Below are 57,671 nucleotides of genomic sequence, written 5' to 3' on the forward strand. Positions count from 1 at the left end.
GTACTGGTAATACTTTAGTTAATACCATCATCGGGAATACTGCTAATAATATTCTCAATGGCGGTACCGGAGCCGACCAACTTAAAGGTAGTACAGGAAATGATACTTACGTTGTTGATAATGCCTTAGATGTTGTTACAGAATTAGCTTCCGAAGGTACAGATTTAATCCAATCTTCTGTCACCTATACCTTACCTGTGGAAGTGGAAAACCTGACCTTAACTGGAACTACTGCTATTAATGGCACAGGTAATGCTTTAGCTAATATTATTACGGGAAATACTGTTAATAATATTCTTACTGGAGGTGCAGGAAACGATACTTACGTTGTCGCCAATGCTGGGGATACTGTTACAGAATTAGCCAGTGCTGGAACAGATTTAATCCAATCTTCTGTAACTTATACCTTGCCTGCAAATGTTGAAAACCTGACCTTAACTGGAACTACCGCTATTAATGGTACTGGTAATACTTTAGTTAATACCATCATCGGGAATACTGCTAATAATATTCTCAATGGCGGTNGTAATACTTCTAGCTGTTTCATATCAGTTTTAAATGATTACAAGCTATTTGGGATTGCTATATTGAAAAAAAATTTTGATATACCTAGTTTATTGTTATAGTTCCCCATATAAAATACCCCTTACCGATTAGGTAAGAGGTAAGAAAAAAAGATCAATTTATCGTTCTTGAGCCGTTAACAATTCAACAGGTAAACGCTTAAACGCTAATCGTTCGTTTTCAATATCAACAAAAATGGTATCTCCATTCACAAATTCACTGCGAAGAATCGCTTTAGCAATGGGGGTTTCTAATTCTCGTTGAATGGCTCGTTTTAACGGACGCGCCCCATAAACCGGATCATAACCCACTTCTGCTAAGAAATCTAAGGCAGAATCTGATAATTTTAAAGCCATTTTCCGGTCTGCTAACCGTTTTGATAAACGTTCAATTTGGAGACGAACAATTTGCCGTAATTCCTCTTTTTGTAACGCATGGAAAATGATCATTTCATCAATTCGGTTGAGGAATTCTGGTCGGAAACTTGCCCGCATTGCGTCTAATACCCGACTCCGCATTTCTTCATATTGAGACTCGGAACCTGACACATCTAAAATATACTGTGATCCCACATTACTGGTCATAATAATAATGGTATTTTTGAAATCAACAGTATGACCTTGTGCATCCGTAACCCGCCCATCATCGAGGATTTGCAACATAATATTAAACACATCGGGATGGGCTTTTTCAATTTCATCAAACAGAATCACAGCGTAGGGACGGCGACGAATGGCTTCGGTTAATTGCCCCCCTTCATCATATCCCACATACCCCGGAGGAGCACCAATTAAACGGGAAACAGCGTGTTTTTCCATGTATTCCGACATATCAATTCGCACCATCGCTTCTTCGGTATCAAATAAATAGGAAGCTAAAGCTTTTGCTAATTCCGTTTTACCGACTCCTGTGGGGCCTAAAAAGATAAAACTAGCGACGGGACGATTGGGATCAGCTAACCCGGCTCTTGAGCGTTGAATGGCATCAGCAACGGCGGTTACGGCTTCATTTTGACCAATAACTCGGTGGTGTAATTCATCTTCTAAATTCAGGAGTTTTTGCATTTCCGACTCGACTAATTTACTAATCGGAATTCCTGTCCATTTAGAGATAATTTCCGCAATATCGGCTTCAGTAACTTCTTCCCGCAATAAAGTTTTTCCACTGGTTTGAGTCGCTTCTAATTGCGCTTCTGTGGCTTTGAGTTTCTTCTTGAGTTCTTCAAGTTTACCGTATTTTAATTCCGCCGCTCGGTTTAAATCATAGTTCCGTTCGGCTTGTTGAATTTCAATATTAACCCGATCAATTTCTTCTTTGATGGATTGAATATCAGTAATTACATTCTTTTCAGATTGCCATTGAGAACTGAGGTTTCGTTGTTCTTCTTTTAAGGTTCCTAATTCGCTTTCTAACCGTTCTAACCGTTCTAAAGATGCTGGATCGCTTTCTTTTTGCAATGATAATCGTTCCATTTCTAATTGCAAAATTCGCCGATCAATTTCATCGAGTTCTTCGGGTTTAGAAGTAATTTCCATTTTTAATTTAGCCGCAGATTCATCAACTAAATCAATGGCTTTATCGGGTAAAAAGCGATCGCTAATATATCGAGTGGATAATACGGCGGCGGCGACTAACGCACTATCGGAAATTTTTACCCCATGATGAACCTCATAGCGTTCTTTTAATCCGCGTAAAATTGAGATGGTATCTTCAACGGTGGGTTGATCCACATAAACCTGTTGAAAACGTCGTTCTAAGGCGGGATCTTTTTCAATATATTTGCGATATTCATCGAGGGTTGTTGCTCCAATACAGCGCAATTCTCCCCGTGCTAACATGGGTTTTAAAAGGTTCCCCGCATCCATCGCGCCTTGGGTTGCACCTGCTCCCACAACGGTATGAATTTCATCAATAAAAAGAATAATTGCACCCTGAGAGTCAGTAACTTCTTTTAATACCGCTTTTAGGCGTTCTTCAAATTCTCCTCGGAATTTTGCTCCAGCAATTAAGGCTCCCATATCTAAGGCAATTAAGCGTCTTTCTTGGAGAGATTGCGGTACATCTCCTGCAATAATTCGTTGGGCGAGTCCTTCTGCGATCGCCGTTTTACCAACACCGGGTTCCCCAATTAATACGGGATTATTTTTCGTTCTCCGGCTTAAAATTTGTACGGTACGCCGAATTTCATCATCTCGTCCAATGACAGGATCGAGTTTCCCTTGACGGGCGGCTTCGGTTAAATCTCGACCATATTTTTCGAGGGCTTCGTATTTATTTTCAGGGGTTTGATCAGTCACTTTATTGTTTCCTCTAATTTGAGTAATAATTGATTTGAGTTTAGGTTCATCTAAGTGAAATTCTTGAAATAAAGCCTTGCCAAAACGATCATCTTTAAGATAAGCTAAAAATAGATGTTCTATCGAAATAAACTCATCTTTGTATTCTTGGCGATAAGTTTCGGCTCGATCCAACAGCGTATCTAAACTTCGACCTAAATAAACATTAGAAATTGTACCTGTTATTTTAGGCTGACGATTAATAAAGCTATCGGTTCTTTCTCGAAATTGAGCAACGGATATTCCGGCTTTAGTTAAGATATTTTTAGTTAATCCTTCTTGTTCCAGCAACGCTTTCATTAAGTGTTCACTTTCAATTTGTTGCTGTTGGGATTGTTTGACAATATCGGGAGTTCTGGCTAGAGCTTCCCAGGTTTTTTCTGTAAATTTATTGGGGTCAGTTGGTTGCATATTGATTAAGCCTCCACATAGATTAAAATGAATTGGGTGATAATTATCAATATTAGCAATGCTAGAAGTTAAGGATTTCCTATAACACTTCCTTACTATACTGAACTCTCTGACGGAAGTTTATCTGATTTTCACGACTTTTTGAGTACGGTTCACCGAAAATCCGGGGTTAATCTCAAAATCTGAAGGTCAAAGAAGAATCGATCTATAATTAAAACAGTCTAACTTGTTGAGGAAATTTTAACAATGACACAAACTGTTAACCCTAATTCTACTATTTCAGCCGAAACTAACCCGACTACATCGGAAGCAAAACCGACGTTATTAATTAACGAAATTTTAACAGAAATTCAATTAACCCCGCAAGAACAATGGCACAATCTGTTACAAATTATGAGAACGTTTCGACAAGCCACGAATCCAGACCCTCAACCTGTCCCTTTAACACCAGAAGAACAGCAACGGAAAGAACAAATTAAAAAAAATCAAGCCGTAATTGAATTGTTAAGAAAGTGGAGAGATGATGATGATGAGCAAGAACAAAAAGAAACTTGGGAAATTTTAAATCAAGCGTTAGAGATTGAAAAAACCGAAATTTAAGGACGTGTAAATGCGATTAATTTTTTTAGATGCTGGCCCTTTAGGAATGATTGCTAACCCGAAAGCGACTCCCTCAAATTTAGGCTGTCAATTGTGGTTAGACAATTTATTAGCCCAAGGGGAAAAAGTGATTTTACCCGAAATTGCTGACTATGAAATCCGTCGGGAATTATTAAGGGCTAATAAACAACAGAGTATTAGGAAACTTGATCGATTAAAATCTATTTTAGATTATACACCCATTAATACGGAGGTAATGTTATTAGCAGCAGAACTGTGGGCTGATGCGAGAAAAAGTGGCAACCCAACGGCGGATAATCGCGCTTTAGATGCAGATGTTATTCTAGCAGCCCAAGCTAAATTAGAAGAATTAAATGGAAATTCTGTGATTGTGGTGACAACGAATAAAAAGCATTTATCGATATTTGTAGACGCGAGAGAATGGCAAGAAATTCCTCAACAAAGTGATTCACCATAGGAGTGAATGGCTAAGGATGACATTATTTTTAACCTCAATACTTTGGTGAGTGAGGCCATAGAATCCTGATGGAGAGCGAGAGAAGTCAAGTTTATGTAGAGGAATGAAAAATATGCCAACATTCCGTTGCGATCGCCCAATCTTCCTCCGTATGAATGACTAATATTTTAACCTTTGAATCTTCGGTAGAAATTTCTTCGTCAACGGGGTGAGAGGCATTTTTTTCTAAGTCTAATTTTAAACTCAAAAACTCCCATCCTTGACAAGTCGCTTCTCGAACTTGTTCGGCGTGTTCTCCGACTCCGGCGGTAAAGACTAAGGCATCTAAACCGCCTAAACTTGCTAACATTTGCCCTATTCCCATTCTTAAGCGATGAATATACATTTCAAAGGCAAGTTTTGCTTTAGGATTTCCAGCTTTCATTTCGGTTAAAATATATCGTAGATCTCCCGACTCCCCAACAATCCCTTTTAACCCCGATTCTTTATTTAAAATTTGATTAATTTGATTAACATCATATTGATATTTTCCTTGTAAATATAAAACAATAGACGGATCAATTGAGCCGCTTCGAGTTCCCATCATTAATCCTTCTAAGGGGGTAAATCCCATCGTAGTATTAATACTAATTCCATCTTGAATAGCAGCTAAAGAACATCCATTTCCTAAATGACAGGTAATTATTTTTAAGAATTCTAAGGGTTTACCTAAAATTTTAGCGGTTTGTTTGGCACAATATTTATGGCTAGTTCCATGAAATCCATAGCGTTTAATTCCTTCTTGTAAATATTGATAAGGAATCGGATAAACTGTTACATAATCGGGCATTTTCCGATGAAAAGCGGTATCAAATACTGCAACTTGGGGGACAGTTCCTAATAACCTTTCAACGGCTTCAATTCCTTCTAAATGGGCGGGGTTGTGGGTAGGAGCGAGGGGAATTAAAGATTGAATGGTTTCTTTTACTTTTTCATTAATCAATATGGCTTCAGAATAATCTGAGCCACCATGGACGACACGATGACCAACAATATTAATTTCTGAAAGGTGATTTAATACTTTTGTTTCCCCTGCAATTAGGGTGTTAAACATTTGAGCGATCGCGTCTTGTTTAGATTTTAAATCGATTTGATATTCTTGCTTAACCTTTAAAGTTTTCACTTTCATTAACCCAAATTCTTGAGAAGCTGTCCAATCAATCGTTGCTTCCCAAATGGGGTGTAAGGGATAGTCGGGTAATGTAGATTTTGTAATTTCATACAAACAGCTTTTTTGAGAACTTGAACCCGCATTTAATACTAAAATTTTCATAGGGTAAATTCGGTAAAAATTAAGATAAATAATAATATCATCAATTGAACTCAAACCCGAAAACATAAACTAAATTTTATGGGCAATCCCATTAATCCCTTAAATCCGGGTTCTAGGTTCCAATAGAAGACCGTAAGGTTTCATCTAAATGACACCGATCGGCTAAAGTGTGTAATAACGGCCCATGATTCGATAATTCTACTATACTAACAGCCCCTGTGGGCATGGCAATGCGATCGCGAAATCTGCCAATATCAATTCCTAATAATCCACAGATCATAATTCTAATCGTGGCTTTATGGGATACAATTAAAACATTACCCGATTGATAACGTTCTCCTATTTCTTGAAGTACCGGAGCACAACGACGAGCAATATCAACCCCTTTTTCGCCGCCTGTAGGTGCATTCCAACCGGGATCAGTTAACCAGCGAACATACTCATCATGGTAACTTTCATTAACGGTTTGGGGTGATTTTCCTTCCCATTCTCCATAGGCAATTTCTTTTAAACCGTCTCGAAATTGCATTTCTAAACCCACCGCTTCGCACAAGGGTTTTGCAGTTGCAATGGTTCGTTTCATTGGACTTACAAATGCAGCAACCCAAGGTAAATTTTGGTAAGATTTAGCAAATTGATCCGCCATCTTTAAGCCATTTTCGGTTAAATCGGGATCTAAATTTCCACAATAACCGCCTTGTTGACTATAGGTGGTTTCTCCGTGTCTCAAAAAATACAGTTTAACGCTCATAATTTTTAGCAAGTTAGGGGATGCCATTAGGAATGAGAGGAAACTCCTCCTAAAAGCCTATTCCTTAATGTAGATATTGAGTTTAACATTTGTTTAAATTTTCCCAATACCTTTAGGTTGCCGTTAGCTTAACATATCAGCTTGAGTTTCTCAAACCGAGAGAAAATTTTTAACTTTTTTAACTAAAATTTTAATTTTTTGTTAAGGTTTCTTTGTTATAATGGCTAACCCAGTCAAATCTTAAAAAAATAATAAGAATAAAAATATTATGTCTCTGCAATCAAGATTCAGTGCTATGATTTAACCAAATTTTCAACAATAGGGTGTATACAAAACTGCAAACCGCCGTTTTCAAGATATCCTATACTCTCAAAAGTTGAAAAACGAAAACCCTTTATAACGGTCAGGATTTATGGTAGCTGCACCAGATAAACCCATTGAGTTGAATAACCCTTTGAATGAGGAGGAACTGCTTAAGATTAACGCTTACTGGCGAGCTTGCAATTACCTAGCCGTTGGTATGATTTATCTACGCGAAAATCCTTTATTAAAACAACCCCTAAAACCTTCAGACGTTAAACATCGGTTATTAGGACATTGGGGCTCCAGTCCAGGGTTGAGCTTTATCTACATTCACCTCAACCGCTTAATTAAAAAATACGACCTGGATATGATTTATCTCGCTGGCCCAGGTCACGGCGCACCCGGAGTTTTAGCGCCCGTTTACTTAGAAGGAACCTACTCAGAAATTTATCCCAATATTAGCGAAGATGCTGACGGGATGCAGAAATTCTTCAAACAGTTCTCATTCCCTGGCGGTATTGGCAGTCATTGTACCCCGGAGACTCCCGGTTCTATCCATGAAGGAGGGGAGTTAGGCTATAGTTTATCTCACGCCTATGGATCTGTGTTTGATAACCCGGACTTAATCTCCGTTTGTGTGGTGGGAGATGGAGAAGCGGAAACCGGAGCTTTAGCCACTGCTTGGCATTCTAACAAATTTATCAACCCGATTCGAGATGGGGCGGTGTTGCCTGTTCTGCATTTGAATGGGTATAAAATTGCCAACCCGACTATTTTATCGCGGATTAGCCATGAGGAATTAGAAGCGCTGTTTAAAGGTTATGGCTATAAACCTTATTTTGTCGAAGGGTCAGACCCAACCTTAATGCACCAGAAAATGGCGGCGACCTTAGAAGAAGCCATTACGGAAATTAAAGCTATTCAGGCGGAAGCACGGTCAACGGGTACGGCAAAACGTCCGATGTGGCCTATGATTGTGTTGCGGAGTCCCAAAGGTTGGACGGGCCCAGCCGATGTGGATGGTCATAAAGTTGAAGGGTTTTGGCGAGCACACCAAGTTCCGATGGCGGATGTGACGACAAACCCGCCCCATCTGCGGTTATTAGAAGATTGGATGCGGAGTTATAAACCGGAAGAATTATTTGATGAAAACGGCCGTTTAATTCCTGAACTGAAGGCCTTAGCCCCCCAAGGCACGAAACGCATGAGTGCGAGTCCCCATGCCAACGGTGGCACACTCCGAAAAGACTTAAAGTTACCCGATTTCCGCCAATATGGGGTTTCTGTGGAACATCCGGGTAAGGCAGAAGTGGAGAATACAAAGCTTTTGGGCAATTTCCTGCGGGATGTGATGCGGAATAATCTGCACAATTTCCGAATGTTTGGCCCCGACGAAACCGCTTCTAATCGTTTAAATCCGGTTTATGAAGTTAGTAAAAAAACTTGGTTAGCTGAATTTTACCCGGAAGATTTAGACGGAAGTGAGTTAGCCACCGATGGTCGGGTGATGGAAATGTTGAGTGAGCATACCTTAGAAGGATGGTTAGAAGGGTATGTGCTCACCGGACGACATGGATTTTTCCACACTTATGAAGCCTTTGCTCATGTGATTGATTCCATGTTCAACCAACACGCGAAATGGTTGGATATTTGCAAAAATGAAGTGTCTTGGCGAGCACCGATTTCTTCCTTAAATATTCTATTGTCTTCAACGGTTTGGCGACAAGATCATAACGGGTTTAGCCATCAAGACCCCGGATTTTTAGATGTGGTTACGAATAAAAGCGCCAGTGTGACTCGGATTTATTTACCACCGGATGCTAACTGTTTATTATCCGTTGCTGACCATTGTTTAAAGAGTACCGATTACATCAATGTGATTGTTGCAGATAAACAGAAACATTTGCAATTTTTGAGCATGGATGATGCCATTAAACATTGTACTAAAGGCATTGGCATTTGGGAATGGGCGAGTAATGATGATTGTGGAAAAGAACCGGATATCCCTGATGTGATTATGGCGAGTTGTGGGGATGTGGCGACGATGGAATCTCTCGCAGCTACGGCTATTTTACGAGAAGAAATACCGGATTTAAAAGTTCGGTTTGTGAACGTGGTGGATTTATTTAAGTTACAACCGGATACGGAGCATCCTCACGGGTTATCAGACCGCGATTTTGATAGTTTGTTTACCACGGATAAACCAATTATCTTTAATTTCCATGGCTATCCTTGGTTAATTCACAAGTTAGCGTATCGTCGGAAAAATCACCCGAATCTGCACGTCCGAGGCTATAAAGAAAAGGGGAATATTAATACACCCTTGGAATTGGCTATTAATAACCAAGTTGACCGTTTTAATTTGGTGATGGATGTCATTGACCGAGTACCTAAATTAGGTTCGGCGGCGGCTTACGTTCGGGAACGTATGAGAAATGCTATCATCGAAAATGTCAATTATGCTTATGAACATGGCATTGACAAAGATGAAATTGTGAATTGGAAATGGCCGTTTTAAATTCCTAGAAACTTAGAAACCGGGTTTCTCTGGTAGATTTGTTGTCAGAAATCAGGATTACTTCAGAAACCTGGTTTCTGTGAGTCAGCGCTAAGTTGTTAGAAACCCGGTTTCTCTGGTAGATTTGTTGTGAGAAATCAAGATAATTTCAGAAACCCGGTTTCTGTGAGTCAGCACTAAGTTGTTAGAAACCCGGTTTCTCTTTGAGATTAGCAACTCAATTTCTCATTCAAGTCTAAATCAAGCTGTTTTTTGTAACGTTTAGTTAGTAACAAACTCAACCAAAAGCCAAGAGCAGACTACATAATTATACTTATAAGCTCAAAAGAAAAGTTCAGCAAGCCCTACTTAGGGCTTGCTGAAAAAGTAACAGAAAAGGAAACGAATGATGAACTAGCGAATGAAGTTAGAAGGGTAAATCAGTTTTTTTTTGAGGAAAGAAGTTAACCGATAAGTTATGATAATCAATGACTCGAAAAAAGTAATTGACTAAAAAAATTGACACCAAAATCTGCCTAAGAATGGCAGAGAGATTCATGACTAAAAAAGTAATAGCAATTGCCGTTTCGGAAGTATGAGCTAGTTTATTCATAATCCGATTGAGGCTAAATCTTCTTTTCCCTTGCCCAAATTTGCCCTCAATTGAATTCCGAATCTTTTCATCGTCTAACGCCTGCTTCTTAGTAGCTTCACTCAGATTTACTGGGGGTCTCCCTAACGGAGGGCCACTGATTCTAATTCCTCTTTCTTTACACCAAGCTCGGTTGTCTCTAGTTCGGTAAATTTTATCTACATGGACTGACTCAGGATAATACCCCGTATATTCTTTAAAAGCCTCTATTTGTGCTTTTAATATATTGCAGTTGTTTTTTAACTGCCTTTCGTCTTTTTTGTCGGGAAGGTCGGCGTTGTTTGGCTATTTCTAGGTAGTCTTTTCTGGCTTTCTTTCTATAAGTTCTAGGTTTCTTCTCTGATTTATCCTGACGGCTTTTATACAAACTATCAATGATTTTTTCCGTTTGTTCTCTGGCTTGATTTAAAATTTTTAAGTCCGTTGGATCTGTCACTTATCCCTAATTTTTCTTTAATGATTAAGGCTCCCAATGCCATTCTAAATCTTTTGGCTGGTGCTCCCATCACAGATGAGAATAATTCTTCATATTCTGCTTCAAATTCTTCCCAGGGTATCACTTTTGCCATGATGACCCAGCGATTCTCTTCCGACAGCTTTCCCTCAAACGGCAGTTTGAAATCTTCTGCTGGTGTCCTTGGTTGTTCGTCTTTACGGTACATTTTCCCCGACTCCTGCAAGGTTTTTGGGCTATTTTACACCCATTCCTTGCACCTGATTCATTTTTTCTTGTCTTCTCCTCCCCCTGTTCTGGCTTTTCCCCTTTTTTCAGCAAGCCCTAAATGGATTGTACCCTCATCATCAGGGCTGATTATTAATCCTAAAAAATGGATACAAATCCCAGTAGGGGCGAGGCGCGCCTCGCCCCTACGATAAATTGAATTTCAAGACATTTATACAACTGATTTAGACTAGCTATAGTTGTCAAGCAAAATAACAATATTACTGGAGACTTTAAGGTTAATAATCTACTGATTTAAGAAGATGTATTCTTCTTAAATTAATTCAAGGGGAGTAAAATAAAAAACCTGACGGGGTGACAATTCTGGAGAGCAATATCTACTACTATTCTGTTCTTGAGCTATAATGCGATCGCAACAGTTGAGTTCATATAGCAGAGAAACCTAGCTTCACTGCTTCTCAACTAGATCTGATCGCATTGACAACTTCTATCATATCAATCTCATGTATTCAGTTACGCATCTCCCCCAAAGCAAATTTCATCACTTTCAAGCCACATTGAACCCCGCTTTATCAACCTTAAATAAAACTCAAGAGATCATCTTTATTGACTCTCATGTTTCTGACATCGATCAACTCATTGCCGGAACTAAACCCAATGCAGCCGTTTATATCTTACATCCTCAAGAAGACGGAATTGCACAAATTACCTCGATTTTAAAATCTCATGCTCATCTCCAAGCCATTCATATTGTTTCTCACGGACTGCCCGGTTGTGTATTCTTAGGAAACAGCGTATTGAATTTAGAAACCCTAAAATCCTATACTTCACAACTACAAAGTTGGTCAGTTCCTTACCTATTATTATATGGTTGTCACGTTGGAAAAGATCAAGCTTTTATTCAACAATTAAGTCACCTAACTCAATCTATCATTGCCGCTTCAGATGATGTCACTGGAAACCCAAAATTAGGGGGAGATTGGGATTTAGAAATTACCACAGGGAATATGAATATTTCCTTAGCATTTGAACCGGAAGTCAGGGCTAATTATCCTTCTGTGTTAGGTGCGGAACTCCTAAAAGATATTGTTCCCGGAAGTTCATATCCCAGTTATAGCGATTTTACCAATGTAAACAACACGCTTTACTTTGAAGCTAGAACTTATGATTCTACCCTGGGGATCTATACCAATCAATTATGGACAAGCAATGGTGCACCGAGTGGGACTCAACTGGTTAAAAACTTTTTAGGTGATAACCCAACCAATTATATTCCTGTTGGCAATTCGGTTTATTTCACAGTCTCTACCTATAATTCCTCAACGGGATATCAGTATCAATTGTGGAACAGTAACGGAACCGCAACCGGAACAAAACTGGTTAAAAATTTTGGCAATAATAATAATTATTACGATTTTACTGCTGCCAATAACACCCTTTATTTTACTTTAACTGACTCAACTTACGGCAAAGAATTATGGAAGAGTGATGGCACAACCGCAGGAACAACTTTAGTCAAAGATATTAAAACAGGGTCAGGAACTTCCTATCCCACCGACCTGACCAATGTGAATGGTACTCTTTATTTCATTGCAAATAATGGTACTATAGGTAATGAGTTATGGAAAACGAATGGAACAGAGGCGGGAACAACTTTAGTTAAAGATATTCGAGCGGGATCATGGAGTTCCTCAGCCGGTAATTTGATCAATGTGAATGGTACTCTATTTTTTACCGCCAATGACGGAATTTATGGGGATGAATTGTGGAAAACGGATGGTACAACAGCAGGAACAACGTTACTTAAAGATATTGTTCCTGGAAGTTCAGCCCCAAGTTATTCTGACTTTACACCAGTGGGAAATCTACTCTACTTTGAGACTCGCTCCTATGATTCTAGTCTAGGAATCTATAGCAATAAACTGTGGAAAAGTAACGGAACAGAAACCGGAACAACACTGGTTAAAAACTTCTTGGGGAATAATCCCGATAATTATATTGTGGCTGGGAATAACATTTATTTCACAATATCTACCTATAACTCCTCAACGGGATATCAATATCAATTGTGGAAAAGTAACGGAACAGAAACCGGAACAACACTGGTTAAAGACTTTGGCAATAATTCCAGCTTTGATAACTTTATTGTTGCCAACAATATTCTTTATTTTACGATGAGTGACTCAACGTATGGTAAAGAGTTATGGAAGAGTGATGGCACAACGGCAGGAACAACATTACTTAAAGATATTCGACTGGGATCATCGAGTTCCTATCCAGGTGATTTTACTAATGTCAATGGGGCTCTTTATTTTACAGCCAATGATAATATTACAGGTTATGAGTTGTGGAAAACCAATGGCACAACGGCAGGAACAACTTTAGTTAAAGATATTAATCTTGGTTCAGGGAGTTCCTCACCCAACAATCTGATTAATGTCAATGGTGTTCTTTATTTTACCGCTACCGATGGAATTAATGGTTATGAGTTGTGGCGTTCAACAAATTTTGATGGCACATCTGGAAACGATATTCTCACCGGAACTCCTGGCAACGATAACCTCTATGGATATGCAGGTAACGATGTTATTAATGCCTTGGCGGGTAATGATTTGTTAAATGGAGGAACAGGAGCCGACCAACTTAAAGGAAATGCAGGAAACGATACTTATGTTGTTGATAATGCTGGGGATATCGTCACAGAATTAGCGTCTGAAGGTACAGACTTAGTACAGTCTTCTGTCACCTATACCTTACCTGCTAACGTTGAAAACCTGACCTTAATTGGAACTACTGCTATTAACGGTACAGGGAATACTGTAGCTAATATTATTACCGGCAATGCTGCTAATAATACCCTCGATGGTAGTAGCGGAGCCGACCAACTTAAAGGCAGTACAGGAGACGATACTTATGTTGTTGATAATGCGGGAGATATTGTTACAGAATTAGCCAGTGCTGGAACAGATTTAATCCAGTCTTCTGTTACCTATACCTTACCTGCTAATGTTGAAAACCTGACCTTAACCGGAACTACCGCTATTAATGGTACTGGTAATACTTTAGTTAATACCATCATCGGGAATACTGCTAATAATATTCTCAATGGCGGTACCGGAGCCGACCAACTTAAAGGTAGTACAGGAAATGATACTTACGTTGTTGATAATGCCTTAGATGTTGTTACAGAATTAGCTTCTGGAGGAACAGATTTAGTCCAATCTTCTGTAACTTATACCTTACCTGTAGAAGTGGAAAACCTGACCTTAACTGGAACTACTGCTATTAATGGCACAGGTAACGCTTTAGCCAATACTGTTACTGGAAATACAGCTAATAATATTCTCAATGGTAGTAGCGGTGCTGACCAACTTAAAGGTAGTACAGGAAATGATACTTACGTTGTTGATAATGCTGGGGATATCGTTACAGAATTAGCTTCCGAAGGTACAGATTTAATCCAATCTTCTGTCACCTATACCCTACCTGGGGAAGTGGAAAACCTGACCTTAACCGGAACTACCGCTATTAATGGTACGGGTAATACTTTAGCTAATATTATTACCGGAAATACTGCTAATAATATTCTCAATGGTAGTAGCGGTGCTGACCAATTATTAGGTGGGGATGGCAATGATTCTCTGAGTGGAGATGCTGCTAATGATACCCTTACAGGTGGACTTGGTGCGGATAAATTTATCTACAATACCAATGCTGCTTTTGCTACTTCTGCCGTTGGTGTAGATACGATTACCGATTTTACCATAGCCCAAGGTGATCAAATTGTATTAGATAAAACCACCTTTACCAGTATTAGCAGTATTGCGGGAACTGGGTTTTCTGTTGTTGGTGAGTTTGCCAAAGTGACCACCGATGCTCTCGCTGCGACCAGCGCGGCGGATATTGTGTATAACACTGCAACCGGAGGATTATTTTATAATCAAAATGGTACAGCCGCAGGTTTTGGTACAGGGGCTCAATTCCTTACCTTAACGAATAAACCAGCCTTAACAGCAACTCAATTTGTAATTCAAGCTTAATTTGAAATTGATAAACAGAGGAGCCGGGTTTTTTCCACAATACCTTCGTCAGTTTTTTTAACTGTAGAAGTAATATGAAATCCTCAAATTTATATTACAGATGATCCCTAAATCCCCTGTAGAGACGCGCCATGGCACGTCTCTACACGATACGGATGCGTAGCAAACATTTAAAGATTTCATGCGGGATACATAATGATTAGCTCTCATTGATTTAATAATTTTCTGAATCATGTTTTTCTATTCCCTATTTCCTTCTACAAATTTAAACGGGATTTAAAATTCACAACCGAACCAATTACAGCGATCGCAGGGGCTTCAAAACCTGTTTCTTCTACTTTTTGAACAATAGTTTCTAAAGTTCCAATTAACTCTTCTTGATCCGGTCGAGTTCCCCAGCGAATTAACGCCACAGGGGTTTCAGGGGATTGTCCAGCTTGGGTTAACTGTTGAATAATATAAGGTAAATTGTGCACCCCCATATAAATGACGATGGTTTCTGAACCTTTGGAGAGCGCTTCCCAATTCACAGAAGGTCGATATTTTCCTGCGGTTTCATGACCTGTGACAAAGGTAACAGATGAACTATGATCTCGATGGGTTAAGGGAATTCCCGCGTAAGCAGGTGCCGCAATTCCTGATGTAATTCCAGGTACAACTTCAACCGGAACACCCGCTTGAATTAAATCTTCCATTTCTTCGCCACCGCGACCAAAAATAAACGGATCTCCTCCTTTTAAGCGCACCACAACCCCATGGGTTTGAACCTTTTCAATTAACAGTTGAGTGGTTTCTTCTTGTAATAATGAGTGTCGTCCTCGTCGTTTTCCCGCATGAATTTTTTCCGATCGAGGGTTAATTAAATCTAAGATTTGAGGACTAACTAAGGCATCATAAATGACGACATCTGCAAATTCTAATAAGGTTTTTCCTTTAATCGTTAACAAACCGGGATCTCCTGGCCCTGCACCCACGAGATAGACTTTACCTAAACAGTGTTGAGGTTGATTCATAGTCACTTTACTCAAATCTTAGTTCGTTGAAAAGGGAGTTAAACAAATTAACTGTATCTTTCGAGGCGATGGGTTTGCTATGTTGTTCAATTACCGATAACTGAATGGATGATTTTACTCACTGATTTAACACGACTTGGTAATACAAATCTGTAATTAAAGATAACTTTTTTCACAGTAGCAATTTTTCCTAGAGGGAAGAACAGTATAGAGGGGAAGAAAACCAGAACCTTTAAGGTGAATTTTCTCAGATCATCGATTTTTTATGGGTTCCGGTTAAGCGATCACACCTCAACTATTCTCGTTCCTGAAAGATGATAAGTATAGAATAATACGAAACGGTAGTGATTTTGTCATGTTTTAATCATTTTCATCTACAAACTGCATGGCTTCGATCAATTGAGAACCCGCAGGACAACGAATTTCTTTAGAACCTGGGGAGGGAGGTAGAATGGGAGTGGGAGGAATAGCGGTTAGGTCATCCCTTTGGCAAATTCCGCCGACCTGCACCATATAACCTTCTATTTTAACGGTAAATAACGCACCGGAATAAATTTTAATCCGAGGAAGGTTTGCAGAAACTTCAAATAATACTTGCTCCGATTCCACTTTCATTTTATATTGATATAGATGCAGCCATTAATATTAAGTTGATTTTCCAGCTATTTTTTAATTTTATTTATTTGATAAATTTCATCGAATCCATCAATTCAGAATCAAGAGGACAGCGAACTTGATAAAAGTTGGGAAAAGGAGGTTGAATGGGAGTTGGAGCCGTAAAGGAGGAGCGAGGACTTTTACAAATGCCTCCCACCAGGATAACGGATTGATTGTTTTTAATCTTAAAGATCGCGCCAGAGTAACTCACCCGACGCCAAATAATAGGAATCGCTTCAAAAAATACTTGATCTGACTCTACAGTCATTTTAAATTGATAGGTTCCGATGCCTTTTGAAGTCCCTCGATATAGATTTTCTAAGTTAGGAGTAAATTTACCATATTTTCTGAATTGTTGATTTTGATTTTTAATTAAACTCTTTAAAATTGATCTACCTTGTGCTTGTTGACTTCTACGAATTTTATTATCAAAGTGAAAAAAGCCTAGAGTAACCAGGATTAATAATATACTTGAACAAGACAAATATATCCATTTTTTTTGAGAATTTAAAAGAGAAAATTTTGACATATTTGTGATCCTAGATTGGATAATAAAACCGAAATTTTTAATGAATGATGCTAAATTTAATATAACGGTTATCAGTTAAAAACGGATAAAAATTTACTATAATATAACTTAGTTTATTAAAGTTAACTCAACGTTTGCACGCGCAACTGAAGTCGGGGAGGTGAATATAGTGCTCCGCATGATGGGTTAGGACTTCGGAGTCAAACCTGAAACCCTTTGACTTCTTACTGTTCCCTATTCCTGTTCCCTGTTCCCTTGCGCTATAGCTAACAGCTTAAGGAAAATGAATATTGACCAATTGGAAATTTTATTAGTCGTGTCAGAACAAGGAAGCTTTTCAGAAGCAGCATTAAGTCTGAGTATCTCTCAATCTGCCGTGAGTCGAGCGATCGCAGCCTTAGAAGATGAACTTGGTGTTCCCTTGCTGCTGCGAGGACGGTTTGGAGCTCGTCCCACCCTGATAGGAGAACGGGTAATGCTACACGCGCGAAAAATCTTAGAACTGCGTGAAACCATTGATTATGAAGTCAATTTAGAAAAAGGCTTACAGCGAGGAAAAATTCGGGTTGCATCCTTTCGCAGCGCCGCAACTCACATCCTTCCGTCAAAAGTTGCTCTGTTTCGCAACCGTTTTCCCGATGTAGAAATCACAATTACCGAAACCGATCCGTTAGGAATTGAACAAGCTTTGCGAACAGGTCAAGTCGATATTGGCTTAGTTCCTCTACCCCGTTCTGAAGAATTTCAAACCTGGGAAATAGCCAGAGATGAATATGTAGTCTTGCTCCCAAACTCCATGCCTCACATTCCCGAAACCTTGACCTGGGAAGAACTCTCAACTTACTCTTTTATATTATTTAATTATGCCGAATGTACCTCTGCGGTGCGTGAACATTGGGCAAAATGGGGACAATCGTTAAAAGTCGCCTATCAAATTAAAGAAGATTCAACAATTGTTAGTATGGTCGCTCAAGGCTTAGGAGCCGCAATTTTACCCCGTTTAGCCGCCTTACCCATTCCTCCCCAAGTCCAAGTTAGAGCTTTACCTGCTCCCCTAGAACGAGTGATTGGTGCTGCAATTTGGTCAAATGGCTTCCATGTTCCTGCCGTCTTCGCCTTTCTCGATGTCTTAAGAGGAACAGGAGTATTTTTCAAGTAGACAGAGGAGTGTTGAGTGTTAACCCTTAACCATCAACACTCAACCGTCAACATCTAGCTGGCTTTACGCTTGGCGGCGATCATGCGTTCAACACTCATGGCTCCCACGCCCAAAATCACTAATGCCATCCCATAAATTTGCTGCTGTTTAATGGATTCACCAATAATCCAGAAAGCAAACAACGCCGTTAATGCTGGCCCCGTAGTCCCGATAATCGAGGCTAAGGAAGCTCCCGCCGAACGAATGGCAAAATTGTTTAATAAATAACTCGATAGGGTGAGAACCCCTAAAACAACGCCACCGATGATTAACCCGTTCCAAACACCCGGTTCGATACTAATCCCTAAGTTATCGGGTAATACCATTAAGCTCAGGGCTGAAAACACAAAGATAGCCGCAAAGTTCACCAAGCTAAAGGGAATCGGATGCAGTTTTCCCGCCGCCACTTGTGTCAACAATACATAACCCGCAAATGCTATACCTGCACAGATGGCGGCAATTACCCCTACCTGTACATTGCCCATCGCAATATTAGGATTTCGGGCTGGTAAACACAGAATACCTCCAGCCAAAATCGTAATCATGGCAATCACTCGGATTAACGTGGGTCGATCTCCAAATAAACCCCAAGAAGCAATTACCGTAACAATGGGGTAGATAAAGAAAATCGTAATCGCAATTCCGGTTGGAATTTCACCAATTGCGACATAAATAGCGACTTGAGATAAAAATAAGAAAAATCCACTCCCAATCACCGTCAGCATTAAGCGACGATCACCAGACTGAAGAAAACGTCGCAGATCCTGCCATACCGGGGGATACAAAAACGTTGCCACAATCGGCATCAATCCCATGACCACAATCATGCGGAGTAACAAAATTAATAAGGAATTTCCGATTCCCGGAGTAATAATTCCTTCCAGCGAAAATAGACCAAAGATTTCACGGGGTTGTGGCCCTTTGAGAATAATCTTGAGACAGACGTTAAATAACGACAGGGATACGGCCGATAATAACGCTAAGAATAAGCCCAATTGCACCGGAGAAGAGGATTTAGCCCCAGAAGGAGCGGTTTCCGGTGTCTTCGTTAAAATCGTCTTCGCTGGGGGAAGGGCTTCAGGACGTCCGCTTGAGAATTCTCGTCTGGAACTATCCCCTCCCAGGGTTGAAGTTTCAGCTTGTTGCTGCAAACGAGCAACAATGGTTTCTAGCAAAGCTTCGGCTTGCTGTTCCAGAGTTTGCATATTGTTCAAGCGTCGAGACAGGTCACTTTGGTAGTGACTTAATTCCTGCTGTAACGTCTGGAATGTATGGTTGAGGCTTGTTTCCAAGACCGCTTCCAATTGCCGATTATTAAAATTTTCATCCCCCAGATCAGACAGGGGAACCAGTCCACTAGGATCGGCTGCTAATAGAGGCGGATCGCTGGCTGCTTTGATTTGATTAATCCGAGCGATCAAGGCTTGTTCTACATTACGAGCAACAATTTGGGTCAGTTGTTTCAGCCAAGCTGGATTGGGAGGAATGCGATCGGATAGCGTTTGGAACTGCTGAGATTGCAGCCGCCGATATTCCGTTTGCAGGCTGTCAATATCCTCAATTAGGCGATCTTTATCTGCTTGGAGTCGTTGAATGTCCTGAGACATTTGTTCCTTCATTTGCCGATGAAGCGCTTCCAACTCCTGCATCACCGAATTGAGGATTTCGTCTGTTGGTGTTCTGGTTTCTCCCGATCCCAAGGGTGGCGGTTGATTGTCCTGTGTCCCCATTCGTGATTAACCTCTTAATCTATCTGCTCATTCAGCTATTCCGCCACTCATACCCACGCTGCCTGTGTCCCGGTTTCACAATCTGACTCCGATAAAGGCACAACGGGAAAAATGGCGACTGGGGTAAAATTGTCCCCAAAACCTGGTACAGACCAAGCATGGTCGGTCTCTACACAATAGCTCATTCTCTATTGATTCACCAAAAATATCAGCAAAATCTCGTCCTTGTATAGTCCTAGATTTGCTAAATCCGATCTCAATCACAAGTTTTATAGCATGAGGGAACAGGGAACAGCGAACCGCGAACAGTAAGCTGTGAAAGGCTTTGCTGGATTTAGAAATCTCAAACCCCTTTTTGCGTAGTGCTATAGCAGTGTGCCACTCATCAAGACCTCCTAGAGGTTGGAAACCTTGTCTCTTCAGAGTGGGGAGTGTCAATCAGGATCAGCTTATAAAATCGATTCCATCATTTTAAATAGAATCGCACTCAACAAAGCTGCGGTGGGAACCGTAATCACCCAAGCTAAAACAATGGAACGGACGGTATCTAACCGCACCGACTTTCCCCCCTGCACCAGTCCAATTCCCACCACACCTCCGACTAAAGCATGGGAAGTGGAAACCGGAAGTCCTAAACGAGACGCTAATAATACAGTAGTTGCAGTTGCTAATTCGGCACAAAACCCTTCACTCGGAACAAGAGAAATAATATTTTCTCCCACGGTCTTAATCACATTTTTACCCCAGATCGCTAATCCGGTCACAATCCCACTCCCTCCTAAGAGTAACAGCCAAGTGGGAATTTCAATATCGGCTAGAGGGACAGAACCCGTTTTGATCACGGCTAAAATCGCGGCTAAGGGTGCAATTGTATTCCCTACATCATTTGATCCATGAGCAAAGGCAACAAAACAAGCACTAATGACCTGAAATTGAGCAAGTTGCTTTTCGATCCCTGGAAATTTTTCGGGGGTCGTATTAGAAATAGAAAGGTTCTGTTGTTGTTCCAATTGTCGCCAACTGATCCAGGTTAAACTGACCGCCGCTATCCCCCCAATGGCTAAAGGAATATCATGAGCAGGCAGTGTCCACCCCCACTGATTTAACGTGTTTTGTAAGGGAGGACTCAAAATCGGGAAGACGATCACCCCAAAAATTCCAATTAAGGCACAACTCAACCAAGGAATCCATTCTCGAATTTGCTTATGAGGATCGGGTTGATCTAAAATCCAATGCTTGATCAAGGTGTAAAATAAGGCTGCAATGATGCCACTCATCAACGGTGTAAGTAACCACGTCAGGGAAATCAAACCAATGGTGAGCCAATCTACCGCGTTGAGTCCGGCAGCGATGCAACTAAATCCAGCGATCGCCCCGACAACGGCATGGGAGGATGATACGGGTAATCCATAACGGGTGGCAATTTGTAACCACAATCCGGCGGAAATTAAGACCGATACCATGCCAATCACAAACTCTTGAGGCATTGAGATAAAGACTTCTGGATTAACAACCCCCGTTGCTAAGGTTTTAGAGACTCGTTCTCCAAACAACACCGCCCCGGTAAATTCTAAAATCCCGGCGACGATAATTGCTTGTTTCAGGGTCAAAGCCTTGGAACCCACCGATGTCCCCATGGAGTTAGCCACATCATTTGCCCCCAAATTACAGGCAACATAGAAGGCTAACCCACATAACAGGATGATTGGTACGATTAAATCCATTTTGGTGACTGTTAGCGGTTGACAGTTGATGATTGACGATGGCAAGAGTGCCTATTGTCCGTTGCCCCTGATAACTGATAACTGATAACTGATTTGATCTAGATTTTACAATCCGTTTTGATCTATAATAGGGGCTTGTGAGTTTTGGAAAATCATTATGAAGGCGGAAGAAATTATCCGTTCTATTGAAACGGCAGAAATTGAAAACCTGCGGCAACAACTCAATAAACCCGATCTCCCGGACATTTATGTGGGCGATACGGTGAAAGTTAGCGTGAAGATTCAAGAAGGCGGTAAAGAACGCATCCAACCTTATGAAGGCATTGTGATTGCCAAACGTCATGGCAGCATTAACGCCACCATCACCGTGCGTAAGATTTTTCAAGGAGTCGGGGTTGAGAGAGTCTTCTTAATTCATTCTCCTAGAATTGTCAGTATTAAAGTTCTGCGTCGTGGGAAAGTGCGTCGGGCAAAACTCTACTATCTGCGCGACCGTGTGGGTAAAGCCACTCGCGTTAAACAACGCTTTGATCGCAGTCTATAACGGACTCAACACCCGACCATCTAGGATTCCCCTAGAGATTTTCGGAAAAATTTTTAACTAAAGTCTGCAAGTTGTGTTAAGCTAGATAAGGTAAAAGATCAGCCACTCCGCTATGCGCTCTTAGTTCAGTTGGTAGAACGCAGGTCTCCAAAACCTGATGTCGGGGGTTCAAGTCCTCCAGGGCGCGCTGGATACCTCCAATGCCCAGACGAAAGGAAATCTTACGTCTGGGCATTGTTCCGAAAAGCAACGGATCGGAACATTGTGTCGGAGGATTCAGTGTGATAAATTAACAAGTTTGGGCGGATGTGTGACCCTCTTTCAGATAAGATCAGGATCAGATACCGTAAGATCGCAAGGGGAGTTCATGGTGGTCAACAAGAAAGAAGAAGTTGGAGGTCAAGAAACAACTTCTGGCTTTAACGCTTCTACGTTCCTCAAAGAAACGAAAGAGGAATTGGACAAAGTAGTCTGGCCAAGCCGACAGCAACTCTTAAGTGAGTCGGCCGGCGTATTGTTGATGGTCACTCTCTCGGCTAGCTTGATCTATTTAGCAGACAACTTCTTTCGTTGGGCGTCGGGGCAAATCTTCGGATGACTTTTACATCGGACGAATCACAACATTCAGACCTCATGGCAGATACAGACGAACGTTCCCAGGAGTTTTCACCGGGAGAGCGTCGTTGGTATGCTGTTCAGGTGGCTTCTGGCTGTGAAAAACGAGTCAAAGCGAACCTGGAACAACGGGTACAAACCTTGGATGTTGCGGATCGGATTTTGAAGGTGGAAATCCCACACACCCCAATGATTAAACTGCGGAAAGATGGCAGTCGTCAACACGGTGAAGAGAAAGTGTTTCCAGGTTATGTCCTCATTCAAATGAGACTAAAGTGGAATAACGAACTTAATCGCTGGGAAATTGACGATGAAGCTTGGCAGGTGGTCAAGAACACGCCACACGTCATTAATTTCGTTGGGGCGGAACAAAAGCGGCATTCGGGTCGGGGTCGAGGTCACGTTAAACCTCTACCATTGAGCCATGCTGAAGTGGAGCGTATCTTCAGACAAGCGCAACAACAGGAACCGATTGTCAAGGCAGCAATGGCGATAGGGGATCATATCATTGTCCTTTCAGGGCCGTTTAAAGACTTTGAAGGAGATGTGATTGAAGTCAGTCCAGAACGCAGTAAGCTCAAAGCGTTACTGTCGATTTTTGGGCGAGATACCCCTGTGGAATTAGAGTTTACTCAGGTTGAAAAACAAGGCTAAGGCTAAGGAATGGCAAAAAAAGTTGTAGCAGTTATTAAGTTGGCAATTACTGCGGGCAAAGCCAACCCTGCACCCCCCATTGGCCCCGCTTTGGGTCAACACGGGGTGAATATTATGGCGTTCTGCAAAGAATATAACGCCAAAACCGCAGATAAAGCAGGTCTTGTAGTTCCGGTGGAAATTTCGGTTTTTGAAGACCGGAGTTTTACCTTTGTTCTGAAAACCCCTCCGGCTTCGGTGTTAATTCGCAAAGCCGCAGGTATTGAACGGGGTTCAGGGGAACCGAACCGCAAGAAAGTGGGCAAAATTACGCAAGCTCAGTTACGAGAAATTGCCGAAACCAAAATGCCCGACCTGAACGCAAATGATGTGGACGCTGCCATGAAAATTGTGGCAGGAACCGCCCGCAACATGGGAGTTACCATTGTCGATTAAGGCGACTTCAGGCGTTGGTTGAATACTTTGATTTAAGTTAACCCTTTAATGGGGGAGAAGTGTCCCTTCGTTAATTACCCCAGGAGATTAGAGAATGACAAAAAAAGTATCTCGTCGATTACAAGAACTGAGAAAAAAGGTTGAAGAACGGCCCTATGAACCTTTAGAAGCTATTAAACTGTTAAAGGAAACCGCTACAGCTAAGTTTCCTGAAGCAGCCGAAGCTCATATTCGTTTAGGGATTGACCCCAAATATACAGATCAACAACTGCGGACAACCGTGACCTTGCCCAAAGGAACGGGCCAAGTGATCCGGGTGGCGGTATTAGCCAAAGGTGAAAAAGTCACGGAAGCTCAAAGTGCAGGGGCTGATATTGTTGGCTCAGAAGATTTAATTAATGATATCCAGAAAGGAATGCTGGATTTTGACTGCTTAATTGCTACACCAGATATGATGCCTCAAGTGGCAAAACTGGGACGGCTGTTAGGGCCTAAAGGCTTAATGCCCTCTCCAAAAGGGGGAACCGTGACGATGGATGTCGCCCAAGCGATCGCAGAATTTAAAGGCGGGAAACTAGAATTCCGGGCTGATCGGACTGGGATCGTTCATATTATGTTTGGGAAAACAGCGTTTTCTGCGGAAGATTTGCTGGTGAACCTGTCCGCACTACAAGAATGTATTGACCGTAACCGTCCTTCGGGGGCAAAAGGTCGTTACTGGCGCAGTGTGTTTATTGCTGCCACAATGGGGCCATCCATTGAAGTGGATATTACCGCACTGCGAGAACTGAAAATTGGAGATGTAGCTTAATGCGGTGATGGGGAAAAGGGTTCTCGGCAAGAGCTTTTAACAGGCAAGATGCCTGTTCCACTTTCTTCAAGATTTTTACTGATTTCCTTGACAAATTCAATAAAATATGCAATGATAAAAAATTGCGTATTTAAACCAATAAACGGCTAACTCACCGCAGACAGCAGGGGCAAAACGCTTAATGTCCTGCCGAGGTTAAACGAGTTTAAAGCTAAACAATTATAGGGGAAGTGACAGACTAACAGGAATCTGTATTTCTTTATCCTGAATGTTTAAGTTTTAAGTTTTGACCTCGGTAAAAAACCGAGGTTTTTTATGGCGAATTCGCGCTCTGTCGCGTCGGGGAAGAAGTCAACCATTGTAGGTCATCACATCACCTTAAAGGGATGAACATGAACCGCAATGTCACAAGGAGGTTCCACAAGAATGGGAAGAACCCTAGAAAATAAACAAGCAATTGTTGCCGAACTCAAAGAAACGCTCAAAGATTCACAACTGGCAATTGTGATTGACTACAGCGGCTTGTCCGTTGCAGAAATCACCAATTTACGGCAACAACTTCGTCCCTCCGGTAGTGTTTGCAAGGTGACAAAAAACACCTTAATGCGAATTGCCATCGAGGGTCAAAGCAACTGGCAGCCATTGACAGAGTTGCTGAAGGGTTCTAATGCTTTTTTATTAGTCAAAGAGGACTTTGGTAGCGCGATTAAAGCTTACCAAGCTTTCCAAAAGGCTTCTAAGAAAACGGAAGTTCGCGGCGGCGTTATGGAAGGCCGGCTGCTGAGTGAAAGTGATGTTAAAGCATTAGGAGATTTACCCTCCAAAGAGCAACTTATGGCTCAAATTGCTGGGGCTATTAATGGTGTGGCGACCAAACTGGCCGTTGGTATCAACGAGGTTCCAGGGTCTTTGGCACGCGCTCTTAATGCCTATGCCGAAAAAGATCAAAATGGCTCAAACGATGAAGCTGTATAGTTTCTCGTGTGGGCTTTGGCAACAAGTATCAAACAAAAACGTTACATTGTCTAGGAGTTTAAAGAATGTCTGCAACTACTGATCAAATTCTGGAACAACTGAAGTCTTTAACGCTGTTAGAAGCGTCTGAATTAGTTAAACAAATTGAAGAAGCTTTCGGTGTGAGTGCAGCCGCTCCCGTCGGTGGTTTCATGATGGCGGCTCCTGGTGCTGGCGGTGCCGCAGCAGCAGAAGAAGTTGAAGAGAAAACAGAATTTGATGTTGTTCTGGAAGAATACCCTGCTGATAAGAAAATTACAATTCTGAAAGTGGTGCGTGAACTGACTGGTTTAGGTCTGAAAGAAGCTAAAGATTTAGTGGAAGCCGTACCTAAAGCGGTTAAAGAAGGTACGAACAAAGATGATGCTGAAGCAACGAAGAAAAAACTGGAAGAAGCTGGTGCTAAAGTTTCCGTTAAATAATTTTAACGTAGCTTAATTTTAGTTTTTTAGTTCGTTCCTCACCTGGTTTCTGATTCAGAAATCAGGTTTTTTGTTCTAGCTAGGGAACAGGGAACAGTAAACAGTGAATAAGTTTGTTGCTATCTTTTCTCTAATACTTCTGTTTCAAATTAACGGCTATCATTCCCTAAGAAAAGTTCAAAGAATGATAGCTGATCATATTAATTATTTTTGTTTTTTTGCGAATGAAACAGCCCTGGGGGGGGGGCCCAGGGGAAAAGGGAGAACTAGCGACTTAACCAGCGAAATATGGGTAGAATTAAATAGTGCGTGATTCCCAGAGAAAAGGCTGTTGTACCACTGAGTAAAGCCATAAAACCCAAACTTTGCCAAAATTGAGGTAAATTAGGCTGTTGCATTTCAGTGGGAAACGTTAATACTTCTTGAGGAAAAAGATCAAATTGATTGAACCCTAAAAATAAAGTTGTGACGGTTAATAAAACACAAATTCCCTGAAAAAGTTGATCACTTCGTAACCCTAAACCTAACGTTACTAATATCGCCGCTATTCCGAAAGGAAGTTGATTTAAAAGTTCTAATTCCCTTCCTTGAAGTCCTAAATTTCCTAAGCGATTAATCAATTCTCCACTGGCTCCCCCTACAATATAACCGAATAGTCCCATGATTCCAGCTAAAGGATAACGGCGACGTTGATCAAATCCTCCTGCATCCGTTAAGCCAATTCCAGTTCCTAATCCTGCTAATCCCCAAACTAATATTTCTGCGCCTAAAGTTAGGGGAACATTCGGCAAAAGTTGAGGTAATTCTTGGGCTAAAAAAACAGTTATGGTTTCTCCTAACCCAGAGAAATAAACAAACATTGCTCCTATGACGGTTCCAATTATAGACCCAATGACGGCTAATGCCATTTCCCAACTCGTTTCTCCTACTCCCCGAACACAATGGAGGGTTAATTTTCCCAGTCCTAAAACCAGTTGAATTAATCCGCGATCCCATTGAATTAATGTGGTTTTGATGCGGTCTAGTAATTGTTGATGAGACGACATCATCCGTCGAGGATGCTTTTTCTGTCGAACAATTCTAAAGATATCCGTTTGAATTTCCGTAGCACTTTGGGGACGTTGACGGGGATCGAGTTGAACCATGCGATCTAATAAATTAGCAAACCCAGGACTCACCTGTGCTTTTTGTCGCCACTGTAATTCCGTTGTTAACCCATCTTCTAATTCCCCTGGAAATTGACCTGTTAATAAATGAATACAAGTGCGTCCCAAGGCATAAAAATCCGTTGCTGGCCCCACCATTGCCCCCATCACCTGTTCTGGGGGACTGTATCCAGCAGACACGAGGCGGGTGGTACTGCGGGGGGTACTTTCGCGATCGCCATGCACTAGATTACCAATTTGTTTCGCTCCGCCAAAGTCAATCATCACCAGTTGGGTTTGCCAAACTTGAGTGGTACTCAAGGGTTGATGGGGAGTCATGCGTAACATCAAGTTCGAGGGTTTAATGTCTCGATGAATAATTTGATAGCTATGTAACTCGCGTAAAATTTCCAAAGCTTGGGATAACCAACTGAGCACCCAGTCTTCGGGACAGCCTTGGGGGTATTGGTTCAAAATTTCCTGTAACGTCGGGCCATGAATTTTTTCCATGACTAAACAGGGGAGATGGCCATCGTTCCCATTGCGTTTTTTTAAATAAAAATAGCCATCTCCTTCAACTCTGGGAACTCCAGAATGGCGTAACTGAGCTAAAACTGCCGCCTCCTGTTCAAACAGTTCTAAGGCTTTGGGAGAAGGTTCAACCAGAACTTTGAGGACTTTTTCGGTTTGGGTTTTGAGATCCCAAACGGTATAAAGTCGGGAAAACCCCCCACTCCCTAAATTGTGTAAGGGAATATAACGTTGGTTGAGTTGTAGCGGAGCTCCACAACTCTGACAAAATTTGTTCCCCCAAGGTTGATGGGAGGGATGGGAACAGTGGGGATTAATACAGTGGATATTGGGTGGATTCACAATGGGCAGTGATTCAGTTATCAGTGTAGAGACGTGCCATGGCGCGTCTGTACCAGTTATCAGTCAGGAATAGGGAAGGGGTAGTCTTGCAACCGTTAATCGTCAACGGTCAACTGTTATAACAACAATATTAACGAAGAGTTCTACGCAAAACCCAGTTTTAGTTGAATAGATTAAAGTCAATTGTTAATTAATTTATCATAGAGTATATACTATTTAAGTGGCAACTTGATCCTCGGTTCAGACTCAACAAAGCCGAAACGAAGGGTTAGAGGAGGTGGGAAATTTGAACAGAGGAAAAAGAGTTGGGTACAGACTGGCAACCTGATGGAGACTATGGTTAGAATTCTGGGGTAAACCTAGAAATACATCTGTACAGTTCCTCCCTCGGAAATCTGAAGACTGAAAATCGGGGATCATAGCGTTTTGCTTGACAGCAGGCTACAACTGTGCAATCAAAATCTCTAAAAAATTTAAGTAAAATCACTTATTCTATTCAAGAAAATTACCTTAATAAGATTTAATATAAAAAATGCCAATTTAATGGTAAAGAAGGTTAAAAACAAAGAAGGATTCTGAGGAAATTGTGGCTAATTCCGAAGAAATATAAACAAATGTTATGAAAATATTAAAAAGATTCAACGTTGCAATGACTCATTTCTTGATACTATTTTAATCAATTGCCAATTAGCGCATAAAATAAGCGATTCCTCACGAAGGGAGATTTAAGGGAGATATGTCTTACTCTCAAACACAAACCAAGTCCAAATCCGGCTATCAAGCTGGGGTACGGGACTATAAACTGACCTATTACACGCCCGACTATACACCTAAAGATACAGATGTTCTGGCTGCCTTCCGCGTCACGCCTCAACCTGGAGTTCCCCCGGAAGAAGCGGGTGCTGCCGTTGCTGCTGAATCCTCTACCGGAACCTGGACAACGGTATGGACAGACTTACTGACTGACCTGGATCGTTACAAAGGTCGTTGCTATGAAGTCGAGCCCGTTCCCGGTGAAGATAACCAATATATTTGCTACATCGCCTATCCTCTGGATCTGTTTGAAGAAGGGTCTGTCACCAACTTACTGACCTCTTTAGTCGGTAACGTTTTCGGGTTCAAAGCCTTGCGCGCCCTGCGTTTAGAAGACTTACGGATTCCCATTGCTTACCTGAAAACTTTCCAAGGGCCTCCTCACGGGATTACCGTTGAGCGCGATAAATTAAACAAATATGGTCGTCCTCTGCTCGGCTGTACCATCAAGCCCAAACTCGGTCTGTCTGCCAAAAACTATGGCCGCGCCGTTTATGAGTGCTTACGCGGTGGTTTAGACTTCACCAAAGACGACGAAAACATCAACTCTCAGCCCTTCATGCGCTGGCGCGATCGCTTCTTGTTCGTTCAAGAAGCCATCGAAAAAGCTCAAGCTGAAACCGGGGAAATCAAAGGCCACTACTTAAACGTGACCGCCCCCACCTCTGAAGAAATGATGGAGCGGGCTGAATTCGCCAAAGAAATCAAAACCCCCATCATCATGCACGACTTCCTGACGGGTGGTTTCACCGCTAACACCAGTTTAGCCAAATGGTGCCGTAGCAATGGTCTGCTGCTCCACATCCACCGTGCCATGCACGCGGTTATTGACCGTCAGAAAAATCACGGGATTCACTTCCGCGTGTTAGCCAAATGCTTACGGATGTCCGGTGGAGACCACCTGCACTCCGGTACCGTTGTGGGTAAACTCGAAGGTGAAAAAGGCATCACCATGGGCTTCGTTGACTTAATGCGTGAAGATCACGTTGAAGTCGATCGCGCTCGTGGGATTTACTTTACCCAAGATTGGGCTTCTATGCCTGGGGTTATGCCCGTTGCCTCCGGTGGGATTCACGTTTGGCATATGCCCGCCCTGGTGGAAATCTTCGGCGATGACTCTTGCTTACAGTTCGGTGGTGGAACCCTCGGACACCCCTGGGGTAATGCTCCGGGTGCAACCGCTAACCGTGTGGCTCTGGAAGCTTGTATCCAAGCTCGTAACGAAGGCCGTAACCTCTTCCGTGAAGGCGGCGACGTTATCCGCGAAGCTTGCAAATGGTCTCCTGAACTGGCTGTTGCTTGCGAACTGTGGAAAGAAATCAAGTTTGAATTCGAGTCGATGGATACCGTCTAATTGATTGGAGATTCAGGATTTTGGATTTTGGGTCAAGCTTGACAAATCAAGTCAGTTGTGGTTACAACTCAATCCAAAATCTAAAATCTAAATCCACAATCAAGAGGGTTAGGTCAGCCTATGGATATCAAACAAGTTGCGAAAGAAACATCAAAGGTGCTGGCAAGCTACCTGACCTATCAGGCTGTTAGGATTATTACGAATCAATTACGGGAAACGAACCCTGGACAAGCAATTTGGCTGAGTGGATTTTCCTCAACGGGTAAAATTCAGGACGGAGAAGCTTATCTACAGGAAATGCTTCAAGAAAATCAGGAAATGGCTTTTCGCATTATGACGGTACGAGACCATCTGGTGGATGAAGTCGCTGATTATTTACCGGAAATGGTTCGTGACAATATTCAAAAAGCCAATATAGATTATCGCCGTCAGTATTTAGAACGAATGACGCAACTGAGTAGTATTGAACCTAACCCAGAGACAGAATTACAAACCGACTCGGAACCAAATGCCGAGCCTCGGTGAGTGTAAAGATTAATTGCCATTGCGTGTAAACCTTTAGTGGATTGAACTTCAGAAACAACAATGCGGACATTACCAAAAGAACGTCGTTTTGAAACCTTATCCTATCTCCCCCCCTTGACCGATGCTCAAATCGTCAAGCAAATCCAATACATTTTGGCTCAAGGATATATCCCTGGTGTAGAATTCAGCGAATCTTCTGAACCCACCCAACACTATTGGACACTGTGGAAGTTGCCTCTGTTCGGTGCTTCTACCCCCCAAGAAGTGTTAAATGAAATCCAAGCTTGCCGCCAAGAATATTCCAAATCTTTTATTCGCGTCATGGGTTTTGACAACGTGAAACAGTGCCAAGTGTTGAGCTTCATTGTTCACAAACCTTCTACTTCTCTGTACTAAGATTAAGTCTTAAGACTGGATGAGTTAGAACTAGATTCCAAAGTCCCTAACTCATCCTTTGCTTAAAATTGTTTAGAATTTGAGCCCAATTTAGGCAGGGAAATTCCCTGCTTTTTTTAATCAAGAACACAAAAATTAAACGTTATATTCTATCCTTCAATTTCCTATTCTCTCTTTCCTTTTCTTCCCTGTTCCCTGTTCCCTCCTATAAAAATATTAAACTTAATGTAACCGGATGTTATGTTCCATCCCCAAAAAATTTTTAACAAAATTCGCCTTCAGATTCTGCCGTTATTTTTAATTGTTGCCATTGTTGTTGGTGTCAGCTTTCGCTTTGTAGCATTAGATGGAAAAATCTATTGGCATGATGAAGTTTATACGAACCTGCGGGCGGCGGGATATACCAGTCAAGAATTCGCCCAAGAATTCTATCAAAATCGTATTGTTTCCCCCATTGATCTCCTAAAATATCAACAACTTAAACCCGGAAGTACCCCCCTAGATACCCTCAATTCTTTAGCCACAGAAGATCCTCAACATTCTCCCTTTTACTTTTTATTGGCACGAGGATGGATGTTTGTAGGCGGTAATTCTATTCTGGCTTCTCGTCTTTTACCCGCTTTAATTAGTTTAATATCCTTACCGTTTATGTATTTATTGGCTTGGGAACTGTTTCAATCTTCCCAAACCGCTTTACTCGCGACAGCCTTTCTTGCTTTATCCCCCTTTGATATTTTATTTGCTCAAACTGCCCGACAATATAGTTTACTCACCTTGATGGTAATTGTAAGTAGTTATTACTTACTCAAAGCCGTCCGTTGGCGACATCCTTTATTTTGGGGCGGCTATAGTTTAGCTTGTATTTTAGGACTCTATACCCATATTTTATTCGGGTTAACAATTATTGGTCATGGAGCTTATATTCTATTATTGAGTCTTGAACCTTCCCCGTCCTTTTACCGAAGGAAAAAACTTCCTTTCTCTACTTTTTTGTTAGAGTTTTTGGCAGCAATTGCGATCGCTATTCTGGCTTATAGTCCTTGGTTAATCATTTTAATCAATAATTTACAACAAGCTATAGATGTTACACATTGGTCAGCCTATCCCACGAGTTTACTCAACTTAATTAAGTTATGGATCTTGAGTTTTACCTGTCTATTTATTGATATCAATTTTGATTTTAATAGCATTCAAATGTACTTACTCAGGCTGCCTTTTATTTTAATTATTGTAGCAGCACTCTATCAAATTAGCTTACAAACAAATCGACCCACTCGTCTATTTATTTGGACATCAATTTTAGTTCCCCTTTTAATCTTAGCCTTACCTGATGTGCTTTTAGGGGGAGGACGTTCTGGGGTAACTCGCTTTTTAACTCCCTGTTTTCCTGCGGTTCAATTAGCCGTTGCTTATTTATTTTCTACCCATATTCAGAGTAATAAAATTTCGTTAATGGATGGAGAAATATTCTGGCGAGGACTCTTAGCAATCCTATTCACTTCCAGTATTATTTCGATTAGTATCAGTGCCAATTCTCAAAGCTGGTGGCATCAAGTTCCCAGTCATGAAATTCCCCAAATGGCTCGTTATTTGAATCAAAATCCATCAGCTACTCTCATCGTGGATCAAGGAATTGATTATACAAATTTAGGCAATATTATTTCGCTGAGTTACGAATTGAATCCCAACATCAAACTATTTATGGTCAATTCTCAACCGAATCTATTATTACTCCCAATAGGGCCAAAAATTTTCGTTCTCAACCCCTCTCAAGAATTACGCCAAAGGATTGAAACTTCTAACTATCAGCTAGAAAAGGTTGCTCAACAAACCCAACTCTGGGAACTCAAGTAACAAAATTTTGCAATTTTTATCAAAACCTCTATCTGGTTGATCCCCTAAACTAAGATGGTAATATCGGGTTCAACAGGTTAGGGTTATGAATGGATTACCTCACTCCAATACAAACACTGTTCAACGGTTTCGGGAATTACAAACTCAACTTCGCCAACGGTTTCACACTTTAAGCTATCAGGAATTAAAAGATCAAGATGTCGTCGTGATTCCCTCTCTGAGTTTAGATAGCCATCAATTAGAAAAAGTTCAAGGCGCCCATCAATATGAGGAACGATTACTCTTTTCTTTAATTCGATTACGCAACCCTCAAATGCGGTTGATTTATGTGTCTTCTCAACCGGTTCATCCGACGGTGATTGATTATTATTTACATTTAATGCCCGGAATTCCCCTTAGCCATGTTCGGGATCGTTTACTGTTGTTTTCAACCTATGATACTTCCCCTAAACCCTTAACCCAAAAAATTTTAGAACGTCCCCGTTTAATTTCCCGAATTCATCAAGTTTTAAGACCGAATAAATCTTATATGGTTTGTTTTAATTCCACACCTTTAGAACGGGAATTATCGGTACAATTAGATATCCCGTTATTTGGAGTTGATCCTGACTTAAATTATTGGGGGACTAAAAGTGGAAGTCGGCAAATCTTTAGTGAAGTCGGAATTCCTCATCCTGATGGCAGCCCTTTAGTTTGGAATTCCGAAGATTTAACACAAGTTGCCCTGGAATTATGGGATCGTCAACCCACTTTAAAACGGATGGTGATTAAACTGAATCAGGGATTTTCAGGGGAAGGAAATGCTTTATTAGATTTAAGACCTTTCCAAGATTTAACTTTTCATGAAAGAGCAAAAATCCTCCAAAAGTCCTGGCATCATTTAAGGTTTCAAGCCCCTGATGAAACTTGGGAAACTTTTAGCGATCGCATTTCAGAATTAGGAGCTATTGTAGAAGCCTTTATTGAAGGAGAAATTAAACAATCGCCGAGTGTTCAGTGTGAAATTTTTCCCACCGGAAAGGTTGAAGTTCTCTCCACCCATGATCAAATTTTAAGTGGCCCCGATGGTCAAGTGTTTCAAGGATGTCGATTTCCAGCCCAACAAGCTTATCGATTACAATTACAAGAAATGGGGGAAAAAATTGGTCAAAATTTAGCGGATAAAGGGGCGTTAGAGCGGTTTAGTGTGGATTTTATTGCGGTGCATCAACCCGACAGTTCTGAGTGGGATTTACAGGCCATAGAAATCAATTTACGTCGTGGTGGGACGACCCATCCCTTTATGACGTTAAAATTATTAACGAATGGATCTTATGATTTAAAAACGGGGCTATTTTATAGTCAACAATCTCGTCCTAAATTTTATATTGCCTCTGATAATTTACAAAGTGAACGATATCAGGGGTTATTACCGAATGATTTAATGGATATTATTGTCAATCATGAATTACATTTTAATAATAGTACAGAAACGGGAACCGTTTTTCACTTAATGGGATGTTTATCTCGTTATGGCAAATTAGGATTAACGTGTATTGGCAATTCTCCTGAACACGCCCAGGAAATTTATGATCGAGTTGTGGCGGTTCTTGATGAAGAAACCGAAATTCACCCCTTTAGAAGTTGGGAGAATGATTCCTTATCGAAGGGGATACCTATTATTCAGTAAAGGTGAATTTTGTTACAGGGCATCGGGTGTGGGAAATTCCTGCTCTTGTGTCCTATTGAGATCTAATTTTTGTAAGCGATCGCCTATTATTAAGTTAGGGTATAAAACGGTAACATCCTGACCTAAAGAATGCAATCTCAACCCTAATTTCTGATCTAAAAGCCCAGTGGCTCCGGTAACTAAAACCTTCTTAAAGCGATAGGTAAATGAATAATTTGATTTTGATATTCTTCTTCAAAGGAACCAGCAGCTATTAGGATTAACTCCTCTATTGTTTCTCCAATTCCCATTTCAGAATTAAGAATAAAAATCCCTGGTATATGACGACCTAGCTGTAAATGATCCGCTAAATGCACAGGCATTGATGTGCGGTTATTTGTGACAAGGACAAACTTATAAACTTCACACCAAATCAAAATTTCTGGATCTAATGTTCCTGTTGGTGGAGTATTAGGTTCTCCCACAGAACGAATTACTAAATCGGGTTCTCTCCGTCTTAGTTGATTAATATAAATTGGGTTAACATTTTCATCCATGAGATATTTAAGCATTTTTCAATTTTGTAGCTTCCTTTTCTGCTTTCAATTTCATTAATTTTTGAACAATAGGGGATGGATTTTGTCGTTGTTCTTCTCGCATTTGGTGTCCCCATTCCAACCATTCAGTAATATACTGACTTACCGATTCTTGATGCTGTAAATAATATAAAATTGTGGCATAAACTTGATCTAAACTTAAGGAAGTGTAGATTTTAGCGATTTCTTCTGGAGTCCGATTTCGATAAATGTACTCATAAAGAATGGTTTCAATGCCAATGCGTGAACCTTTCAAACGAATATCATTAGGGGCTAAAAAGTTGAAATAGTCTTCCAGTTGCATTGTTATACCTTAGAGAATTTACTGAATATAACTACATTTATTATACCACAACACGGGCTTAAAGTTTAAACAGGAAAGTGATGTTCATTGATTAAATCTTGCTTAATTCTAAGGTGATTATAACATTTTCTACTGATTTGGGTAAGTTAGGGTGAGAGCGATCACATTTGTAAAACAGTAATTTTTAATTAAATTATTCTTCTAAATTCCATAGCGTTATACCAGGAGTTACTGCAAAGACTTTCATCTGAACTTTTCTCTCGCCTATTTCATTACAAGGCATTTGATTAGCATTGATAAAATCAAATCCTCTTAAGCTATTAACACAAAAAGATAAATTAGGCAAATTTGAATTCCAAAATTTAGTTCCGCTTTGTCCGTACATATAAACATCACCTGTATAGCGTCTTCCTAGATCAACCTCTTCACATCTACTCGGATAAATAGTCAACCATCCTTTTGTTCGCAGTTCTGTTCCATTATTTCCATCCCAGTAACCGACTGCAAGATTAATTGTTTCGCCACGAGTTTGATTACAAAAACGAACAATTGTTGTTTGACGTAATTGGTTGAGTTGTGTTTGTAACCCATCTCTTTCTCGCTGAAGATTTTGAATCTTCAGGTTAAGTGAAATAATATGTAAACCCAACTTCAAACCAACGAAGAAGACTAAACTAGAAGCCATTCCTAAAAAAACAGCTAAAAATTGACTAAAATTACTTCGCTTCTTTTTAGCATCGGAGATTATTGGTTTTTTTACAGATTTTGAACTTTTTTCTAAAGCAACTAAATTTTTACCTCCACAAATATCACATTCTAAAGGTAATACATCGGATTTAAATTCATGAGTGCAAGTCTTACATTTATACAGTCCCATAATAATTTAGATATTAAGATTTTCTCATGTTTTTATTAACTCGTGAACCACTCCTTGCTGTTTTATCACTAGATAAAGTTGACTTATCTATATTTTCTGTTGGCAACGTATCATAATGATAAAGATGTCGTAAAATCTTATGAACTTCTACAATAGATAGGCGATTTTCTGGCTTTAAAACTAACATTTTTTCAATTAATAGTTTAATTTTATGATGTGTGGGATTAGAATAGCTTTTACTTGGGGTACTCCGGGTCAAACCTTTGCTAATATTGATACGGCTTTGTGGAGGCATTTCAAGGTTTAAACACTCAGGAAGTGTTAATTCTTGACCACTAGAAACTGTTTGATAAGCGTATTGATAACGCTTGGGAAAAGTCGGGAGTGAACCTGTCCAGTATTGACAAAAGATTAAACCCAGGGAAAAAATATCGGATTTTTGATTGGGTGCTGGGGTTTTACCTTCTGTATTAATATATTCAGCAAACTCTGGTGAATAGTAGACTTGATCTCCGACCAAAAATTCGGGTGTTGTGGGTTCTCCTTCTAATATACTATTATCAAAATCAATAATCTTAGCGATTAAACGATTTTCCCATTCTTGAATCAGAATATTATCAGGTTTGAGATCTAGGTGAATAATTCTACTCCCATGAAGAATCTTTAAAGCTCCTGCTGCTGTTAACATCACAAACAGCCGTTTTTTCATTTCTAACTCATGGACTTTATTAGATAAGGAGCTAGTATCAACTTTTTGAGAAACTTTAAAATAATGACTTCCATGGTCATCACCATGTTGAAAGAAGTCTATTGTCCTGACAACTAACCCCCCATCACCACAAGCAGAAAGAGCTTTCATAATAGCTAACTGTTTTTTTTCAAAAACTTCACATTGATCTCGTCTTTTTTGTTTCCCTTTCTCACTTCCTGGTGCAGAGTTACCTGGATAAACAGGACTTAAGAATTTTTTAATAAAAACCTCCTCTGCTCCCGCTTTTGCAAATCCCCATTGACACTGACCGCCATTAGTGCTGTCAAAATCACGACTGACGGTATATTTACCAATAACATCGCCTGTTTTGTAAGACATAATTTAGTTTTCTTCTTCTGAAATTTGTGTTAAATTGTCAATTTTACGGATTAATTCTTGCATTTTCCTCTTTTTTTCATAGTTGTTTGTAACCGTTTCGTCACTTAACTTACTTTGATAATATTGACTTGCTTCATTGCAATAATACCTCGCTTTAACTAAGTTATTAGATAGGTAGTTAATCCATCCTATAAAATAGTGTAAATTTGCTATAAGATCACGATCACTTATATTCAAATGTTCTTCTAGCAGTTGTCCTAAATCTTCAAACCGAGAATCTTCTTTAACCTGAGAATCAATATTTTCATCTGCAAACACTGTTTCTAAATCGTGAATAGCATCCTTAATATTATTATTTTTTAAGTTTACTTCAGCTAATTCTAAGTTATTGGGGATTTTGTTTTCTTCATCACTATGTGGGATTATTTCTACTACAGGATCTACGGTAGGTTCATTATTTTCACATGAGACAGAAATAATTTCTGGACTTGGAACAGAATCTGTATTTATTTCTACAATAGTTTGAACAATTTGCTGTTTTTCTTCCTGTTCTAAATAGAATTCATAATTTTCTCTATATTCCTGCCATAACGTTTGTAATTCCCCCAAATTTTTATTTTTGAAATAAAATTTTTCTGTTAAATAATCAAATCTTTCTTGATAGGATTGTTTTAAATCATCAAAACTATTATATCCTATTGAGCAAAGAATAAGAGATACATCATCTTGCTTAATATCTTGATACCGTTTATTTAACGAATCTTCCCATTGTTTCATATCCTCAGATTGACTCAATGTATTTAACAATAACTTTTCAAACTCCCAAGGCGCAGGTAAATATTGAAAGCATCCGTCAGTACAAGCAAGAATACATCCACGTTGATCCAATTCTTGTAATTTAAAATGAATCTGCCAATTTTCCTTCATGTCTGCACTTAAATATTGCGACATAGGTGGATCTTCTCGAATCATTTCAAACGCATCTTTTTTTACTTCTAAATCATCTTGAGTAAGTTGCTGTAAGCCTTTTTCTGGGCTGAGTAAGTATAACCGTGAATCTCCAATCCAAGCCAAACTAACTTCATACTTAGCTTCTAGTTTGGGATAGAAGTTGAGGAAGGTGTGAAAACTGACCTCTGTGTGACGTTATATCGATATGTGAAAAGTTTGGTAGATAAGTTAGATGCTCGGATAGAAAGTTGGCGAGAAGTGACTGAATGGTTAGAAGAAGCCGGATATAAACGACAGACACCCCCTGAGATTCCCGTTGATAGTTTGCTGACTGAAAAAAGTGTTGTTAATGTTGTTAGAGTCGATAGAAGCGTTACCACTTCTACCTCTCCTTCAGAACCGTGCGTGAGACTTTCACCTCACACGGCTCCTTGATAATTCCACCTTTGTTATAGGTACGATTCAAAACGGGTTATTGTCATGATTCTTGATTAAAGAACCGTCGTGGGCCGTTTTTATGTCGTGACAATGTTTGTGTAGAAGTTGCAGATTATCATAAGTGTCTTTTCCACCTAATGATGTTGGTTTAATATGATCAACCTCTACAATGTCTGTACTTGTGAAATACAGACCACAGTCAGGACAAATACCCTTTTGTTTCTTGATTAATTTAGAAACCCTGTTAGGAGTTTCAGGATATTTGCCTCTTCGTTTACTCCAATAAGTCCAGTTGCCATCATACGGACTAGCTTCGCTTTTAACCTTTGTATGCCTTACGATTGGCGTACTAGCGTGAGTGATTAATTCTAATCCGTCTTCTGTACTGAAACACCAATTTTTGTTGCCTACTGTTCTCCAGTATTTATCTTTATTGATGTCCCCTTTTCCCCTTGTTCTTGCCCATGTTCTCAACTTATCATAAGTTAGATGATCAACTTGTGAGAAAGTTTTTTTACTAGCAACTGTTGAGTAATAGTTTGACCACCCTTTAATTATTGGGTTTAGCTTACTAATTAAAGTAGCTTGTGGGGCGGTCGTATAAGTATCTATTACTTCAGCTATCTTGATAAGATGAGTTTTGATTTTGGTTTTTGAGGGTGTGATTATTGTTTTAAAACCTAGTGGAATTCCTTTGGAATTATTGGCACTTCTGTAGTTACCTACTTCGTGTTGTTGTATATGGAATCCTAAAAAATTAAACCCAACTTTTCCGTCAATTTCATTGAGGGTGTGGGTTATTTTTGTTTTACTGGGTTTTAATTCCAATCCCATATCACTCAACCATTCAGCGATTATCTCTTGACACTTTCTGACAACGTTTACATCCTCATGGATTATCACAAAGTCATCAGCGTAACGGATTAAACTAAGGGCATTACGGTTATTTTGTTTATGTCCTTTTAGAGTTTCTGCATATTGCTTGACTCTTTCTTCCATACCATGTAAGGCAATATTTGCAAGTAGAGGTGAAATCACCCCCCCTTGTGGTGTTCCCTCATGGGCAGGAAAAAGTTGTTTTCCGACGCAGTACCCTGCTTTGAGCCACACTTGAATTTGACGGCTTAAAGTGGGGTATGTATGTATTTTGGAGATTAACACTTGATGGTCTATACGATCAAAGCATTTTGAGATATCAGCATCAAGCACATATTTGGCTTTTTGATGGATGCTATTGAATATTGCTTCGATTGCATCGTGGCAGGAACGTCCTGGTCTGAAACCGTAACTGTTAGGTTCAAATTTAGCCTCCCATTCGGGTTCTAATGCTAGTTTGACTAACGCTTGTAATGCACGGTCGTCTATTGTGGGTATTCCCAATGGACGAGTTTCAGTTGTTCCCGGTTTGGGTATCATTACTCTACGAGTAGGTTTAACCTTACCTGTTAACTTTAATCGTCCTACAAGGCTCATCCGTTGTTTTGGGGTCAGAGATTTAACTCCGTCCACTCCTGCGGTATTTTTGCCTTGATTGTCCTGTGTTACCCGACGTACAGCGATACATTTTGCTGACCAAGACCTAATCAGGGTCTTCTGAAGTTTGCGAACTGCTTTAACATCGCCTCGTTCACTCGCTCGAAATATGCGCTTTTGCAACTTGAAAGTCACCCGTTCTAGCTTGCGCCAGTTGATGTCTTTCCACTCCACCGTCTGATTTTTGTTCAGCGTTTTAGATTTATTCATTGCTACTTGTTCTATTTCTTTGGAATTACCGAGTATCTGTCAGCATATCCCTTGCATTACCAAGGGCATTCGCTTTTGATACCATCCCTCCCCTAATTACCATTCGTTAGCTACTTACTGGTTATCGACCTTTTACCAGAGATAATTAGGGGTTACTTCGTTCCGATTACACATTTGTTTGAAGTCTTTAGCGTGATGCTATCCACCGGGTTTATTGGGCGGTGCTTATAAGTCGGATTATCAACCGCTTATGCCCTAATCCTTGCCTTTTGGCTTGGTGTTTATCAAGTTTTATCTTGAATTTAGCCCATTACACCATTTCTGTTAACGATGGTTCAAACGCATCTTTGCTTTCGCTACACATGGACTTCTTGCTCGATAGTTACCAGATTTGGCTACCAGTAGTTCTACCTTTTAACCCCGCTTTAGTCTGTTAGTTGCTACTTAAGCAGACTAGGGGTTATGCTTTCACCTCAGCACTTGAGGGATGGGACTTAATTCACAGAATTTCACCCATAAATGTAATTAGTTATCTCTAACTACCTAGGTAGCTAGGCTAACCGTCCCATAAGCTTTTTGGCTTATTTTAGGTTAAACGAATCGCACAATAATATTCATATTGAAAATCATCAGTTAGTTGTTGTTTTTAGTTTAAAAATCCCTACAACATCCGCTACTTCAGAATCAAAAAAATATTCAGAGATGACAGAAAATTCAATAATTGCTGAGAATTTAGTTAATTAACCGTTGAATATAAAACGACAATAGCAAGTTCAAGTTCTTGAATTTATGCCCATTGTAAATAAGGATACCTTTAAAAAAATCAGACAATAAGAAGATTAAAGGGATCATCAGGGGTATTTTATGGCAAAATAAAGATTTACAATTTTAATCTCATCTCCAATGCTGACTCCCCGAATTCATCCCGATACCATAGAGGACGTTAAAGAACGCGCTGATATTTATGATGTTGTTTCCGAGAAAGTGGTCTTGAAACGACGGGGAAAAGATTTTGTGGGGTTGTGTCCCTTTCATGAAGAAAAAACCCCTAGTTTTACCGTTAGTCCGACGAAACAAATGTTTTATTGTTTTGGATGTGGGGCGGCGGGAAATAGCCTGAAATTTATCATGGATTTGGAGAAACGTTCCTTTAGTGAGGTCGTTTTAGAGTTAGCAAAACGCTATCAAATTCCGGTAAAAACCTTAGAGCCCGAAAAACGGCAGGAATTACAAAGACAGATTTCTTTACGAGAACAATTATATGAAATTTTAGCGATCGCCACAAGTTTTTATCAACACGCTTTAAGACAGCCGGAAGGATTACAAGCCTTAGATTATTTAAAATTGAAACGTCAGATTAAAGAAGATACAATTCAATATTTTCAGTTAGGATACGCCCCCCAAGGATGGGAAACCCTCTATGATTATCTTGTGGAACAGAAGCATTTTCCGGCGGAATTAGTAGAACAGGCGGGGTTAATTGTGCCTCGAAAAACGGGTAATGGCTATTATGATCGGTTTAGAGATCGGTTAATGATTCCCATTCAGGATAGTCAAGGGCGAGTGATTGGATTTGGAGGTCGGAGTTTAGGGGATGAACTTCCGAAATATCTCAATTCTCCCGAAACAGAATTATTTGATAAAGGTAAAACGTTATTTGCCTTAGATAAAGCCAAAAATGCGATTAGTAAACAGGATTTAGCGATTGTTGTAGAGGGGTATTTTGATGCGATCGCTTTACATAGGGCGGGAATTGAAAATGTTGTAGCATCTTTAGGAACTGCTTTAAGTTTAAATCAAGTTCGGCAGTTAGTTCGCTATACAGAATCTAAACAAATTATTCTGAATTTTGATGCGGATGCTGCGGGAAATAAAGCCGCCGAACGCGCCATCGGAGAAATTGAAGATTTGGCTTATCAAGGATATATTAATTTACGGATTTTAAATATTCCCTCCGGGAAAGATCCTGATGAATTTTTAATCTATAATTCTGCCGAAGATTATCAAAAATTAGTCTTGAATTCTCCCTCATGGATTGAGTGGCAAATTCAACGGCTTTTAATCGGAAAAAGCTTGGAAACCGTTGCCCAGTCGCAACAAGTTTCAAAAGTGATGGTAGAATTATTAAGAAAAATTGACAACGGCATACAAAGAACTCATTATATTCAATACTGTGCTGAACTTCTCAGCCAAGGACAATCTCGATTAGTTCCTTTGTTCGCTAAAAATTTACAAACTCAAGTTAATAAACCTTATTCAGATCATGAAAAACAAAAGGTATCTTCTGATTTACTAACTCTTAATTCTGAACGGAGTTTATTAGAAGAAGCGGAAGTGAAACTGCTGAGAATTTATTTACATTGTCCTGAATACCGTCTGACCATTCAGGATGCCTTAGAAGCGAGAGATTTACAGTTTAGTTTAGCCCATCATCGGTTTCTCTGGCGAGAAATTACTAAAATTGAAGAAATAGCTGAAAAGGATTTAGATTCCGTTGATTTGATTCTGGAATTACAACAAGTTTGTTTACAGGAAAATCAACCTACAAAGCAATTTTATCATTTATTTTATTTGGATGAACATACAGAAATTGATATCCGTCGCGCTCGTTTAGTAATTCGCAGTTCCGTGGCTTCTATTGAAACGGTTATTTGTCAAAAAAGACGAGATATGGCATTAAAATTATGGCAAGAAACAGATGTTGGAAAAGAGCAAAATTTAGCTCAAAAATATTATCAACAAATTGATGCTGAAACGAAATGGATGTGGGAATTAAAACGAATTCGTGATACCCAATTTGATGATTTAATTTCTGTTCCTTTAGGGGGAATAAATTTTAATTAAAAATTAGAGATTATCCCTTGAAATGTGCCATTTTTTTGATTGAAACATCATATATAGCAATCCTATTTGATTTGTATCCAAAATTTCTGCTCAAAAGGGAACAGCTTAACTGGGAACAGGGAACAGCTTAACTGGGAACAGGGAACAGGGGTAATACTTCTAGCTGTTTCATATCAGTTTTAAATGATTACAACCTATTTGGGATTGCTATAGCAGTTGTAAATTATTACAACTAGCCTGAAACAGCCAGAAGTATTATCTGGTGTTCCCTGCTTCCTAAGATAGTGTTTTTACAGAACTTTATTAAGTAGTATAAATGTAATATAGCAACTTTAAGTGACGCTAGAGAAAGTGGAATAACTAGACTCGAATTCTCCCAAATAGCGAACTATCCTAGGGAATAGAGAGGGAAAAGTTGACCCTCTCTCCTGAAATATAAATAAAATGAATCTATGATAAGAACCTACTCATGAATGGCAACTATTCCTGATCAACGCCAAGGAAATTGTAAAGTAGAGTGTTCACTTTGGAAAGTTTTATTATTCATTAATTTGAAAATTTCCCATTCATTACACCCATCCGCTATCCACCCATCTAATAGCAATTAAATCCGCCAATACCCCCCTCTAAATTAAACCTTTTAAGTTGACTGAAACCCTTATTTGAGTTCAATAATTCACGGGTTTACAAGGCGGATTAACACTTTAATCATCCCAGAAGGAGTCAATGATGTTACACAAAAGTCTGCTAATTTTAACCGTAACCCTGTCATCAATGATAACCTCTACGCCAGCGAAAGCTTCGGAGTTTATTCGGTCGAGTTTTTCTGTAGAGTCTCCCTGTCCTATTCTGAATACTACATCCCAACAACAGCTTTTACCTTCTCTGTGCCGCCAAGCTAGAGAGGAAGGTCAGGAAATCATTCAAGATACGGGTAGACCTCCACGAGATTAATATTAAAGATCAGCCCAGGCATTACTGGAACAAATTCTAATAACCCTCATCCCCCCAGTAGAGATATGAAGTTTAAATTCAATATCTCTACTGTTTTTTGTTCTTGATAAAATCCCTGAACCCAGTGAGGCAACACCGAACACCGAACAGTCAGCAATGAATCCTTTTGCTGGATTTAGAAATGTCCTAACTGTAATGGGTAGCACTATATCTTTTCCCTTAATTTCCCTCAATCTCCTAGGAGTAGGGCTTTGAACGGTATGACAACCCCAGAAACTGTAATCCTGATTGCCGATTTTGTGATAAAGTTAAAAATTGTAAAGAAATATGAGAGTCGGATGATCTCCGGGTTAACAAAAAACCCATATTGCTTACATTTATAGACATTGATAGGAACTTCCATGCAACAGAATTGGCTGCACAGATTGCTTCTCTCTCTTGCTGTATTTGCTCTAGTGTTTTCGACTTGGGCATTTGCACCCGTTGCTCATGCGTTTAATAATCCTGATTTACTGCCTAAAATTCAAACCCCCGTCATTGACCTCGCCGGAATTCTGACCGACGTTCAGGAAAACCTATTAGCAAAAGATATAGAAGAGTTTGAAACCCAAACAGGATGGAAACTGAGAGTCTTAACTCAATTTGACCAAACCCCAGGGCGCGCCGTTAAAGACTATTGGGGACTGGATGATAAAAGCGTTTTATTAGTCGCCGATGAACGGGGTGGGAATATTCTCAACTTTAGCGTCGGTCGTCAGGTTTACCCGTTTCTGTCTCGGACATTTTGGGTAGAATTACAAACCCGCTTCGGAAATCAATATTTTATTCGAGAAAATGGAGAAGACCAATCGGTACTCCAATCCATTGATACGATTCAAGGCTGTTTAGTTCAAGGTGGCTGTCGAGTTGTTCCCGGACTTCCTCAAGAACAGTGGATTTTAACCTTAATTACCTCGGCTCTCGGTGGAGTGATTTGTGGTATCGCCAGTATTCCCCGCAAACCCGGACAAGTGATTGCATGGCAATGGGCGTTAATTTTCTCTCCTTTGTGGGGGATTTTATTCATTGCCTTTGGAATTGGCCCTGTTGTTTCTCGTACCCAGGAATGGCTTCCCCTTGTTCGCAATATTTCTGGCTTCCTGATTGGTTTCTTAGTGGCTTTTCTGACTCCGGTGTTCAATCACTCCTCCTCCCCAGAAGCTTAAGGGCTTTGACCGTTGGCGGTTGACGGTTGATTGTCAAGGTGCGCGGACGCTGGCACGACCTTACTCCTACACCCTATTTCTCGTCACAACGCCAACAACCTGATACACTGAATAAGTTGTAATCTGGTTGTGCTAAGTCAATTTTCCTTAGCCACAGAACTGAAGAAGCTAACAATCGGCGAGTCACAATGGAATGGCATATTACCGATGCCCAGAGTTTAGGAATTATTGATGACGAAATTGGCGATCATGTATTTTCGCCAGCCGAATACGAAATTGTTCGTCGAGTGATTTATTCGACGGCGGATTTTGAATATAAAAGTTTAGTTCGTTTTTCTGACCAAGCGTTACAAGGGGGGGCGGCGGCTTTAGCGGCTCGGACAACGATTGTTGTTGATGTGCCCATGGTACAGGTGGGGATTACTCCCCGCATTCTTTCAACCTTTGCTAATCCTGTTTATTGTTCGATGGAGGCGGTAACACGACCCCAACGGGAAAAAACCCGCTCGGCTTGGGGGATTGAAACCTTAGCAAAGCGCTATCCTGAAGCGATTTTTGTTATTGGTCAAGAACAAACAGCCCTTTCTGCCATTGTCGATTTAATTGAAGCGGATGAGATTAAACCCGCTTTAGTAATTGCGACTCCTTCAGGTTTTGTCGGGGCTGATGTCGCCAAGTCCCGTTTAAATGATTCGATGGTTCCCCATGTCCGCATTGACGGACGCAAGGGTAGTGCAGTTGTGGCGGTGGCGTTAGTTGATGCCTTAGTTGATCTGGCTTGGCAAGCCTATGGTCGAGAAGGTAATGGTAGTTAGATGGGTTTGGACTTGTTGGGATAAGATAGGGGAAAATTCAAGTTCTGACTCCTGACCGTTTCCCCCATCACTTCTATAAATTTCGAGTTGGTTATCACATTTTTGCTTTTTTGTCAAGTAGGGGTAGCAAAGGGCGATATTTAAGATGTGCGCGAGGTCAGTTGATTTTAGATAATTTTTGAAGGCTTGAATCGATTTTTAACGATAGAATGGCTATTATGGCTGATGTTTTGGGATCAAGATATAGATGTTGCAATTTAGCCTATCTACTAAAATGCTAACATTCGCTCCAAACCTTGTCAAGTCGTTCCCTTAAGAAAAATAATTCTCATTAATTTAGCTTTTATTAAGAATTGTAAACCCACCTTTGTTTTGAAATTTAAAATTTATTAGGTAGATAGATTAGATTATATAATTATTTTCTGTCCTAAAGAGAGTCCTTTTGAGGGGTTTCATCACTGAAGCAGACATAGGAGTCGCACCTGGTGATTAGAACATAGACTGATACTAAAACCTAAGCCGTACACCCCTATAAACTTACCTGTTCTCTGTTCCCTACTCTAAAAAGAGATCTAAAAACTCAATTAAAACATTCACCAGATTATCTTCTAAAAAAATATCATTTTGTGTTGGATCTCTTGAGATTTGCTATATTTTGAAGGTAGACTCTCCCATTTTGTGCAGTGGAGGACTTTATTTTTGAGTTTAAGAATCTCAGGAAATCGCTTAATTAAAACTTTACCAGGGGAAGAAACACGCCCCACATTAGCCAGGGTCAGAGAAGCAGTTTTTAATATTTGGCAGGGTCAAATAGAAGGCTGTCGCTGGTTAGATTTATGTACCGGAAGCGGTTCAATGGGAGCCGAAGCATTATGTCGAGGAGCATCGGTTGTAATTGGGATAGAACAACATAGAAAAGCTTGTCAAGTGATTCAAGAAAATTGGCAAAAAATTGCCGATTCTTCCCAACAGTTTCAAGTCATACGAGGGGATATTTTAGAAAAGTTAAAAACCTTATCGGGGCAACAATTTGATTGTATTTATTTCGATCCGCCTTATGATAGTAATCTTTATCAACCCACCTTAGACGCGATCGCCCAATATCAACTTCTGTCTGCGGATGGAGAAATTGCGGTTGAGCATCATCCCCATCGTTGGCAAATTCAACCCATTATGGGGTTAGAAATTTGTCGGGAAAAAATCTATGGAAATTGTGCTTTAACGTTTTATTGTTTAAAATAATAGAATCCGTAGTAAGTCGCCTCTAATGGGAGTTTTTATGTCTTACGAACAAGAAAAGCAAATTGCAATTGCAGCTACATTAGCGGCTGGGAAACTATGTGAAAAAGTGCGTCGGAATATCCCACCAGCAATGGAGAAAAGTGATAAAAGTCCGGTGACGGTTGCCGATTATGGTTCTCAAGCAATTATTTGTAAAGCCATCGCAGAAGTATTTCCTCATGATCCCGTTGTCGGGGAAGAAGATGCAACGGAATTGCAAACTCCAGAAATGGCAGAAAATTTAGCAAAAATTACCCAATATGTACAGGAAATTATTCCTGATGCCACCTCAGAACAGGTTACAGATTGGATTAATAAAGGGAATGGAAAAGTTGGAAACCGCTTTTGGACATTAGATCCCATTGATGGAACAAAAGGATTTTTAAGACAAGATCAATATGCCATTGCTTTAGCTTTAATTGAAGACGGGGAAGTCAAAGTTGGGGTGATGGGATGTCCGGCTTATCCGGTGGAAAATCATGAACCGGGAGCTTTATTTGTTGCGGTGCGAGGACAAGGCGCAACGATGATAATTTTGGCAACGGGTGAAGAAATTCCGATTCAAGTTGTGCAGGCAAATGATGTAGAAAATCTTCGGTTTGTGGGCAGTGTTGAAGCCAGTCATGGAGATATTGATCGTCAGGATGCTGTAGCAAAAGCAGTAGGAATTATTGCCCCAGCAATTAAAATGGATTCTCAAGCAAAATATGGGGCGGTTGCTTCTGGAAAAGCGGCGTTATATTTGCGACTTCCTTCTCCTAAAACTCCTAATTATCGAGAAAATATTTGGGATCACGCGGCGGGGGCAATTGTTGTTGAAGAAGCGGGAGGAAGAGTCAGTGATATGTTTGGTAAACCTTTAGATTTTGCCTCTAATCCTAAAATGTTAGATAATCGGGGGATTTTAGTTAGTAATGGCATTATTCATGATACGGTTTTATCGGTATTGAATCAATAAATTTCTCCGAGTTAATCAGGATTAAACCTAGGATAGAATTAAGATCGTTTTAGGGCGAGGAGCTCCATCCGTTTTAACTTAACGCCAAAAAGCCCTGATTACAGCTTTGATCAGATGTCCCTAAATCCCCCTTAAAAAGCAGGGGGTTTTCATTTTACAAAATTGGCGACTCAATTTGACTCTCCAATTTTGTAAAATGGGGCGAAAAAACTGTCAGTATTGTCTTAATTTTTAAGTTCTGGGCTATGTGTTTTCCAGTCAAAAAAGATGATCCATAAACTACTACTAAGAGCGGCGGCAAAGAAGCACCACACTGAAATAAAAGTAGTTTGATAAAAGCTATCCGCCAAAATAAAAGAAAGAATGACCACAATGCCAAATATTACTAATAACCTTTGGCTTGATATCAAAAAAGGAACACTAATTACTAGCAAATATAAATATTTACAAACATCATAGAAAGAAATAAATTTAAGATCATATAGCAAATTAAGGTTATATAGCACTTCCAAATGAGTTATAATAAATGTAAGGTTAGCAATAATCCCCCAAAGCTGGCAACGGAAAATGAATATAATCGANCTTAACTGGGAACAGGGAACAGGGGTAATACTTCTAGCTGTTTCATATCAGTTTTAAATGATTACAACCTATTTGNAACAAATTTCCTGAATAATTAGTAGCTAAAACCCCTTCTCTAATCACGCAACTCAGAAGATAAATTGCTAAACTTAATCCAATGATAGCCAAGGTTAAAATTACTTTTTTGCGAAGCGGATTGTTTTCTAATAAATACACAGAAACCGGGCATAAAATTAACCAAATTCCTGTAGCAAAGCCTAAAAAACCATAAGCTCCTATAAAATAGAGAAGAGATGATTGATGATCCAAATTTAACCAGACCATTCCCTCCAAAAATTGCTGAGTTGCAAATAATAACGGAAAAGAAGCTAATAAAAGCTGATTTTTCGAGGTCGTTTGTGTTAGTGTCGCAATTCCTAATACTGATAAGGAGAGACTGGCGGTAAAACTTGCCGTTGCTGAAAAGCACATAAAAATATTAGACTCCTAAGTTCTTAAAACCGTAGATTTTTTGAATACATCGTTAACAAGTCTGTTGATTTCTTTGCTTTTCCTGATACATTAGAGCAACAGGGCAAGTTACTATACAGCATTAAGAGGATATTGTATTCGTGGTAGCCGTGAATCAACCGATTACAGTCAATGATCAAAATCTAATTGAAAAAGCACTTTTGCTCAAAGTGAAACGACTGACTTCTGCACGAGGACAACTGGTGCTTCCTTGTGCCCCTGCTTTGCTCGATGAATATATGAGTCAGTTTAACGCTTTGTTAATCGCATTGGGGCAGAACTTTACCCCGGATGAATTGAATGGGTTACGTCAGCTTGTAGAACGAAAACTCAATGAAGGATATCAAGCTTCACCCCATGCTCGTTTAGTGTTTAAATATGAACCCCCTGACCCCACCCAAGGATTAACCAGTGGATTAAAAATCACGGTGACAACGGAAGTAGCCTCTTTAGAAAATAAATATCAACGCTGGTTAACCACCCGTGAAGGGCCGTTGTTTGGGTCACATCCCGATGCCAAATTAATGGCGGTAGCGTCCGATTTATCTGACCCAGCCCGCAGTCCCATTTTAGATATTGGGGCGGGTGTCGGTCGCAATACCCTGCCTTTAGCGCGAAAAGGACATCCGGTAGATGCTGTCGAACTGACCCCAGACTTTGCTCAAATTATTGCTAAGGAAGCCAAAGAAAACAACTTACCTATTCGGGTGATTCAAAGCAATATTCTCAACCCGGCTTTAGTTTTACCCGCTAATTATTATCGATTAGCTTTAATTGCGGAAGTGATTTCCCATTTTCGCAACTTAGAAGATGTGCAAACTCTATTAACAAAAGTTTGTGATGCGGTTGTTCCTGGGGGGTTAATTTTATTCAATACGTTTATCACCCATGACAACTATGAACCCAATAATAAAGTGCGGGAAATGGGGCAAATTCAATGGTCATACTTGATTACCCGTCCTGAAATTAATCTGCTTTTAAAAAGTTTACCTCTAGAACTGATATCCGATGAGTCAGTTTATGAATATGAACGTGCTCACCTTCCCCCGGAAGCTTGGCCGCCTACCAATTGGTTTGAACATTGGTCACAGGGTCGAGATATTATTCCCATCCAAAACCCGCCCATCTCTCTGCGTTGGCTACTATGTCGGGTTAAAAAATAATTCGGGATTTCTGATAATTCAGCCGTTTCCGATTGTCGATTCCCCCGTTGGTTACAATAGGGGGGATTGTTAAATCAACTTGACACCGTAGGATAGAAGATATTAGCACTCATTGGTCAGGAGTCAAACAGCCCATGTCGGAAGAGTTAACCCCCTCCCTGTTTCCTGTGGACTCTCCTCCACCCACTCAACCCGCCTCTAAATTAGGATTTTTAGGCGTTTTTAAAGCATGGCCTGAATATAATAAAGGCAATCGATTTTATAAATTAGGACGCTATGAATTTGCCTTTGAACGATATGATCAAGCGGTAAATTATAAACCCGATTGGTATTCTGCCTGGTTAAGACGGGGAAATAGTTTGCGGAAATTAAAACGTTATAAAGATGCCTTAGCATCTTATGATCGGGCGATTAAAATTAAACCAGAAGATTATTGGGCGTGGACGTTTCGGGGTATTGCTTTAGCTAAATTAGAACGATGTGAAGAAGCGGTGGCTTCCTTTGATAAAGCGATTACTATTGAACCGGAAAATTTTGAAGCTTGGTATGAACGGGGTTTAGCGTTAGAAGCATTATTACAATATAAAGCAGCGGCAGCTTCTTATAAACGAGCTATTGAAATTAAACCGAATGTTTCTTCGATTTGGTATCATCAAGCCAATGCTTTAATGAATGAAGAACGTTATAGTGATGCGGTGGCTTCTTATGATCGGGCAATTCAATTACAGCCTGCTAATTATGAAGCTTGGTTTAATCGGGGTGAAATGTTATTAAGTCAACAGAAATATGCCGATGCGATCGCGTCTTATGAACAAGCGATTCAATTGCAACCCAAGAGTTATCAAGCCTGGTTTAATCGAGGAATTGCTTTACAAAAATTACGGCGATATACAGAAGCGATTACGTCCTATGATACGGTAATTCAACTGCAACCCCAGGATTATGAAGTTTGGTTTTATAAAGGCATGGCGTTACTGCATCATCAACAACATCAAGCCGCCTTAACTTGTTTAAATCAAGCCTTACAAATTAATCCTGATTCGGCTGCAATTTGGATTAGTCGCGCTCAAGCCTTATTAGACTTAAAACAATATCAAGCCGCGATCGCATCCTTTGATAAAGCCACCCAATTAAACTCTAATTTTCCTGAAGCTTGGTTAGGTCGAGGCAAAACCCTGTGTGAACTCAAACAATATCAAGAAGCGATTATTGCCTATGATAATGCCTTGCAAATTCAACCGGATTTTCTGGATGCTTGGAATTGTCGAGGAGAAGCTTTAGAACAATTAGATCGGTTTGAAGAAGCGTTAATTGCCTATGATAAAGTGGTACAAATGACCACAGAAGATACCGCCTTAGCAACAAAAGCAGGCTTACAACGGGGGGAAGCATTAGAAAAATTAGAACGCTATGATGAGGCGATTATTGCTTATAAAAAAGTGATTCGGGTACAACCGGATAATTTTGATGTCTGGGTACATTTAGGGAAAACTTTAGAAAAGGTTGAAAAGTATTCAGAAGCCGCAGAAGCCTTTCAGCAAGCGGTAAAAATTTGGCCGGAATCCTATTCTACTTGGTTAAAATGGGGATTAGCCTTAGAATCAGCCCAACGCTATCAAGATGCGTTAAATGTTTATGACAAAATTATTCAACAGAAACCCGACTATTATCAAGCTTGGATTCGTCGAGGTATGACCTTTGAACAAATGAATTGTTATCAGGATGCGAATCGTTCCTATGGTGTCGCCTTAGAAATGCAACCCAATTCTGCTGAAGCGGTCATTCATCGAAATCGTGTGAATTTGAAGTTAAAAAATAATCCCAATAAAGACTTATAGGAGGGGATTATCTGTTCTGCCTTGAAACTCTATATCCTAGCTACTGATAACGCTTTTATGATCAGGGTTCTAGCCTTTTCCTATCTCGTATTTAAAAATTAATAATGAGCAAAATATCCCGCCCAAAATATCCCTATCATGTTCCGATTTATTCAACAGTAGATGCTGCCCGATATCTTAATATACCAGTATCGACTCTTAGAACTTGGATAAAAGGACGCTCTTACCCAACAAAAACAGGACACAAAGACTTTAGACCCCTGATCCAACGTCCAGATCCCGACTATTCTCAACTCTCTTTTACTAACCTAATAGAAGCCCATGTGTTGAGAGTTATTCGTACCGTTCATAATATTCCCCTTGATAAAGTCAGACTTGCTCTTGACTATATCAGTGAACAATTTAAAACCGAACATCCCTTAGTTCTCAAAAAATTTAGTAGCGATGGCGTTGACCTTTTTATCGAACAAGTCGAACATTTAATTAATGCGTCTCGTTCTGGACAATTAGCCATGAAACAAGTCTTAAACCATCTTCTTAACCGTATAGAATGGGATGAGGAAAACATTGCTGCTAGACTCTTCCCTTTTATTGAAGCTTATGGGGAAGACTCCCCCGAAAAAATAATAACGATTGATCCTAATATCTCCTTTGGAAAACCTACAATTTCTAAAACAGGAGTTCCTACAAAAATTGTAACTGAACTTTACGATGCAGGGGACTCCCTAGAAGAAATTGCCTCAGACTATAACTGTACTATTTTACAGATAAAAACAGCAATTTTATTCGAGTCCAAATTACGGGTAGCATGACCTATAGCGCTACGCGCAAGGGAACAGGGAACAGGGAACAGAGAACAGAGAACAGGGAACAGTAAGAATTGAAAGGGTTTCAGGGTTTAAAAATGTCCTAACCGTAATGCGTAGCACTATATCATTACACCTATTTTATAGATCGTGCGTTAGGAAAATCTCTGGGTGATGCCTTACAATCATTAGGGGTTAAAATTGAATTTCATCATAACCATTTTCCTCCTGATTCTCCTGATACAGAATGGCTACCTATTGTTAGTCAACGGGGATGGGTGGTACTAACGAAAGATGACAACATTAGTAGAAATATTTTAGAAGTTGAACAAATTGCCCAGTCTCAGGCACGAGTTTTTATTCTGGTATCAGGTAATCTTTCTCGTCAAGATGTAATTACTATTTTTGTTAATGCAATTGATAAAATAGAGAAAATAACTCAAGGAAATCAAGCTCCTTTTATTGCTAAAATTTATCGACCTGCTAAAGTTATTATCTGGCTAAATCGAGCAAAACTAGGCAGATACATCTAAACAGTGAGTCATTGGGTATATCTTTTAACCGATATTCCAATTTTAAAGCAGTACAATCTTTTGAAAAGATATTGATCAATTGTTTCTTGCTTGGTAGAGACGCTGTGTACAACGTCCCTACAATCACCTCACCCACCTTGCTCATAATCTTAATTCATCACGGATACGGGAAAAGAAATTCCTAACCGTTGAATAAAGCGATCCAGATGAAAATGTTCTTTCATCAGTTGATTCACTGATTCTACTTTAATCGGTTCATGGAGGCGAACATGACCAAACGCGCGATCAATAATTTCTACCGTTGCTAATGTATCGAGATCAACCGATAAAACCGGAACTTCTAAATCTTCAGCCCGACTTAATACCATCGGTGCGGGGGGAAGTTGACCCGTGAGGATTAAACAATGGGTAGATTTTTCTAAAGCCGCCAATTGAATATCGGTGCGATCGCCTCCGGTGACAACAGCCATATTGCTAGATTTATCAAAATATTTCATGGCGGAACTCACATTCATCGCCCCGACACTGAGACTTTCGACCATCAAGTCTAAGCGTTCCTTACAGCAAAGTACCTGCGCCTTCAACTGGTTGACTAATTCTTTAACCGTTACACTGCGTAAAATTGGATTTCTCGGTATAACCCCAAAGACAGGAATTCCCTGCACTTCCAAAAACGGTTGCATTTGAGTGGTTGTAATTTCTAGTTCTTCCGGGGGAACATCATTAATAACAATACCTAATAAGCGATCGCCTAAACGTTGTTGAGCTAAGAGCAAATCATCCACAGCCAGATGAGAATGTAAACGAGCGACCAACAGAACGCAAGCATCCAATTGCTCGGCCATTTGAGGTACAGATAAATTAAATAACAGTCCCTCTTGCAAGGTTCGTGGCCCTTCAAGAAAAATTAAATCCGCCGAGGATTTTTGCCGATAGGACATGAGGGCTTGACTATAGTTAGCCCGATCTTCACCCAGCAAACGCCGATGAATGGTTGTTTCATCCAAAGTCAAAATAGGGAATCGAAGTTGTCCCTCAGACAATTTTAACGTTTGAGCAACGAACTGAAGGTCAGCATCGTTCTTTTCATCTCCATCACTCCAATCGGTGGCTAAAGGCTTACCGTAAGCAATGTCTAAGCCTTTACCCTGAAACAGATGAGCCATACCCAAGGCAATTGTCGATTTCCCGGTATAAGGCTCTGTTGACCCGATTAATAAATACTTGACGGATTCAGCCACGCAATTTACTCCTCAATTTAATCTCATTAAATTCAACAAATGATGACATTTTCCTTTGGCGGTCTAAACTCTTCAAATACTAGAGCAAGGAGCCTTTGTAAAGGAAATTGAGATAGTTGAACAATAGCTTTTCTATTGTAGGGTGAATCCTTAACCCCATTCCTTAAACTTTGGGGTTTTCTTGATTTTTTAATTTTTTAATGGCGAGGAGGGGTTTTAATTGGTCAACAGATTAACATTGATGAATAGAACAACGGGGGTGGGTCTGTTTTAGGGAGGAAACTCACCTGCTGATTGAACTGATCACGACTTAGTGAACGCAACCCCAACAACAGAGGTTTCCACGCCTAACAGATAACAACAACCAATATTAATGATCCAAATGCAAGAGCCGTTTGTAAAACTCCTGAGAAAAATCAATCGTCCGAGTCCGGCTAAAATTTTGCAAAACTTCAATTAAATATTTAATAAACTCATGGTTGCACAGGATCACCTCATAACTGAGATCGGCATTGCCATCAAACTGAACCCGACAACGGGTTAAATCCGCAGGTAAAGAAGAGACGTTCCAAGTTGCTACAAAAGGAATGCCATCTCCGCCATCAATATTGCGAGCACCTTCTAAACTTTTTTCTTTATAAAGGCTAATCGAATAAGGTAAATATTTACGTTTCTTTTCATCATAGTAGGGAATATAAACTACATATTCCCGTTTCTCGGCGACTTTGAGTTGAGTTAAAGCCACTGTGGGATCAGTCATAGCGTTTCTACCTTCGGTGCAAAATGCGGGTCAACTAAGTTGGAGAGTCACTTCTGCGACTCCTCTGGAAAACCGTGCTTGAAAGTTTTACCTCACACGGCTCCTTAATTTTAGCTCTGTTGTCACCCTCTGAACTATTACAATCTCAAAAGTATTTTCCCAAAACTCAGAAGATGATTAGGCATTGGTTGGATGAGATTATATTGCAGATTTTGATCACAGAACAAGCAGTGGGGTAGTGGAAGGCATTAATAATAAGGTAAAATTGATTAAATGTTCAGCTTATGGGTTTAGAAATTTTAAAAATTTTCAACGTCGATATTGACTCAATTGGCATTTCAACTAACACTTTAGCATAGTTTTTGCTAAATAACCATAATTATTAACTATTACAATCTAAATTTATGAAATATTTACAACAATCAAGTGTACTTCAAAAAAAGTTCTCGGAGCAAGTTAATGAAAAAGTTTCTGCGAATCGAGATGAATTTAAACAATCTATAAAAAGCAATTTAAATAATAATTTTATAGGTGAATTTGCCGGATTTTTCTTTGATATAAAGCAGTTTAAAAATCAATTTAAAGGAAAATTAGGGGAAACAATCATTTCATTCCTATTAAAATCTTTACCAGATAGCTGGGTTATGTTTAGCAATGCGATAATTCCTGCATCTTCTGGGAGGTTCACAGAAATTGATCACTTAATTATCGGTACTCAAGGTGTTTTTTTAATCGAGGTTAAAGCTTGGAAAGGATCATATAGTGCTTACAAAGATCAATGGAAAATGCGAGATGGGAAACACTGGGTTCCTCTATCTAAAAGTCCTAGTGAACAAAGTCGATATCATCAGCAGGTTTTTACTGAATGGATTCACAAACAAGTTGCTGATTTACCATCAGATTTCATAACAGCACCTGTTGTATTTACCTTAACCAAATGGATAGGGACTAATCAATGTTCTGTTCCTGTAGTACAAGGAAGTATAGCATTAATGCAGCTAATACAAGATACACCTGTGCGTCTTAATCTTCAACAAGTACAAGCAATATCAGATGCAGTACAATATTATCTACCCAGCGATAATGCTGTAGAAGAAAAAGTTTCAAACTTAGAAACAATCAAGAAGCCTAAAATCGAAATAGTCAAGAAGTCTAAAATAGAACCTAAAATCGAAAGAGTAGAAAGTCAGGAATCGGCTATTTTTAAACAAGCAATTGATGACGTGCTGAATTGGTTAAAAAATTTACCTCAAACGTCAGATTTACAAATTGTTGAAACACAACCTGAATATCAAGCACAAAAAATCGATTTATTATTGACCACGAATAAAGGAACTTTTAAAATCAAGATCACACCTGATTCATGCAATACAACAGAAAATTTCTTCTTTGAAACCAATCCTTCAGGAGCTTTTATGAGTTCTCAAGCTGATTGGCTATTTTATTATTTTGTTAATTCTCGTTTGCTTTATCTCTTACCTCTACCAGAAACGCGAAATTGGCTGAAAGACAATCTTAATCAATTCTCATCAAAATTTATAGACAATGAAAACAAGAAAATTATCGGTAAATTAGTATCAATTAATGATTTAATAGAAAATA

At 39.9% G+C, this 57,671-nt stretch carries 50 protein-coding genes, 1 tRNA gene, 3 pseudogenes and 1 other annotated feature (1 of these 55 only partly in view); of the genes and pseudogenes, 32 read left to right on the top strand and 22 right to left on the bottom strand.

Going from position 1 to position 57,671, the window contains the following annotated elements:
* The first annotated feature begins 50 nt into the window (after positions 1-50).
* On the top strand, positions 51-626 hold the full coding sequence (locus tag PL9214_RS17050; RefSeq protein ID WP_439331535.1) for a hypothetical protein: 576 nt from the start codon (positions 51-53) through the stop codon (positions 624-626).
* Between the two features lie 57 nt (positions 627-683).
* Here PL9214_RS17050 and clpB read toward each other — a convergent pair whose 3' ends face one another.
* Positions 684-3,311, bottom strand: a complete 2,628-nt coding sequence (gene clpB, locus PL9214_RS17055) for an ATP-dependent chaperone ClpB (RefSeq protein ID WP_072719944.1) — start codon at positions 3,309-3,311, stop codon at positions 684-686.
* Between the two features lie 246 nt (positions 3,312-3,557).
* Here clpB and PL9214_RS17060 point away from each other — a divergent pair, with 246 nt between their 5' ends.
* The gene (locus tag PL9214_RS17060; protein ID WP_072719945.1) at positions 3,558-3,911 is read left to right on the top strand and encodes a hypothetical protein; all 354 of its coding nucleotides are present in this window, start codon (positions 3,558-3,560) and stop codon (positions 3,909-3,911) included.
* 10 nt (positions 3,912-3,921) lie between these two features.
* Entirely contained in the window at positions 3,922-4,389 is a 468-nt protein-coding gene (locus tag PL9214_RS17065; RefSeq protein WP_072719946.1) for a PIN domain-containing protein, read from the top strand.
* 91 nt (positions 4,390-4,480) lie between these two features.
* Here the strand turns inward: PL9214_RS17065 and PL9214_RS17070 are convergent, their stop codons facing one another.
* Together PL9214_RS17070 and PL9214_RS17075 are read right to left on the bottom strand one after the other, a co-directional pair.
* Positions 4,481-5,701: an acetate kinase gene (locus PL9214_RS17070; protein WP_072720094.1), complete on the bottom strand. Its 1,221-nt coding sequence runs from the start codon at positions 5,699-5,701 to the stop codon at positions 4,481-4,483.
* A 112-nt stretch (positions 5,702-5,813) separates the two neighbouring features.
* Positions 5,814-6,452 carry a histidine phosphatase family protein gene (locus PL9214_RS17075; protein ID WP_072720095.1) on the bottom strand — a complete coding sequence of 213 codons (639 nt, stop codon included), beginning with the start codon at positions 6,450-6,452 and terminating at the stop codon, positions 5,814-5,816.
* Positions 6,453-6,864: 412 nt separating this feature from the next.
* Between PL9214_RS17075 and PL9214_RS17080 the strand changes: the two genes are divergently transcribed.
* Entirely contained in the window at positions 6,865-9,273 is a 2,409-nt protein-coding gene (locus PL9214_RS17080; RefSeq protein WP_072719947.1) for a phosphoketolase family protein, read from the top strand.
* Positions 9,274-9,679: 406 nt separating this feature from the next.
* On the opposite strand, the pseudogene PL9214_RS17085 reads toward PL9214_RS17080, so the two are convergent.
* Positions 9,680-10,566: pseudogene (locus PL9214_RS17085) on the bottom strand (transposase).
* A 523-nt stretch (positions 10,567-11,089) separates the two neighbouring features.
* On the opposite strand from PL9214_RS17085, the gene PL9214_RS30125 reads away from it, so the two are divergent.
* Positions 11,090-14,626 (top strand): ELWxxDGT repeat protein, encoded by a 3,537-nt coding sequence (locus tag PL9214_RS30125; RefSeq protein WP_083580058.1) that lies wholly within the window; start codon positions 11,090-11,092, stop codon positions 14,624-14,626.
* Between the two features lie 257 nt (positions 14,627-14,883).
* On the opposite strand, the gene cobA is transcribed toward PL9214_RS30125, so the two are convergent.
* The 3 genes from cobA to PL9214_RS17140 form a co-directional block, all read right to left on the bottom strand.
* Positions 14,884-15,639, bottom strand: a complete 756-nt coding sequence (gene cobA, locus PL9214_RS17130) for a uroporphyrinogen-III C-methyltransferase (RefSeq protein ID WP_186440380.1) — start codon at positions 15,637-15,639, stop codon at positions 14,884-14,886.
* 360 nt (positions 15,640-15,999) lie between these two features.
* Positions 16,000-16,254, bottom strand: coding sequence for a hypothetical protein (locus PL9214_RS17135; protein WP_072719949.1), 255 nt, complete (start codon positions 16,252-16,254; stop codon positions 16,000-16,002).
* A gap of 64 nt (positions 16,255-16,318) precedes the next feature.
* Positions 16,319-16,825: a type IV pilin-like G/H family protein gene (locus PL9214_RS17140; RefSeq protein ID WP_072719950.1), complete on the bottom strand. Its 507-nt coding sequence runs from the start codon at positions 16,823-16,825 to the stop codon at positions 16,319-16,321.
* 283 nt (positions 16,826-17,108) lie between these two features.
* Between PL9214_RS17140 and PL9214_RS17145 the strand changes: the two genes are divergently transcribed.
* Entirely contained in the window at positions 17,109-17,984 is an 876-nt protein-coding gene (locus tag PL9214_RS17145) for a LysR family transcriptional regulator (RefSeq protein ID WP_072719951.1), read from the top strand.
* A 53-nt stretch (positions 17,985-18,037) separates the two neighbouring features.
* Here the strand turns inward: PL9214_RS17145 and PL9214_RS17150 are convergent, their stop codons facing one another.
* From PL9214_RS17150 to PL9214_RS17155, 3 genes are all read right to left on the bottom strand, one after another.
* Positions 18,038-19,753, bottom strand: coding sequence for a DMT family transporter (locus PL9214_RS17150; protein ID WP_072719952.1), 1,716 nt, complete (start codon positions 19,751-19,753; stop codon positions 18,038-18,040).
* A 47-nt stretch (positions 19,754-19,800) separates the two neighbouring features.
* Positions 19,801-19,938, bottom strand: a complete 138-nt coding sequence (locus PL9214_RS31335) for a hypothetical protein (protein WP_186440381.1) — start codon at positions 19,936-19,938, stop codon at positions 19,801-19,803.
* 264 nt (positions 19,939-20,202) lie between these two features.
* Complete coding sequence (locus PL9214_RS17155) at positions 20,203-21,477, bottom strand: inorganic phosphate transporter (protein ID WP_072719953.1); 1,275 nt, start codon at positions 21,475-21,477, stop codon at positions 20,203-20,205.
* 157 nt (positions 21,478-21,634) lie between these two features.
* Between PL9214_RS17155 and rplS the strand changes: the two genes are divergently transcribed.
* The 8 genes from rplS to rplL all read left to right on the top strand — a co-directional run bounded on the left by rplS (position 21,635) and on the right by rplL (position 25,972).
* Positions 21,635-22,021: a 50S ribosomal protein L19 gene (gene rplS, locus PL9214_RS17160; RefSeq protein ID WP_072719954.1), complete on the top strand. Its 387-nt coding sequence runs from the start codon at positions 21,635-21,637 to the stop codon at positions 22,019-22,021.
* Positions 22,022-22,135: 114 nt separating this feature from the next.
* Positions 22,136-22,208: transfer RNA gene (locus PL9214_RS17165), tRNA-Trp, on the top strand.
* A gap of 180 nt (positions 22,209-22,388) precedes the next feature.
* Positions 22,389-22,619, top strand: coding sequence for a preprotein translocase subunit SecE (gene secE / locus PL9214_RS17170; RefSeq protein ID WP_072720097.1), 231 nt, complete (start codon positions 22,389-22,391; stop codon positions 22,617-22,619).
* Complete coding sequence (gene nusG, locus PL9214_RS17175; RefSeq protein ID WP_072719955.1) at positions 22,616-23,290, top strand: transcription termination/antitermination protein NusG; 675 nt, start codon at positions 22,616-22,618, stop codon at positions 23,288-23,290. Before secE ends, nusG begins: the two co-directional genes overlap by 4 nt.
* A gap of 9 nt (positions 23,291-23,299) precedes the next feature.
* Positions 23,300-23,725 (top strand): 50S ribosomal protein L11, encoded by a 426-nt coding sequence (gene rplK, locus PL9214_RS17180; protein WP_072719956.1) that lies wholly within the window; start codon positions 23,300-23,302, stop codon positions 23,723-23,725.
* A 94-nt stretch (positions 23,726-23,819) separates the two neighbouring features.
* Complete coding sequence (rplA, locus tag PL9214_RS17185; protein WP_072719957.1) at positions 23,820-24,536, top strand: 50S ribosomal protein L1; 717 nt, start codon at positions 23,820-23,822, stop codon at positions 24,534-24,536.
* Positions 24,537-24,672: 136 nt separating this feature from the next.
* Positions 24,673-24,861, top strand: a sequence feature (ribosomal protein L10 leader region).
* Positions 24,862-24,962: 101 nt separating this feature from the next.
* Complete coding sequence (rplJ, locus tag PL9214_RS17190; RefSeq protein WP_072719958.1) at positions 24,963-25,511, top strand: 50S ribosomal protein L10; 549 nt, start codon at positions 24,963-24,965, stop codon at positions 25,509-25,511.
* 65 nt (positions 25,512-25,576) lie between these two features.
* Positions 25,577-25,972, top strand: coding sequence for a 50S ribosomal protein L7/L12 (gene rplL / locus PL9214_RS17195; protein ID WP_072719959.1), 396 nt, complete (start codon positions 25,577-25,579; stop codon positions 25,970-25,972).
* A 266-nt stretch (positions 25,973-26,238) separates the two neighbouring features.
* Here the strand turns inward: rplL and PL9214_RS17200 are convergent, their stop codons facing one another.
* Positions 26,239-27,990 (bottom strand): serine/threonine-protein kinase, encoded by a 1,752-nt coding sequence (locus PL9214_RS17200; RefSeq protein ID WP_245824270.1) that lies wholly within the window; start codon positions 27,988-27,990, stop codon positions 26,239-26,241.
* Between the two features lie 736 nt (positions 27,991-28,726).
* Here PL9214_RS17200 and PL9214_RS17205 point away from each other — a divergent pair.
* The 5 genes from PL9214_RS17205 (at position 28,727) to PL9214_RS17225 (ending at position 34,601) form a co-directional block, all read left to right on the top strand.
* Entirely contained in the window at positions 28,727-30,157 is a 1,431-nt protein-coding gene (locus PL9214_RS17205) for a form I ribulose bisphosphate carboxylase large subunit (protein WP_072719961.1), read from the top strand.
* A gap of 120 nt (positions 30,158-30,277) precedes the next feature.
* A complete protein-coding gene (rcbX, locus tag PL9214_RS17210; RefSeq protein ID WP_072719962.1) occupies positions 30,278-30,682 on the top strand; it encodes a RuBisCO chaperone RbcX in 405 nt (134 codons plus the stop codon).
* Positions 30,683-30,742: 60 nt separating this feature from the next.
* Positions 30,743-31,078 (top strand): ribulose bisphosphate carboxylase small subunit, encoded by a 336-nt coding sequence (locus tag PL9214_RS17215; protein WP_072719963.1) that lies wholly within the window; start codon positions 30,743-30,745, stop codon positions 31,076-31,078.
* Between the two features lie 240 nt (positions 31,079-31,318).
* The gene (locus tag PL9214_RS17220) at positions 31,319-32,932 is read left to right on the top strand and encodes a glycosyltransferase family 39 protein (RefSeq protein WP_072719964.1); all 1,614 of its coding nucleotides are present in this window, start codon (positions 31,319-31,321) and stop codon (positions 32,930-32,932) included.
* An 85-nt stretch (positions 32,933-33,017) separates the two neighbouring features.
* Positions 33,018-34,601 (top strand): peptide ligase PGM1-related protein, encoded by a 1,584-nt coding sequence (locus PL9214_RS17225; RefSeq protein ID WP_072719965.1) that lies wholly within the window; start codon positions 33,018-33,020, stop codon positions 34,599-34,601.
* Positions 34,602-34,613: 12 nt separating this feature from the next.
* On the opposite strand, the gene PL9214_RS32730 is transcribed toward PL9214_RS17225, so the two are convergent.
* From PL9214_RS32730 to PL9214_RS17250, 6 genes are all read right to left on the bottom strand, one after another.
* Positions 34,614-34,742, bottom strand: a complete 129-nt coding sequence (locus tag PL9214_RS32730) for a hypothetical protein (RefSeq protein WP_281250332.1) — start codon at positions 34,740-34,742, stop codon at positions 34,614-34,616.
* Between the two features lie 38 nt (positions 34,743-34,780).
* Complete coding sequence (locus tag PL9214_RS17230; RefSeq protein WP_072719966.1) at positions 34,781-35,152, bottom strand: DUF5615 family PIN-like protein; 372 nt, start codon at positions 35,150-35,152, stop codon at positions 34,781-34,783.
* Positions 35,145-35,480 (bottom strand): DUF433 domain-containing protein, encoded by a 336-nt coding sequence (locus tag PL9214_RS17235; protein ID WP_072719967.1) that lies wholly within the window; start codon positions 35,478-35,480, stop codon positions 35,145-35,147. The genes PL9214_RS17230 and PL9214_RS17235 overlap by 8 nt, the downstream gene beginning before the upstream one ends.
* A 193-nt stretch (positions 35,481-35,673) precedes the next feature.
* Positions 35,674-36,357 carry a DUF1036 domain-containing protein gene (locus tag PL9214_RS17240; RefSeq protein ID WP_072719968.1) on the bottom strand — a complete coding sequence of 228 codons (684 nt, stop codon included), beginning with the start codon at positions 36,355-36,357 and terminating at the stop codon, positions 35,674-35,676.
* Positions 36,358-36,370: 13 nt separating this feature from the next.
* Positions 36,371-37,447 (bottom strand): protein kinase domain-containing protein, encoded by a 1,077-nt coding sequence (locus tag PL9214_RS17245; RefSeq protein ID WP_072719969.1) that lies wholly within the window; start codon positions 37,445-37,447, stop codon positions 36,371-36,373.
* A 3-nt stretch (positions 37,448-37,450) separates the two neighbouring features.
* Entirely contained in the window at positions 37,451-38,521 is a 1,071-nt protein-coding gene (locus PL9214_RS17250) for a hypothetical protein (RefSeq protein ID WP_072719970.1), read from the bottom strand.
* 48 nt (positions 38,522-38,569) lie between these two features.
* Here PL9214_RS17250 and PL9214_RS17255 point away from each other — a divergent pair, with 48 nt between their 5' ends.
* Positions 38,570-38,833 carry a hypothetical protein gene (locus PL9214_RS17255; protein ID WP_139295080.1) on the top strand — a complete coding sequence of 88 codons (264 nt, stop codon included), beginning with the start codon at positions 38,570-38,572 and terminating at the stop codon, positions 38,831-38,833.
* Here PL9214_RS17255 and ltrA read toward each other — a convergent pair.
* Positions 38,781-40,579, bottom strand: a pseudogene (gene ltrA, locus PL9214_RS17260) (group II intron reverse transcriptase/maturase). The gene PL9214_RS17255 and the pseudogene ltrA overlap by 53 nt on opposite strands.
* 903 nt (positions 40,580-41,482) lie before the next feature.
* Here ltrA and dnaG point away from each other — a divergent pair.
* The 6 genes from dnaG (at position 41,483) to PL9214_RS17295 (ending at position 48,636) form a co-directional block, all read left to right on the top strand.
* A complete protein-coding gene (gene dnaG, locus PL9214_RS17265; protein WP_072719972.1) occupies positions 41,483-43,423 on the top strand; it encodes a DNA primase in 1,941 nt (646 codons plus the stop codon).
* A 774-nt stretch (positions 43,424-44,197) separates the two neighbouring features.
* Positions 44,198-44,377, top strand: coding sequence for a hypothetical protein (locus PL9214_RS17270; RefSeq protein WP_139295082.1), 180 nt, complete (start codon positions 44,198-44,200; stop codon positions 44,375-44,377).
* 401 nt (positions 44,378-44,778) lie between these two features.
* Complete coding sequence (locus PL9214_RS17280; RefSeq protein WP_072719975.1) at positions 44,779-45,582, top strand: TPM domain-containing protein; 804 nt, start codon at positions 44,779-44,781, stop codon at positions 45,580-45,582.
* Positions 45,583-45,770: 188 nt separating this feature from the next.
* Positions 45,771-46,397 (top strand): precorrin-8X methylmutase, encoded by a 627-nt coding sequence (locus tag PL9214_RS17285; protein ID WP_072719976.1) that lies wholly within the window; start codon positions 45,771-45,773, stop codon positions 46,395-46,397.
* Positions 46,398-47,096: 699 nt separating this feature from the next.
* Positions 47,097-47,639 (top strand): 16S rRNA (guanine(966)-N(2))-methyltransferase RsmD, encoded by a 543-nt coding sequence (gene rsmD, locus PL9214_RS17290; protein WP_072719977.1) that lies wholly within the window; start codon positions 47,097-47,099, stop codon positions 47,637-47,639.
* Between the two features lie 37 nt (positions 47,640-47,676).
* Positions 47,677-48,636, top strand: coding sequence for a 3'(2'),5'-bisphosphate nucleotidase (locus PL9214_RS17295; protein ID WP_072719978.1), 960 nt, complete (start codon positions 47,677-47,679; stop codon positions 48,634-48,636).
* Between the two features lie 224 nt (positions 48,637-48,860).
* On the opposite strand, the gene PL9214_RS33075 is transcribed toward PL9214_RS17295, so the two are convergent.
* Entirely contained in the window at positions 48,861-49,142 is a 282-nt protein-coding gene (locus tag PL9214_RS33075) for a DUF6629 family protein (RefSeq protein WP_367400270.1), read from the bottom strand.
* Positions 49,143-49,260: 118 nt separating this feature from the next.
* The gene (locus PL9214_RS32925) at positions 49,261-49,689 is read right to left on the bottom strand and encodes a DUF6629 family protein (protein WP_072719979.1); all 429 of its coding nucleotides are present in this window, start codon (positions 49,687-49,689) and stop codon (positions 49,261-49,263) included.
* Between the two features lie 140 nt (positions 49,690-49,829).
* On the opposite strand from PL9214_RS32925, the gene PL9214_RS17305 reads away from it, so the two are divergent.
* The 4 genes from PL9214_RS17305 to PL9214_RS17320 all read left to right on the top strand — a co-directional run bounded on the left by PL9214_RS17305 (position 49,830) and on the right by PL9214_RS17320 (position 54,068).
* Complete coding sequence (locus tag PL9214_RS17305; protein ID WP_139295084.1) at positions 49,830-50,891, top strand: class I SAM-dependent methyltransferase; 1,062 nt, start codon at positions 49,830-49,832, stop codon at positions 50,889-50,891.
* 134 nt (positions 50,892-51,025) lie between these two features.
* Positions 51,026-52,729: a tetratricopeptide repeat protein gene (locus PL9214_RS17310; RefSeq protein ID WP_072719980.1), complete on the top strand. Its 1,704-nt coding sequence runs from the start codon at positions 51,026-51,028 to the stop codon at positions 52,727-52,729.
* Between the two features lie 104 nt (positions 52,730-52,833).
* A complete protein-coding gene (locus tag PL9214_RS17315; RefSeq protein WP_072719981.1) occupies positions 52,834-53,541 on the top strand; it encodes a DUF433 domain-containing protein in 708 nt (235 codons plus the stop codon).
* Positions 53,542-53,678: 137 nt separating this feature from the next.
* On the top strand, positions 53,679-54,068 hold the full coding sequence (locus PL9214_RS17320; protein ID WP_072719982.1) for a PIN-like domain-containing protein: 390 nt from the start codon (positions 53,679-53,681) through the stop codon (positions 54,066-54,068).
* A 149-nt stretch (positions 54,069-54,217) separates the two neighbouring features.
* Here PL9214_RS17320 and PL9214_RS17325 read toward each other — a convergent pair whose 3' ends face one another.
* On the bottom strand, positions 54,218-55,309 hold the full coding sequence (locus PL9214_RS17325) for a phosphotransacetylase family protein (RefSeq protein ID WP_072719983.1): 1,092 nt from the start codon (positions 55,307-55,309) through the stop codon (positions 54,218-54,220).
* 370 nt (positions 55,310-55,679) lie between these two features.
* The gene (gene ebsA / locus PL9214_RS17330; protein ID WP_186440382.1) at positions 55,680-56,069 is read right to left on the bottom strand and encodes a type IV pilus biogenesis protein EbsA; all 390 of its coding nucleotides are present in this window, start codon (positions 56,067-56,069) and stop codon (positions 55,680-55,682) included.
* 226 nt (positions 56,070-56,295) lie between these two features.
* Between ebsA and PL9214_RS33270 the strand changes: the two are divergent.
* Positions 56,296-56,394: pseudogene (locus tag PL9214_RS33270) on the top strand (transposase); the annotation flags it as partial.
* 79 nt (positions 56,395-56,473) lie between these two features.
* On the top strand, positions 56,474-57,671 hold the 5' portion of the coding sequence (locus tag PL9214_RS17340) for a nuclease-related domain-containing protein (RefSeq protein WP_072719985.1). The gene runs 29 nt beyond the window's last position; the window shows 1,198 of its 1,227 coding nt (coding positions 1-1,198); its start codon is at positions 56,474-56,476; the stop codon falls past the right edge of the window.

This window comes from Planktothrix tepida PCC 9214, from assembly GCF_900009145.1.
Lineage (GTDB): Bacteria > Cyanobacteriota > Cyanobacteriia > Cyanobacteriales > Microcoleaceae > Planktothrix > Planktothrix tepida.

Excerpts from the sequence above, each read along its gene's own strand:
- PL9214_RS17070 (WP_072720094.1), bottom strand. The coding sequence starts at position 5,701 with ATGAAAATTTTAGTATTAAATGCGGGTTCAAGTTCTCAAAAAAGCTGT.
- PL9214_RS17240 (WP_072719968.1), bottom strand. The coding sequence starts at position 36,357 with ATGGGACTGTATAAATGTAAGACTTGCACTCATGAATTTAAATCCGAT.
- PL9214_RS17060 (WP_072719945.1), top strand. The coding sequence starts at position 3,558 with ATGACACAAACTGTTAACCCTAATTCTACTATTTCAGCCGAAACTAAC.
- PL9214_RS17295 (WP_072719978.1), top strand. The coding sequence starts at position 47,677 with ATGTCTTACGAACAAGAAAAGCAAATTGCAATTGCAGCTACATTAGCG.
- secE (WP_072720097.1), top strand. The coding sequence starts at position 22,389 with ATGGTGGTCAACAAGAAAGAAGAAGTTGGAGGTCAAGAAACAACTTCT.
- PL9214_RS17080 (WP_072719947.1), top strand. The coding sequence starts at position 6,865 with ATGGTAGCTGCACCAGATAAACCCATTGAGTTGAATAACCCTTTGAAT.
- PL9214_RS17155 (WP_072719953.1), bottom strand. The coding sequence starts at position 21,477 with ATGGATTTAATCGTACCAATCATCCTGTTATGTGGGTTAGCCTTCTAT.
- PL9214_RS17225 (WP_072719965.1), top strand. The coding sequence starts at position 33,018 with ATGAATGGATTACCTCACTCCAATACAAACACTGTTCAACGGTTTCGG.
- PL9214_RS17215 (WP_072719963.1), top strand. The coding sequence starts at position 30,743 with ATGCGGACATTACCAAAAGAACGTCGTTTTGAAACCTTATCCTATCTC.
- PL9214_RS17220 (WP_072719964.1), top strand. The coding sequence starts at position 31,319 with ATGTTCCATCCCCAAAAAATTTTTAACAAAATTCGCCTTCAGATTCTG.
- PL9214_RS17315 (WP_072719981.1), top strand. The coding sequence starts at position 52,834 with ATGAGCAAAATATCCCGCCCAAAATATCCCTATCATGTTCCGATTTAT.
- PL9214_RS17280 (WP_072719975.1), top strand. The coding sequence starts at position 44,779 with ATGCAACAGAATTGGCTGCACAGATTGCTTCTCTCTCTTGCTGTATTT.
- PL9214_RS17285 (WP_072719976.1), top strand. The coding sequence starts at position 45,771 with ATGGAATGGCATATTACCGATGCCCAGAGTTTAGGAATTATTGATGAC.
- rplJ (WP_072719958.1), top strand. The coding sequence starts at position 24,963 with ATGGGAAGAACCCTAGAAAATAAACAAGCAATTGTTGCCGAACTCAAA.
- rplL (WP_072719959.1), top strand. The coding sequence starts at position 25,577 with ATGTCTGCAACTACTGATCAAATTCTGGAACAACTGAAGTCTTTAACG.
- PL9214_RS17270 (WP_139295082.1), top strand. The coding sequence starts at position 44,198 with ATGATAACCTCTACGCCAGCGAAAGCTTCGGAGTTTATTCGGTCGAGT.
- rplK (WP_072719956.1), top strand. The coding sequence starts at position 23,300 with ATGGCAAAAAAAGTTGTAGCAGTTATTAAGTTGGCAATTACTGCGGGC.
- dnaG (WP_072719972.1), top strand. The coding sequence starts at position 41,483 with ATGCTGACTCCCCGAATTCATCCCGATACCATAGAGGACGTTAAAGAA.
- PL9214_RS17135 (WP_072719949.1), bottom strand. The coding sequence starts at position 16,254 with ATGAAAGTGGAATCGGAGCAAGTATTATTTGAAGTTTCTGCAAACCTT.
- rplS (WP_072719954.1), top strand. The coding sequence starts at position 21,635 with ATGAAGGCGGAAGAAATTATCCGTTCTATTGAAACGGCAGAAATTGAA.
- nusG (WP_072719955.1), top strand. The coding sequence starts at position 22,616 with ATGACTTTTACATCGGACGAATCACAACATTCAGACCTCATGGCAGAT.
- PL9214_RS17235 (WP_072719967.1), bottom strand. The coding sequence starts at position 35,480 with ATGCAACTGGAAGACTATTTCAACTTTTTAGCCCCTAATGATATTCGT.
- PL9214_RS17065 (WP_072719946.1), top strand. The coding sequence starts at position 3,922 with ATGCGATTAATTTTTTTAGATGCTGGCCCTTTAGGAATGATTGCTAAC.
- PL9214_RS31335 (WP_186440381.1), bottom strand. The coding sequence starts at position 19,938 with ATGAGCTATTGTGTAGAGACCGACCATGCTTGGTCTGTACCAGGTTTT.
- PL9214_RS17075 (WP_072720095.1), bottom strand. The coding sequence starts at position 6,452 with ATGAGCGTTAAACTGTATTTTTTGAGACACGGAGAAACCACCTATAGT.
- PL9214_RS17230 (WP_072719966.1), bottom strand. The coding sequence starts at position 35,152 with ATGCTTAAATATCTCATGGATGAAAATGTTAACCCAATTTATATTAAT.
- PL9214_RS17140 (WP_072719950.1), bottom strand. The coding sequence starts at position 16,825 with ATGTCAAAATTTTCTCTTTTAAATTCTCAAAAAAAATGGATATATTTG.
- PL9214_RS17245 (WP_072719969.1), bottom strand. The coding sequence starts at position 37,447 with ATGTCTTACAAAACAGGCGATGTTATTGGTAAATATACCGTCAGTCGT.
- cobA (WP_186440380.1), bottom strand. The coding sequence starts at position 15,639 with ATGAATCAACCTCAACACTGTTTAGGTAAAGTCTATCTCGTGGGTGCA.
- PL9214_RS30125 (WP_083580058.1), top strand. The coding sequence starts at position 11,090 with ATGTATTCAGTTACGCATCTCCCCCAAAGCAAATTTCATCACTTTCAA.
- rplA (WP_072719957.1), top strand. The coding sequence starts at position 23,820 with ATGACAAAAAAAGTATCTCGTCGATTACAAGAACTGAGAAAAAAGGTT.
- PL9214_RS17310 (WP_072719980.1), top strand. The coding sequence starts at position 51,026 with ATGTCGGAAGAGTTAACCCCCTCCCTGTTTCCTGTGGACTCTCCTCCA.
- PL9214_RS17145 (WP_072719951.1), top strand. The coding sequence starts at position 17,109 with ATGAATATTGACCAATTGGAAATTTTATTAGTCGTGTCAGAACAAGGA.
- PL9214_RS17205 (WP_072719961.1), top strand. The coding sequence starts at position 28,727 with ATGTCTTACTCTCAAACACAAACCAAGTCCAAATCCGGCTATCAAGCT.
- PL9214_RS17150 (WP_072719952.1), bottom strand. The coding sequence starts at position 19,753 with ATGGGGACACAGGACAATCAACCGCCACCCTTGGGATCGGGAGAAACC.
- rcbX (WP_072719962.1), top strand. The coding sequence starts at position 30,278 with ATGGATATCAAACAAGTTGCGAAAGAAACATCAAAGGTGCTGGCAAGC.
- clpB (WP_072719944.1), bottom strand. The coding sequence starts at position 3,311 with ATGCAACCAACTGACCCCAATAAATTTACAGAAAAAACCTGGGAAGCT.
- ebsA (WP_186440382.1), bottom strand. The coding sequence starts at position 56,069 with ATGACTGATCCCACAGTGGCTTTAACTCAACTCAAAGTCGCCGAGAAA.